55 protein-coding genes, 1 tRNA gene and 2 pseudogenes (2 of these 58 running past the window's edge) are annotated in these 54,793 nt (G+C 67.4%); 28 read left to right on the top strand and 30 right to left on the bottom strand.

The genetic code is table 11. From position 1 onward, the window contains the following. The 4 genes in view from KY389_RS04770 to KY389_RS04755 are tightly spaced (at most 19 nt apart) and all read right to left on the bottom strand, a layout consistent with a single transcriptional unit that may run on beyond the window. Positions 1 to 1,427 carry the 5' portion of an aldehyde dehydrogenase family protein gene (locus KY389_RS04770; RefSeq protein ID WP_219829669.1) on the bottom strand. The gene continues 910 nt to the left of window position 1, outside the view, so 1,427 of the gene's 2,337 nt are visible here — the first part of the coding sequence; the start codon lies at positions 1,425 to 1,427; its stop codon lies off the left edge, out of view. Between the two features lie 19 nt (positions 1,428 to 1,446). Next, positions 1,447 to 2,388, bottom strand: a complete 942-nt coding sequence (deoC, locus tag KY389_RS04765) for a deoxyribose-phosphate aldolase (protein WP_219829668.1) — start codon at positions 2,386 to 2,388, stop codon at positions 1,447 to 1,449. Further along, positions 2,385 to 2,951: a DUF1523 family protein gene (locus KY389_RS04760; protein ID WP_219829667.1), complete on the bottom strand. Its 567-nt coding sequence runs from the start codon at positions 2,949 to 2,951 to the stop codon at positions 2,385 to 2,387. Before KY389_RS04760 ends, deoC begins: the two co-directional genes overlap by 4 nt. Positions 2,952 to 2,963: 12 nt before the next feature. After that, positions 2,964 to 3,245, bottom strand: a complete 282-nt coding sequence (locus KY389_RS04755; protein ID WP_219829665.1) for a hypothetical protein — start codon at positions 3,243 to 3,245, stop codon at positions 2,964 to 2,966. 172 nt (positions 3,246 to 3,417) lie between these two features. On the opposite strand from KY389_RS04755, the gene ccmI reads away from it, so the two are divergent. From ccmI to KY389_RS04740, 3 genes are all read left to right on the top strand, one after another. Further along, complete coding sequence (ccmI, locus tag KY389_RS04750; protein ID WP_219829663.1) at positions 3,418 to 4,647, top strand: c-type cytochrome biogenesis protein CcmI; 1,230 nt, start codon at positions 3,418 to 3,420, stop codon at positions 4,645 to 4,647. Further along, positions 4,644 to 5,114 carry a Holliday junction resolvase RuvX gene (gene ruvX, locus KY389_RS04745; RefSeq protein WP_219829661.1) on the top strand — a complete coding sequence of 157 codons (471 nt, stop codon included), beginning with the start codon at positions 4,644 to 4,646 and terminating at the stop codon, positions 5,112 to 5,114. Before ccmI ends, ruvX begins: the two co-directional genes overlap by 4 nt. A gap of 120 nt (positions 5,115 to 5,234) precedes the next feature. Next, on the top strand, positions 5,235 to 5,414 hold the full coding sequence (locus KY389_RS04740; protein ID WP_219829659.1) for a DUF1289 domain-containing protein: 180 nt from the start codon (positions 5,235 to 5,237) through the stop codon (positions 5,412 to 5,414). On the opposite strand, the gene KY389_RS04735 is transcribed toward KY389_RS04740, so the two are convergent. From KY389_RS04735 to KY389_RS04715, 5 genes are all read right to left on the bottom strand, one after another. Then, positions 5,411 to 6,355 (bottom strand): DnaJ C-terminal domain-containing protein, encoded by a 945-nt coding sequence (locus KY389_RS04735; protein ID WP_219829657.1) that lies wholly within the window; start codon positions 6,353 to 6,355, stop codon positions 5,411 to 5,413. The genes KY389_RS04740 and KY389_RS04735 overlap by 4 nt on opposite strands. Positions 6,356 to 6,427: 72 nt before the next feature. After that, positions 6,428 to 7,486 carry an aldo/keto reductase gene (locus KY389_RS04730; protein WP_219829655.1) on the bottom strand — a complete coding sequence of 353 codons (1,059 nt, stop codon included), beginning with the start codon at positions 7,484 to 7,486 and terminating at the stop codon, positions 6,428 to 6,430. Positions 7,487 to 7,628: 142 nt separating this feature from the next. Then, positions 7,629 to 10,715 (bottom strand): efflux RND transporter permease subunit, encoded by a 3,087-nt coding sequence (locus tag KY389_RS04725; RefSeq protein ID WP_219829653.1) that lies wholly within the window; start codon positions 10,713 to 10,715, stop codon positions 7,629 to 7,631. 12 nt (positions 10,716 to 10,727) lie between these two features. After that, positions 10,728 to 11,792 (bottom strand): efflux RND transporter periplasmic adaptor subunit, encoded by a 1,065-nt coding sequence (locus KY389_RS04720; protein ID WP_219829651.1) that lies wholly within the window; start codon positions 11,790 to 11,792, stop codon positions 10,728 to 10,730. Next, positions 11,789 to 12,319: a TetR/AcrR family transcriptional regulator gene (locus KY389_RS04715; RefSeq protein WP_219829650.1), complete on the bottom strand. Its 531-nt coding sequence runs from the start codon at positions 12,317 to 12,319 to the stop codon at positions 11,789 to 11,791. The genes KY389_RS04720 and KY389_RS04715 overlap by 4 nt, the downstream gene beginning before the upstream one ends. Before the next feature lie 391 nt (positions 12,320 to 12,710). On the opposite strand from KY389_RS04715, the gene KY389_RS04710 reads away from it, so the two are divergent. Further along, positions 12,711 to 12,786 (top strand) — tRNA-Ala (locus KY389_RS04710). Positions 12,787 to 12,909: 123 nt separating this feature from the next. Here KY389_RS04710 and KY389_RS04705 read toward each other — a convergent pair. The 7 genes from KY389_RS04705 to KY389_RS04675 form a co-directional block, all read right to left on the bottom strand. Next, on the bottom strand, positions 12,910 to 13,908 hold the full coding sequence (locus KY389_RS04705) for an RAD23 family protein (protein ID WP_219829649.1): 999 nt from the start codon (positions 13,906 to 13,908) through the stop codon (positions 12,910 to 12,912). 85 nt (positions 13,909 to 13,993) lie between these two features. Continuing rightward, entirely contained in the window at positions 13,994 to 14,635 is a 642-nt protein-coding gene (locus KY389_RS04700) for a hypothetical protein (RefSeq protein ID WP_219829648.1), read from the bottom strand. A 157-nt stretch (positions 14,636 to 14,792) separates the two neighbouring features. Continuing rightward, positions 14,793 to 15,038 (bottom strand): hypothetical protein, encoded by a 246-nt coding sequence (locus KY389_RS04695; protein WP_219829647.1) that lies wholly within the window; start codon positions 15,036 to 15,038, stop codon positions 14,793 to 14,795. 322 nt (positions 15,039 to 15,360) lie between these two features. Further along, entirely contained in the window at positions 15,361 to 15,888 is a 528-nt protein-coding gene (locus tag KY389_RS04690; RefSeq protein ID WP_219829646.1) for a hypothetical protein, read from the bottom strand. Positions 15,889 to 16,037: 149 nt separating this feature from the next. Next, entirely contained in the window at positions 16,038 to 16,331 is a 294-nt protein-coding gene (locus KY389_RS04685; protein ID WP_219829645.1) for a hypothetical protein, read from the bottom strand. A gap of 247 nt (positions 16,332 to 16,578) precedes the next feature. After that, positions 16,579 to 17,145, bottom strand: a complete 567-nt coding sequence (locus KY389_RS04680; RefSeq protein ID WP_219829644.1) for a recombinase family protein — start codon at positions 17,143 to 17,145, stop codon at positions 16,579 to 16,581. Positions 17,146 to 17,281: 136 nt separating this feature from the next. Next, positions 17,282 to 17,479 (bottom strand): hypothetical protein, encoded by a 198-nt coding sequence (locus KY389_RS04675; RefSeq protein WP_219829643.1) that lies wholly within the window; start codon positions 17,477 to 17,479, stop codon positions 17,282 to 17,284. Between the two features lie 247 nt (positions 17,480 to 17,726). On the opposite strand from KY389_RS04675, the gene KY389_RS04670 reads away from it, so the two are divergent. Further along, complete coding sequence (locus KY389_RS04670) at positions 17,727 to 18,104, top strand: BRO-N domain-containing protein (protein ID WP_343222900.1); 378 nt, start codon at positions 17,727 to 17,729, stop codon at positions 18,102 to 18,104. 141 nt (positions 18,105 to 18,245) lie between these two features. On the opposite strand, the gene KY389_RS04665 is transcribed toward KY389_RS04670, so the two are convergent. Beyond that, the gene (locus KY389_RS04665; RefSeq protein WP_219829641.1) at positions 18,246 to 19,655 is read right to left on the bottom strand and encodes a tyrosine-type recombinase/integrase; all 1,410 of its coding nucleotides are present in this window, start codon (positions 19,653 to 19,655) and stop codon (positions 18,246 to 18,248) included. A gap of 729 nt (positions 19,656 to 20,384) precedes the next feature. Here KY389_RS04665 and KY389_RS04660 point away from each other — a divergent pair. The 8 genes from KY389_RS04660 to KY389_RS04625 all read left to right on the top strand — a co-directional run bounded on the left by KY389_RS04660 (position 20,385) and on the right by KY389_RS04625 (position 29,331). Further along, positions 20,385 to 21,131 carry a 5-oxoprolinase subunit B family protein gene (locus KY389_RS04660; RefSeq protein WP_219829640.1) on the top strand — a complete coding sequence of 249 codons (747 nt, stop codon included), beginning with the start codon at positions 20,385 to 20,387 and terminating at the stop codon, positions 21,129 to 21,131. Next, positions 21,128 to 22,150 carry a 5-oxoprolinase subunit C family protein gene (locus tag KY389_RS04655; protein ID WP_219829639.1) on the top strand — a complete coding sequence of 341 codons (1,023 nt, stop codon included), beginning with the start codon at positions 21,128 to 21,130 and terminating at the stop codon, positions 22,148 to 22,150. The genes KY389_RS04660 and KY389_RS04655 overlap by 4 nt, the downstream gene beginning before the upstream one ends. Continuing rightward, on the top strand, positions 22,151 to 22,909 hold the full coding sequence (locus tag KY389_RS04650) for a LamB/YcsF family protein (protein WP_219829638.1): 759 nt from the start codon (positions 22,151 to 22,153) through the stop codon (positions 22,907 to 22,909). Between the two features lie 116 nt (positions 22,910 to 23,025). Continuing rightward, positions 23,026 to 25,188 (top strand): FAD-dependent oxidoreductase, encoded by a 2,163-nt coding sequence (locus KY389_RS04645; protein ID WP_219829637.1) that lies wholly within the window; start codon positions 23,026 to 23,028, stop codon positions 25,186 to 25,188. Beyond that, positions 25,185 to 25,817 carry a CDP-alcohol phosphatidyltransferase family protein gene (locus tag KY389_RS04640; protein WP_219829636.1) on the top strand — a complete coding sequence of 211 codons (633 nt, stop codon included), beginning with the start codon at positions 25,185 to 25,187 and terminating at the stop codon, positions 25,815 to 25,817. The genes KY389_RS04645 and KY389_RS04640 overlap by 4 nt, the downstream gene beginning before the upstream one ends. Before the next feature lie 6 nt (positions 25,818 to 25,823). Then, the gene (locus KY389_RS04635) at positions 25,824 to 27,020 is read left to right on the top strand and encodes an ABC transporter substrate-binding protein (protein WP_425517142.1); all 1,197 of its coding nucleotides are present in this window, start codon (positions 25,824 to 25,826) and stop codon (positions 27,018 to 27,020) included. Then, a complete protein-coding gene (locus KY389_RS04630) occupies positions 27,017 to 28,699 on the top strand; it encodes an ABC transporter permease (RefSeq protein WP_219829634.1) in 1,683 nt (560 codons plus the stop codon). The genes KY389_RS04635 and KY389_RS04630 overlap by 4 nt, the downstream gene beginning before the upstream one ends. Then, a complete protein-coding gene (locus KY389_RS04625; RefSeq protein WP_219829633.1) occupies positions 28,696 to 29,331 on the top strand; it encodes an ATP-binding cassette domain-containing protein in 636 nt (211 codons plus the stop codon). The genes KY389_RS04630 and KY389_RS04625 overlap by 4 nt, the downstream gene beginning before the upstream one ends. Here the strand turns inward: KY389_RS04625 and KY389_RS04620 are convergent. Continuing rightward, positions 29,328 to 30,428: an FAD-dependent oxidoreductase gene (locus tag KY389_RS04620; protein WP_219829632.1), complete on the bottom strand. Its 1,101-nt coding sequence runs from the start codon at positions 30,426 to 30,428 to the stop codon at positions 29,328 to 29,330. The two genes, KY389_RS04625 and KY389_RS04620, sit on opposite strands and share 4 nt — an antisense overlap. A gap of 101 nt (positions 30,429 to 30,529) precedes the next feature. Between KY389_RS04620 and KY389_RS04615 the strand changes: the two genes are divergently transcribed. From KY389_RS04615 to cysW, 5 genes are all read left to right on the top strand, one after another. Continuing rightward, positions 30,530 to 31,189 carry a DUF3047 domain-containing protein gene (locus KY389_RS04615; protein ID WP_246587951.1) on the top strand — a complete coding sequence of 220 codons (660 nt, stop codon included), beginning with the start codon at positions 30,530 to 30,532 and terminating at the stop codon, positions 31,187 to 31,189. Positions 31,190 to 31,430: 241 nt separating this feature from the next. Continuing rightward, positions 31,431 to 32,528, top strand: a complete 1,098-nt coding sequence (locus KY389_RS04610) for a sulfate/molybdate ABC transporter ATP-binding protein (RefSeq protein ID WP_219829631.1) — start codon at positions 31,431 to 31,433, stop codon at positions 32,526 to 32,528. Beyond that, positions 32,525 to 33,517: a sulfate ABC transporter substrate-binding protein gene (locus KY389_RS04605; RefSeq protein WP_219829630.1), complete on the top strand. Its 993-nt coding sequence runs from the start codon at positions 32,525 to 32,527 to the stop codon at positions 33,515 to 33,517. Before KY389_RS04610 ends, KY389_RS04605 begins: the two co-directional genes overlap by 4 nt. After that, positions 33,514 to 34,362 (top strand): sulfate ABC transporter permease subunit CysT, encoded by an 849-nt coding sequence (gene cysT / locus KY389_RS04600; RefSeq protein ID WP_219829629.1) that lies wholly within the window; start codon positions 33,514 to 33,516, stop codon positions 34,360 to 34,362. The genes KY389_RS04605 and cysT overlap by 4 nt, the downstream gene beginning before the upstream one ends. Further along, the gene (gene cysW / locus KY389_RS04595) at positions 34,359 to 35,171 is read left to right on the top strand and encodes a sulfate ABC transporter permease subunit CysW (protein ID WP_219829628.1); all 813 of its coding nucleotides are present in this window, start codon (positions 34,359 to 34,361) and stop codon (positions 35,169 to 35,171) included. Before cysT ends, cysW begins: the two co-directional genes overlap by 4 nt. Before the next feature lie 180 nt (positions 35,172 to 35,351). Here cysW and KY389_RS04590 read toward each other — a convergent pair whose 3' ends face one another. The 4 genes from KY389_RS04590 to KY389_RS04575 all read right to left on the bottom strand — a co-directional run bounded on the left by KY389_RS04590 (position 35,352) and on the right by KY389_RS04575 (position 39,717). Next, complete coding sequence (locus KY389_RS04590) at positions 35,352 to 35,804, bottom strand: Hsp20 family protein (RefSeq protein ID WP_219829627.1); 453 nt, start codon at positions 35,802 to 35,804, stop codon at positions 35,352 to 35,354. A gap of 115 nt (positions 35,805 to 35,919) precedes the next feature. Further along, the gene (glcF, locus tag KY389_RS04585) at positions 35,920 to 37,227 is read right to left on the bottom strand and encodes a glycolate oxidase subunit GlcF (protein ID WP_219829626.1); all 1,308 of its coding nucleotides are present in this window, start codon (positions 37,225 to 37,227) and stop codon (positions 35,920 to 35,922) included. Continuing rightward, complete coding sequence (locus KY389_RS04580) at positions 37,227 to 38,267, bottom strand: FAD-binding protein (RefSeq protein ID WP_219829625.1); 1,041 nt, start codon at positions 38,265 to 38,267, stop codon at positions 37,227 to 37,229. The genes glcF and KY389_RS04580 overlap by 1 nt, the downstream gene beginning before the upstream one ends. After that, the gene (locus tag KY389_RS04575; RefSeq protein WP_246587950.1) at positions 38,257 to 39,717 is read right to left on the bottom strand and encodes an FAD-linked oxidase C-terminal domain-containing protein; all 1,461 of its coding nucleotides are present in this window, start codon (positions 39,715 to 39,717) and stop codon (positions 38,257 to 38,259) included. Before KY389_RS04575 ends, KY389_RS04580 begins: the two co-directional genes overlap by 11 nt. Positions 39,718 to 39,827: 110 nt before the next feature. On the opposite strand from KY389_RS04575, the gene KY389_RS04570 reads away from it, so the two are divergent. After that, positions 39,828 to 40,586 (top strand): DUF599 domain-containing protein, encoded by a 759-nt coding sequence (locus KY389_RS04570; protein ID WP_343222899.1) that lies wholly within the window; start codon positions 39,828 to 39,830, stop codon positions 40,584 to 40,586. Here KY389_RS04570 and KY389_RS04565 read toward each other — a convergent pair. Together KY389_RS04565 and KY389_RS04560 are read right to left on the bottom strand one after the other, a co-directional pair. After that, on the bottom strand, positions 40,504 to 41,697 hold the full coding sequence (locus KY389_RS04565; RefSeq protein ID WP_219829623.1) for an MFS transporter: 1,194 nt from the start codon (positions 41,695 to 41,697) through the stop codon (positions 40,504 to 40,506). The two genes, KY389_RS04570 and KY389_RS04565, sit on opposite strands and share 83 nt — an antisense overlap. A gap of 102 nt (positions 41,698 to 41,799) precedes the next feature. Further along, a complete protein-coding gene (locus tag KY389_RS04560; RefSeq protein WP_246587949.1) occupies positions 41,800 to 42,267 on the bottom strand; it encodes a hypothetical protein in 468 nt (155 codons plus the stop codon). Here KY389_RS04560 and KY389_RS04555 point away from each other — a divergent pair. Beyond that, the gene (locus KY389_RS04555) at positions 42,253 to 43,026 is read left to right on the top strand and encodes an alpha/beta fold hydrolase (RefSeq protein ID WP_219829622.1); all 774 of its coding nucleotides are present in this window, start codon (positions 42,253 to 42,255) and stop codon (positions 43,024 to 43,026) included. The genes KY389_RS04560 and KY389_RS04555 overlap by 15 nt on opposite strands. On the opposite strand, the gene zapA is transcribed toward KY389_RS04555, so the two are convergent. The 3 genes from zapA to KY389_RS04540 form a co-directional block, all read right to left on the bottom strand. Continuing rightward, on the bottom strand, positions 43,023 to 43,382 hold the full coding sequence (gene zapA, locus KY389_RS04550) for a cell division protein ZapA (protein ID WP_219829621.1): 360 nt from the start codon (positions 43,380 to 43,382) through the stop codon (positions 43,023 to 43,025). The two genes, KY389_RS04555 and zapA, sit on opposite strands and share 4 nt — an antisense overlap. A 1-nt stretch (position 43,383) precedes the next feature. Then, on the bottom strand, positions 43,384 to 43,794 hold the full coding sequence (locus KY389_RS04545; RefSeq protein ID WP_219829620.1) for a hypothetical protein: 411 nt from the start codon (positions 43,792 to 43,794) through the stop codon (positions 43,384 to 43,386). Positions 43,795 to 43,917: 123 nt separating this feature from the next. Next, on the bottom strand, positions 43,918 to 45,666 hold the full coding sequence (locus KY389_RS04540; protein ID WP_219829619.1) for a BCCT family transporter: 1,749 nt from the start codon (positions 45,664 to 45,666) through the stop codon (positions 43,918 to 43,920). A gap of 197 nt (positions 45,667 to 45,863) precedes the next feature. On the opposite strand from KY389_RS04540, the gene hisB reads away from it, so the two are divergent. From hisB to KY389_RS04525, 3 genes and pseudogenes are all read left to right on the top strand, one after another. Continuing rightward, positions 45,864 to 46,451: an imidazoleglycerol-phosphate dehydratase HisB gene (gene hisB / locus KY389_RS04535; RefSeq protein ID WP_219829618.1), complete on the top strand. Its 588-nt coding sequence runs from the start codon at positions 45,864 to 45,866 to the stop codon at positions 46,449 to 46,451. Continuing rightward, positions 46,451 to 47,080 (top strand): imidazole glycerol phosphate synthase subunit HisH, encoded by a 630-nt coding sequence (gene hisH, locus KY389_RS04530; RefSeq protein ID WP_219829617.1) that lies wholly within the window; start codon positions 46,451 to 46,453, stop codon positions 47,078 to 47,080. The genes hisB and hisH overlap by 1 nt, the downstream gene beginning before the upstream one ends. Positions 47,081 to 47,183: 103 nt before the next feature. Next, positions 47,184 to 47,722: pseudogene (locus tag KY389_RS04525) on the top strand (IS5 family transposase); the annotation flags it as partial. A 24-nt stretch (positions 47,723 to 47,746) separates the two neighbouring features. On the opposite strand, the gene KY389_RS04520 reads toward KY389_RS04525, so the two are convergent. Further along, positions 47,747 to 47,983, bottom strand: coding sequence for a transposase domain-containing protein (locus KY389_RS04520; RefSeq protein ID WP_246587953.1), 237 nt, complete (start codon positions 47,981 to 47,983; stop codon positions 47,747 to 47,749). A 145-nt stretch (positions 47,984 to 48,128) separates the two neighbouring features. After that, a pseudogene (locus KY389_RS04515) lies at positions 48,129 to 48,407 on the bottom strand (hypothetical protein); the annotation flags it as partial. 432 nt (positions 48,408 to 48,839) lie between these two features. On the opposite strand from KY389_RS04515, the gene KY389_RS04510 reads away from it, so the two are divergent. The 3 genes from KY389_RS04510 to KY389_RS04500 all read left to right on the top strand — a co-directional run bounded on the left by KY389_RS04510 (position 48,840) and on the right by KY389_RS04500 (position 51,869). Continuing rightward, entirely contained in the window at positions 48,840 to 50,108 is a 1,269-nt protein-coding gene (locus tag KY389_RS04510) for a 4-aminobutyrate--2-oxoglutarate transaminase (protein ID WP_219829616.1), read from the top strand. Between the two features lie 64 nt (positions 50,109 to 50,172). Next, entirely contained in the window at positions 50,173 to 51,102 is a 930-nt protein-coding gene (locus KY389_RS04505) for an ABC transporter ATP-binding protein (RefSeq protein WP_219829615.1), read from the top strand. Positions 51,103 to 51,107: 5 nt separating this feature from the next. Then, complete coding sequence (locus tag KY389_RS04500) at positions 51,108 to 51,869, top strand: ABC transporter permease (RefSeq protein WP_219829689.1); 762 nt, start codon at positions 51,108 to 51,110, stop codon at positions 51,867 to 51,869. Here KY389_RS04500 and KY389_RS04495 read toward each other — a convergent pair. Next, on the bottom strand, positions 51,866 to 52,348 hold the full coding sequence (locus KY389_RS04495; RefSeq protein WP_219829614.1) for a hypothetical protein: 483 nt from the start codon (positions 52,346 to 52,348) through the stop codon (positions 51,866 to 51,868). The two genes, KY389_RS04500 and KY389_RS04495, sit on opposite strands and share 4 nt — an antisense overlap. 232 nt (positions 52,349 to 52,580) lie before the next feature. On the opposite strand from KY389_RS04495, the gene rimO reads away from it, so the two are divergent. Continuing rightward, complete coding sequence (gene rimO / locus KY389_RS04490) at positions 52,581 to 53,948, top strand: 30S ribosomal protein S12 methylthiotransferase RimO (RefSeq protein WP_219829613.1); 1,368 nt, start codon at positions 52,581 to 52,583, stop codon at positions 53,946 to 53,948. Then, positions 53,923 to 54,793 carry the 5' portion of a sulfotransferase family protein gene (locus tag KY389_RS04485; RefSeq protein WP_219829612.1) on the top strand. The gene runs 47 nt beyond the window's last position, so only the first 871 of its 918 coding nucleotides appear in the window; the start codon lies at positions 53,923 to 53,925; its stop codon lies off the right edge, out of view. Before rimO ends, KY389_RS04485 begins: the two co-directional genes overlap by 26 nt.

Here is a 54,793-nt window from a genome sequence, read left to right as displayed (position 1 = left end):
TCGAGCATCCCCGCCGCGCCGCCCTCGCGGCCATATCCGCTTTCGCGGTAGCCGCCGAAGGGGGCCGCCGCGTCGAAGATGTTGGCGCTGTTGATCCAGACCACCCCGGCCTTGATCCGCGCGGCAAGATCGGTCGCCACGGTCGCGCTTTCCGACCAGATCGAGGCCGCGAGGCCGTAGCGGGTGTTGTTGGCCAGTTCGACCGCCTCATCGGCCGTGCGGAAGGTCGAGAACGTGGCGATGGGGCCGAAGATTTCCTGCTCTGCCCCCGGATTGGCGGGGGCGATGTTCTTCAGATAGCCGGGCGCGATGAAGCAACCGTCCTGTGACTGGCCGCCGACCAGTTCCGCCCCGGCCTCGGTCGCGGCGCGGCAGATCGACAGGATGCGGTCCTTCTGCACCGGATCGACGATGGCGCCGATATCGGTGGACTTGTCCAGGGGCGCGCCGACACGCAGGCGAGCCATGCGGGCGCGCAGCAAGGTCTCGAACCGTTCGGCCACCGCTTCGGCCACCAGGATGCGCGAGCCGGCGCAACAGACCTGGCCCTGATTGAACCAGATGCTGTCCACCACGCCTTCGATGGCCGCGTCGAGATCGGCGTCCTCCATCACGACAAAGGGTGATTTTCCGCCCAGTTCAAGCGTCAGCCTGCGTCCTGTCCCGGCCAGGGCCTGTGCTATGCCGCGCCCGACCTCGGTCGAGCCGGTGAAGGCGATCTTGTCCACATCGGCCTTGACCAGCGCAGCCCCCGTCGCACCGTCGCCGGTGACGATGTTCACGACGCCTTTGGGCAGACCGACCTCCTGACAGATCTCGGCGAAGGCCAAGGCGGTCAGGGGGGTGTATTCTGCGGGTTTCAGCACGACCGTATTCCCGGCCGCCAGCGCGGGCGCGATCTTCCAGGCCAGCATCAGCAGCGGGAAGTTCCACGGGATGATCTGGCCGCAGACGCCCAGAGGCGCGAGGCCCGGAAAGCGCGTATCGCGCAGTTCGGCCCAACCCGCATGGTGATAGAAATGCCGCGCAACCAGCGGCACGTCGATGTCGCGCGCCTCGCGGATCGGCTTGCCGTTGTCCAGCGTTTCCAGCACCGACAAGAAGCGTTCGCGTTTCTGCACATGCCGCGCCAATGCGTAAAGATGGCGCGCGCGCTCGGTGCCGGACAGCGCCGCCCACCCCTTTTGCGCGCGGCGCGCGGCCCTGACGGCGGCCTTCACATCGGCCTCGGTCCCTTGGCTCACATGCGCCAGAACCTCGCCCGTGGAGGGATCGCGGGTCTCGAAGGTCTGGCCCGGCTTCGTGAAGCTGCCGTTGATGAAATGGCCGAAGCGGCCACGACGGGACAGCCAGTCGCGCACGGCGGTGCTGTCCTCGACCGAGGGGCCGTATTCCATCGTCTGCATGATCTCGCTCACTCTGGTCATCTGGCGGCTCGACTTGTTTTCAGGCTAGCGCCTGGCGGTGGGAAGCCGCGTAGCGGCCGGTCACATGGTGGCTGATCTGGCGCTCGATGTCGCCCAAAAGGCTGGAGGCGCCGATGCGGAAGAGGTTCGGGGTCAGCCAGTCACGGCCCAGCTCCTCGGCCATCAGCACCTGCCAGTTGATCGCGTCCCTGGCGGTGCGCAGACCACCCGCAGGCTTGAAGCCCACCTTGATGCCGGTCCGGGCATGGAAATCGCGGATCGTGCGGACCATGACCAGGCTAACCGGCAGGGTGGCGTTCACGCCCTCCTTACCCGTGGATGTCTTGATCCAGTCCGATCCCGCCTGCATCGCGACATGGCTGGCGCGGGCGACATTCTCCAGCGACTTCAGATCGCCGGTGGCCAGGATCGCCTTCATCCGCGCCGCACCGCAGGCCTCGCGCATGGCGCGCAATTCGTCGTAAAGCGCGGTCCAGTTCCCCCGCAGCACATGGGCACGGGTGATGACGATATCAATTTCATCCGCGCCCTGATCCACGGCATAGCGGATCTCGGCCAGGCGCAGGTCCAGGGGCATCAGCCCGGCCGGAAACCCCGTCGCCACGCTGGCCACCGGGATGCCGCTGTTGCCCAGGGCGCGCTTGGCGGGCGCCACCATCGTCGGATAGACGCAGACCGCCCCGGTGGTCAGGCCGCTGACACCCATGGCCTGCAGCAGGTCGGCGCCGATGGGCTGGCGTGCCTTGGCGCAGAGCCGCGCCACCCGGTCGGGCGTATCGTCGCCCGCCAGGGTGGTCAGGTCGATGCAGCGCACGGCGTTCAGAAGCCAGGCCGCCTGGTGGTCCTTTTTCAGGCTGCGCCGGGCGGGCAGGGTCGCGGCGCGACGCTCGACCGCAGGAGTGTTGATGCGGACGTTCTGGAACCAGTCCAGCCGCAGGTCGGTGCCGGGGTTGTTCATCATGTCCTCTTGCGCAAGCGCGACAGACCGCGCTGCCGAAACTGCGCCCACATCCGCCAGATCAGCACCAGCAGCGCCAGCAGGACACCGCAAATCAGCATGGCAGGCCAGTTCACGGGCCGGTCCTCGGGGCCGGATACCGTGTTGATCGAGATCGCGTTGGGATAGGTCGAAAGCCACGGCATCCGCCAGCCGTAAGAGGTGATGCTGACCCAGATCGGCTCCTGCGCGGAGGATTGCAGATTGGTGGCCTCGGCCTGGAGGTTCGCGCTGTCGTATTTGAAATACGGTGGCCAGACCCAGCCGGTATCCTCGTTGCGATAGACCCGCACGCGGCCATTGGGCCGGATCGTGTCGATGAAGCGCACATCGCGCTGGCCCTGCGCATTCTCGACCGTGCCGGCGCTGTCGGCCGCCCAGAAGATCGCGGCCGAAGGCGGGATCGCCGTCAGCCGGTTGTAGGTGTTGCTGATCCTGACGGTTTCACGCGACGGCAACGTATAGTCCAGAAAGGCAAAGACCAGCACGCCGAACAGCACACCGACCACGACACGGGCGTAATACATGAACGGCACCTCCTAGCGCCAGTTGACCGCGATGACGATGGCCAGCACCGCCAGCGTCGGCAGAACAAAGACCAGCGCGGTCAGCCGCGCCTTCAGGCTGCGCTCGAACCCCACCATCGAACGGGCGATAAAGGCACGCCGTGCAGGCGTGTCGCCCGCCTGGTCGGGATGGCGCGCATCCCATCGGTTCTCGAGCCGCTCGATCCTGAGCGAGCGGACATAGATCCGCAACAGCACGTAGAATACAAGCTGCACCACGAACATGACCAGAAACAGCCGGATCAGTGCCGCCAAGATACGCGCCCCCCTGCGTGCCATCGAGCCTAGCCTAGCACGCGGCCTTGGGGGGGGACCAGATGTCGCGTCACGTCAGGCCCGTCGGGGGAACGAATTGCCGTGATGCGCCAAGGCGGCGCTTTCGTGCGCGGCCGAAGCCGGGTATCACGCGACCAATCGGAGGATTGCGATGTTCTGGATAATCAGTCTTGCCATGACGGCGATCGTGGCTTGGGTCGTTCTGGCGCCGGTCTGGCGCGGGCGAACCGACAGCCAGCCGGCGGCGGCCTATGACCTGCGCGTCTATCGTGACCAACTGCGCGAGGTGGACCGCGACCTGGAACGCGGCGTGATCCAGCCCGACGACGCGCAGCGCCTGCGCGCCGAGATCGGGCGCAAGGTGCTGGATGCCGACCGCCGTCTGGCCGAGGCTCGCCCCTCGGGCGCGCAGGGCGGCGGGGTGGTTGCGACGGTCTTGTTGGTGGTGCTGCTCGCGGGCGGTTTCCTGCTCTACCTGCGCGAGGGCGTGCCGGGCGCACCCGACATGCCCATCGCCGAACGCCTTGCCGCTGCCGAGGCTGCCTATCGCAACCGCCCCAGCCAGGCCGAGGCCGAAGCCGCCGCCGCGCCACGCCCTCCGATGGATCTGAGCGAGGCCGATCCGGCATGGCTGGAGCTGGTGGATCAGCTTCGCGCCGCCGTGGCGCAGAACCCCGACGATCCGCGTGGCCTGTCGCTGCTGGTCACGAACGAAATGCGGCTTGGCAATATCGCCGCCGCGCGCGAGGCCGCTGAAAGGCTGATCGCGGTGCAGGGTGATCGGCCCGATCCGACCGACCTGATGCGCCTTGCCGCGCTGATGATCGAGGCCGCGGGCGGCCTGATCACCCCCGAGGCCGAACAGCTTCTGGTCCGCGCCCTGCGGATCGACCCGACCCAGCCTCAGGCCCGCTATCTTCTGGGCGTCATGCAGATCCAGAACGGGCGCCCCGACCGCGCCTTTCCGCTGTGGCGCCGCCTGCTTGAGGAAGGCCCCGAAAGCGCGTCCTGGATCCCGCCGATCCGGGCCACGATCGAGGATCTGGCCTGGCTCGCAGGAATCGTCGATTACGTCCCGCCCGCCCCGGTCGCGTCCTCTTTGCCTGGCCCCGATGCCGCTGGCATCGAGGATGCGATGTCCCTGCCCGAAGCAGACCGCCAGACGATGATCGAGGATATGGTCGCCGGGCTGCAATCGCGCCTTGCCACCGAGGGCGGCACGCCCGAGGAATGGGCGCGGCTGATCCAGTCGCTTTCGGTTCTTGGCCGCGCGGCCGATGCTCGCGCGATCTGGGATGAGGCGCAAGTGCGTTTCGCGGGCTCGGAAACCGCCCTGGCCCCGATTGCCGAGGCCGCGCGTCAGGCGGGGCTGGTGCAATGATCCACGAGGAGATCACCGAATTCGCCGCCGCGCTGCCGCGCCATGGCGGGCTGGCCGGGCTGGATCTGGGCACCAGGACCATCGGCGTGGCGGTCAGCGACGGGCTGCGTCAGGTCGCATCGCCGCTGATGGTGATCCGCCGCACGAAGTTCACGCAGGACGCAGCCCAGCTTCTGAAGCTGGTCCAGGAACGCGCGCTGGCAGGTCTGATCCTCGGTCTGCCGCGCAACATGGATGGCAGCGAAGGCCCCCGCGCCCAATCGACCCGCGCCTTCGCCCGCAACCTGTCGGCGCTGACGCCCTTGCCCATCGGCTACTGGGACGAGCGACTTTCGACCGTGGCCGCCGAACGCGCGCTGCTCGAGGATGACACATCGCGCAAGCGCCGGGCCGAGGTGATCGACCAGGTCGCCGCAGGCTATATCCTGCAGGGCGCACTGGACCGGCTGTCCTACCTTGCGCGCTGAGACCGGGCCGCAGGCCGCCGCGCGCAGCGCGGCGCAAAGCCCAGCGGCCGCGTCCGGGCCGGGCTTTGCACGGCCCGTCCTGCTCCCCCGTGGCGCTGTCCGACACAAGGCGGCTGTCCGATGACGGCGCAGGCGGCCCCCACCAGCCCCTGCATCCGCCTCTGCCGGATCGACGAGACCAGCGGGCTCTGCATCGGCTGTCTGCGTAGCCTTGACGAAATCGCGCGGTGGGCCGCCATGACCATCGACCAGCAACAGGCCGTGCTGGACGCGCTACCCGCCCGCAAGGCGGCGCGCTAGCCCATCATGCCGCGGCGCGGGTCATAGCCGTGATCCTTGCGCCAGGTCTCGAAAAAGGCGCGCAATTGCGGATCGACGGTGGCGGGCATGGCGATGCGCAGCTCGACATGCTGATCGCCCCCGTTGATCCCGCGCCCGCGCAGACGAAGCCGCCTGCCGCTGGTCGCGCCGGCGGGGATGGTCAGGCTGACCGGCCCGTCAATGGTCGGCGCCTCGACCCGGCCACCCAGCACAGCTTCGTCCAGCGTGATGGGCAAGACGACGTGGATATCGTCGCCCTCGCGACGGAACACCGGGTGCGGCTTCACGGTGATGTCCAGATAGGCGTCGCCCGGCGCGCCCTTGCCCAGGCCCGGCCCTCCCTTGCCGCGCAGCCGGATCTGCTGGCCGTCACGCACGCCCTTGGGGATGGTCACGCTGATCTTGGCGCCGTCCGGCATCATCAGATCCATCCGTCCACCGCGCGCGGCGGTCAGGAAATCGACTTCGAGCGCGTGGCGCAGATCCTCGCCGCGCCGGTCCATGCCGCCACCCCGACCGCCGAAGCCGAAGCCGCCGAAACCGCGCGCGCCGCCACGATGCCCGAACAGGTCGGCAAAGACATCGCCCAGATCGGGATCGCTTGCCCCCGGTCCGCCGCCGAAGGGCCCGCCACCAAAGGGACCGCCGCCGAAGGGCCCGCCCGCATGGGCGCGCGAATAGCGGGCGCGCACCTGTTCCTGGCCCTGTTCGTCGATCTCGCCCGCGTCATAGCGGCGACGCTGCTCGGGATCCTTCAGCAGGTCGTAAGCCGCCGATGCGGCCTTGAACCGTGCCACCGCCTCGGGATCGGCATTCAGGTCCGGGTGATGGGTCTTGGCGATACGTCGATAGGCCTTCTTGATGTCTTCCGCGCTGGCCGTCCTGGGGACGCCAAGCACCTGATAGGGATCGCCTGTCATCTGGTTACCCTCTGAACTTGCTTGAACTTGACCTCAAGATAGAGGCCACGCGTCCGTCATCAATAGCGCCTCTCAATAGGGCATCGCATGGCTCTTGTGCAGCCGTTCGATGGCGCGGTGCAGATCGTCCGGCAGAGACCGGCCCAGCCCCGCGATCAGATGGCGCAATTGCGGCAGCGTCGTAGCCCCGATGATCGGCACGTTGGGGAAGGGCCGCGTGAGCTGCCAGGCAATCGCCATATGCACCGGATCCCAGCCATGCTCGGCCGCAAGCGCCGCATAGGCCGAGGCCGCTTCAAGCCCGCGCGCCGTCTTGCGCCCCCCCAGATTGCCCTGCCCGCCCGTGGCCTTGTCCACCGCCGCACGGCTGCCCTCGGGCACCGCACCGCCCGCGTATTTGCCGGTGAGCAGCCCTGCAGCCAGCGGCGAATAGGCCAGGAGGGTGACGTTCTCGTTCACCGCCGCCTCGGCCAGGTCGGTATCGAACATCCGGTAGAGCAGCGAATATTCGTTCTGGATCGTGGCAATACGCGGCGCCCCGATGCGGTCGGCCACGTCGCACCAGCGCGCAAGCCCCCAGGCGCTCTCGTTGGACAGGCCCACGGCGCGCAGCTTGCCCGCGCGCACGCCTTGGGCCAAAGCCTCCAGCACGTCGGCCATGTGGTCCAGCGTCCTGGCCTTGTCCTGCCCCGAGGGGTCGAAGTTCCAGTTCTGCCGGAACGCATAGGATCCGCGCACTGGCCAGTGCAGCTGATAGAGGTCGATCCGGTCTGTCTGCATCCGCCGCAGCGAGGCGTCGATGCAGGCCCGCACCGTCGCCCCGTCAAAGGGCGCCCCGTCGCGCACCATCTGGCTGGGTCCGGTGATCTTGGTGGCGATCTCGACCCGGTCACGATGGCCCGTCCGGGCCAGCCAGCGGCCGATGATCTCTTCCGAAAGGCCCACGGTCTCGCGGCGGACGGGATTCACCGGATACATCTCGGCGCAATCCATGAAGGTCATGCCGACATCCAGGGCGGCATCCAGCTGGGCATGGGCCTCGGCCTCGTCGGTCTGGTTGCCGAAGGTCATCGTGCCAAGGCAGATCGTGCTGACCTCGACGCCGCTGCCGCCCAATGTGGTTCTGTCCATGTCATCCCTCATCCGATATCGTGCCGCGCAGCCGCAGCGGATACGACCGGCCAGGCCCTTCAGCCTGGCCCGGTCGTCGCTGCGAGTGACAATTGGACGTTTCGCGCGCCAGCGCAAGGCGCCCTGGCGAGACAGGTCCGTCCTAGCCCGCGACCTGCGCCGCCGGCCCGGCGCGGCCGGTATCCCGGCCGCCGACGCGGATGCCGAACATCAGCCCGTAAAGCACCGGAACGACAATCATCGTCAGCACCGTGGCAAAAGCCAGCCCCCCCATGATCGTCACCGCCATCGAGGCAAAGAAGGCATCCGCCAGAAGCGGCAGCATCCCGAAGATCGTCGTGACCGCCGCCAGCAGAACCGGCCGCAACCGGCTGATCGCGCCATCGACCAGCGCCGCAAGCGGCGGATCGCCCGCATGGCGGCGCGCGTCGATTTCCTCGACCAGCACGATGGCATTCTTCATCAGCATCCCCGACAAGGACAGCAGACCCAGAAGCGCCGTGAAGGTAAAGGGCAGCCCCGTCGCCAGCAGTCCAAGCGACATGCCCGTCACCGCCATCGGCACGACCAGCCAGATGATTGCAGGCTGCCGCAGCCGGTTGAACATCAGGACCGAAATCACAAGCATCACCAGAAATCCAAGCGGCAACTGCGCGGCAAGCGAGGCCTGCGCCTCGGTCGAACTCTCGTATTCGCCGCCCCATTCGATCCTGTAGCCGGGCGGCAGAGGCATCGCCTCGATCATCGGGCGCAGCTTCCGAAAGGCCTGATCGGCGGTCAGACCGGCAATCGCCTCGCCCTGCACGGTCAGGGTGCGGACCCGGTCGCGGCGATGGATCAGGGCCTCTTCGGTGCGAATCTCGATCCGGTCAACGACCTGGCGCATCGGAACGTAACCTCCTGCGCCGTCCGACCAGACCGACAGGTCGATCAGGCCTTCGGGGCCGCTGCGTTCGGCCTCGGGACGTCGCAGCAGGATCGGCAATTGCGTGTCGCCCTCGCGCAGGGATCCGGCTCTCAGACCCGAGCTGCCATAGAGGATCGTGTCTGCGATGGCGCTGCGCGTGATGCCCGCCAGCCGCATCCGCGCCTCGTCCACAATCGGCACGATGGCCAGTTCCGGCTGACGCCAATCATGGCGCAGGTCGCGCAGCACGCCGCTGTCGCGCATGATCTCTTGCGCCTGCGCCGCCAGCGCGCGCAGCACCGCCGGATCATCGCCCGAAATCCGCAGCGCGACATCCGCGCCGGTCGGCGGGCCAAAGACCAGCTCCTCGATCCGCAAATGGCCTGCGGGGAATTCGGCGGGCAGCGTGCGGGACAATTCGGCGACCAGGGCGGGAATATCCTCGGCCCGCTGCACCCGCACCAGCGCCAACCCATAGGACGGGTCTGGCTGCTCGGGTTGATAGGTCAGCATGAAGCGCGCAGCCCCGCCCCCGGCGAAGGTCGTCACATCCGTCACGCCCGGCGCCTCGGCCAGCCGCGCGGCGATGCGTTCCAGATCGGTTTGGGTCGAGGCAATGTCGGCACCCCGCGGCAAACTGTAATGGACATAGAACAGCGGCGTGGTCGAGGCAGGGAAGAACTGCTGCTTGACCCCTCCGAAGACCATGACCGAGGCCAGGGTGGTCGCCACCACCACCGCCACCACCAGCCAGCGCGCCCGCAGGCTGCCGCGCAAAAGCCAGCCATAGACGCGGTAGAGCCGCCCGGCATAGGCGCCGCCCCCTGCCGATTTCGACGGCCGCAGCAGCCAGGCCCCCAGCCAGGGCGTGACCGTGACGCCCAGAATCCAGCTGAGCAGCAGCGAAATGCCGATCACCGCAAACAGCGAGAACATGAACTCGCCCGTCGCATCCGGCGAAAGCCCGATCCCCGAAAAAGCCATGATCCCGATGATGGTCGCGCCCAGAAGCGGAATGCCGGTCGCGGCCTCGGTGTCGGCGGCGGCCTGCTCGGCGGTCTTGCCCTGGTCGATGCCGATTACCATGCCCTCGGCAATGACGATGGCGTTGTCCACAAGCATCCCCATCGCGATGATCAGCGCGCCAAGCGAGATGCGCTCCATCTCGATGCCGAAGATCGCCATGAACATCACGGTCGCCATCACCGTCAGCAAGAGCGTGCTGCCCACCACCACCCCGGCCCGCCAGCCCATCGCCACCATCAAGGCCGCCACCACGATCCCCACCGATTGCCCAAGGCTGATGATGAAGCCCGACACGGCCTGATCGACCACCTTGTGCTGTTCATAGATCGGCGACAAGGTGACGCCCGGGGGCAGTTCGGCCATCAGTTCGCGCAGCCGCGCCTCGACCGCGTGGCCGACCTCGACCACGTTGCGCGAGGTGATGGCCGAAACGCCAAGTGTAAAGACCTGCGCTCCGCCATGGGTCACGATCAGGTCCGGCGTTTCCGAAATCTCGCGCCGGACGGTGGCGATGTCGGCCAGGCTCAGCTGACCGGTCGCGCCTGCCTGACCGACGCGCAGCGCCTCGATCCCCTCGGGGGTGGCATAGCCGGGCGGCAGGCCCAGACGCAGCCGCAACAGGTCGCTGGCGACGGTGCCCTGCGCCAGGACGGCGTTGTCGGTCGCGATCGCGCCGACCAGCTGCGCGGGCGGCAGGCCCAGGCTTTCCAGCCGGGTCGCGCTGATCTCGACCACCACATCTTCCTGGATCAGGCCGCCGATATCGACCTTGGCGACGCCATCCACCGTGACCAGCCCCCGGCGCAGCTGACGCGCAATCTCGCGCATCTGGCGGGGCGAATATCCCTCGGCCGAGACGGCGTAATAGAGGCCATACACATCCCCGAAATCGTCGTTGATGATGGGATCGAGCGCGCCCTGCGGCAGGCTGTCCCGCGCATCGCCGATCCGGCGTCGCAATTCGTCCCAGATCTGCGGCATCTCCCTGGGGCCGTAAGTGTCCTCGATCTCGACGGTCAGTTGCGACAGGCCGGGCATCGACTTCGATTCGATGCGCCGCAATTGCGGCATTTGCTGGATGGCGCTTTCCAGAGGTTCGCTGACCTCGGATTCGACCTCGTCGGCGGTGGCGCCGGGATAGGGCGTGAAGACCAGCGCGGTCTTCAGCGTGAAGCCCGGATCCTCGAGGCGGCCGACCGACCCCATGCCCCAGAGACCCCCGAGCACGCAGATGAGAATGACGATCCAGACGGCGACCGGGCGCCGGATCGAGGCGGCGGCAATGGAGCCACGCATGTCGGCCGATCCTCAGAGATTGCCGGGGCGCACGGGCGCGCCCTCGGTCAGTTGCCACCAGCCTGCGGCAACGACGGTTTCGCCCGCCTGCAGCCCCTCGGCGATCACGACCGATCCGCCCTGAGGCAGGCCAAGCGTGACCTTGCGTGAACGGACCGTCCCGGCCTGAGGGTCATAGATCCAGACGCGCGGCCCGTCTGGCCCGGTCGTGTCGATGGCCCCGGTCGGCAAACTGATCCGCGCCACCTCGTTGTGCGGCCGGATGTGGACATTTGCGGTCATGCCCGGCAACAGCCGCGGGTCCAGCGGCCCCTGGATGGCGAAGCTGACATCGTAGGTCTGCGCGACAGGGTCAGCCTCGGTCACGAAATCGCGCAATTCCAGCGGCGCACGCAGATCGGGCAGCGCGGGAAAGCTGGCCTCGGCGGCGAAGGCCGCGGCATCGTTGCGCGCGATCGCGGCCAGCGTCTCGGGCAGCGAGATCACCACGCGCATTTCGCTGATGTCCTGAAGCCGCAGCACGGGCACGGCAGGGGTGACATTGGCATATTCCTCGACCAGCGTGCGCGCCACAAGGGCCGGGAATGGCGCGGTGATGGTGGTCTGGTCCAGCGCGCGGCGCGCCTCGCGCAGCGCAATCTCGGCCTGGGCGCGTTCGGCCTGGGCGCTGTCCAGCCGCGCGCGGGTCGAGACGCGATCGACCAGCGTATTCGCCCGCTCGAACTCGGCCAGGGCCTGGGTGTTGACGGCCTCGGCGCGGGCGACCGCCAGTTCATAGGATGTTGCATCCAGTCGCCCGATCAGCGCGCCTGCCTCGACCCGATCCCCTTCCGAGACCGGACGTTCGATCAACTGGCCCTCTACCTGAAAGGCCAGATCGACCGTGCGCCGAGGTTCGACGCGACCGACGAAGCTGCGCGAGGCGGCGCGCGAATCGGGCGCCGCCGTCACCAACGGCACGACCAGCGCGGGCGGTGCCTCGGCCTCGGGCGCGGTATCGGCGCTGGCATCGGGTATGCAGCCGGCCAGCAGCAGCGGAACAAGGCCGACAAACAGGGCAAGGCGCAGACTGGTCATCCCCGGACCTCGAATTCGGAAATCATTGCGTCGATTCGTGCCAGCATCTGGCGCCGCATGTCGGGCTCTGCTGGCGGAAGTCCCAGCAGATGCTGCAACAGCATCCCATCCAGCGCCGCCAGCAGGACCAGCGCGCCGACCGGATCGGAAAGCCTTTCCAGGATCTGCCGGATTTCTTCGGCGATGTGGCTGCGCAACGGGTCCAGAAGCGCCGGATTATGCGTGCCTGCGACAAGGATCGCATGGGCCAGCGGCATGTCTTCGCCCATCAGCCCCAGCATCGCGTCAAACTTTGCCCGGATGCCGCTGCAGCCGCGCTCGTCCTGGCCAGCACCGACCTTGTTGATCATCCGCTCCAGCAGGGCGGACATCAACGCGTCCTTGCTGGGAAAGCTGTAGAGCAGCCCGGCCTTGCTCAACCCGACCTCGCGGGCGACGGCTTCGATGGTCAGGCGCGACGCACCATCGCGCTGCGCCACGATGGTGGCGGCATCCAGGATCGTGTCACGGGAAATCGCTCTGCGCATCGCACCCCTTTGACTTACCAACCGGTCGGTAGCTTCGGGATCGAGCCTTGTCAATCTGCCGGATTGCCGATCTGCCACCGGCCTGACATCGACCGCGAACGGCGCCCTTTGGTCATGTGCATAGCCGCTTCATGCACCGCCAGGATTTCAACGATGTCTGTCCCGGTCCAGCGCGCCCTTGTGCAGTCCACCGTTTCGTGGTGGCAAACCATGGTGGCAGGCGGAGGACACAACCCATTGCAGGTTATCGGCGCGCAACGGATCCAGATTGGCAAGGATGAGCGCCGCCGAAAAAGCGGGAAGTGGCTCGATTTTTCCTCTTGCAGCCCCCGACGGCGGCCTCTATACGCCCCTCAGCAAGGGACCGAAGCGTCGCTTGCAGACCTCAGGTGGGGCCATAGCTCAGTTGGTAGAGCGCTTGAATGGCATTCAAGAGGTCAGGGGTTCGACTCCCCTTGGCTCCACCAATAATGTTTTTTTATTATTTTTCAGGCGGTTAGAGAAAGTTGTCTGCCTAGCTGCCTAGCCCTTTCTGCCTAGGTCCAAGGGCCAGCCTTCCGGCCCCCGGTGTTTTTGATTCGGCTTTCCCGTCAGGCGCGCGAGACGCGGATGAGGCCCTGCTTCACGGCCTCCTGATAGCTGACCTCGCCGTGCCCCTCGAAGATCAACACAAGCTCGCCCCCTGGGCTGCGACGATGCGGGATGCCCGAGGCGGTCAGAGCGTCCTTCACGGCCTGCGGGTCCACGCGGTCAAGCGATTGCACGAAGCGTTCGGCCAGCCGGTCGAAGCCGGTTGCGTCGTTGGTCATCATCAGGTTGCGAACCGCCTGCTGCATCTCTCGGGACAGCTTCGGGTCGCCCTCGATGAAGTCCCCGAACAGGTCGCTGTCGTGAACGCCCATCGCCTCAACCCTGTCCATCACCGAGTCATAGAAGCCTGCATGTGCGGCCTCGATCTGGCGGGCAAGGTCGGCAGGTTCCGCCCCCGACTGGCGGGCCATGCGCTCGATCATCTCCGGGCCAACCTGTCCGGTCTCGACCAGCGCATTCAAGGCGGCCATCTGCGTTCCGGGCGGCAGCGACTCGACCAAGGCCGTCAGCGCGCCCTCGGCATCGTCAGAGGCGCGGAAGGTGTCGCCTTCGGGTTGCCCCTCCGGTGCCTGCTGGGTGGCCTCTGCGGCGCTCTCCCGGTCGCTCCCGGCATCGCCGCTAAAAGAAAAGCTGCCGTCCGGATTGCGGGCGATCAGGCCAAGGGTCGCGGCAAGGCCCATCTCCATCCGCTGACCCATGACCTCGACGGTATCGTTCGGGCGATAGGCGCGGCCCAGGACGGGAAAGCCCGTGGCGCTGCGGACGGTGCGTTCGACCCCTTCGCCTTGGGCAAGGTCGCCGCTGTTGACGGCCTGCCCGGCGCTGCCGGTGACAATGGCGTGGGTCTGACCGGTGCTGTCGTCGCGGCGATAAGTGATCTCGGACCCGCCCGTGCCGACCGTGGCGCGAATGTCGTTGTGGCGCTGTTCGGGGGCAAGGTTGCTGGCGCTGCTGCTGCCCGAGAAGCTGTCGGTGAATGCGTTGTATTCGGTGCCCATGATGGGGTTCCTTTCGGGGAAACTTGAAGATGTGCGAGATGGTGGGCCGCTGGGCGCGTCCAAGGCAGGCCCAGCGGCGGCAAGGTCAGGAGGTCACGTCGAAGCGGCGGCCCTCGGCAACCATCTGGTCACGCAAGGCGGCGGCCTCACGGGCGACTTCACGGGCATCGTAGCGGGCGCGGCGGCGCAATCCGGCGCGGGGTTCGCGTTGTTCGGTCGTCAGAAGGTTGCTGCGGCGCAGGTTCAGGCTGTCGCCATCGGCAAAGGATACTTGCTGACCTGCCCCCAACCCGAGGATGAGACGCGCCACGGTCACGGCATGGTTCTTCATCGGATACTCGGTGTAGGCATGAATACGCCCCCCACCAACATTGGTGGCGGTCCAGAGACCCCTGACGCCAAGTTCCTGCATCTCGAACCAGTCGGCGGCGTCAACCTTCGCATACATCGTTCCTGTGCTGTTGAGCGGGACAGACAGACAGTGCTTGCCGGTGCTGCGATCAAAGAACGGACGCGGGCGGCGGTATTGGCGAAGGCGACTGACGCGCGCAAGCGGCCCCCCGGTGAGGTGGGCGGTCGCCTCCTTGTCGATCAGGTCGCAATAGCTGTCGAAGGTCATGCAGCCCAGCGCGCGGGCACGGTCGGGGATGAGGCTTGCCAGCGTGACGGGAGCGGGGCCAACTGCGGGGGTCTCGATGCGGAGGGCGTTGCGGGAAAAGGCGTTCATGGGATGTCCTGACTTTCTGGGAATCGGGCAAGGAAAAGCCCCGTCAGGGCGAACCTGCGGGGCGTGTCGGGGGTGCTTCTTTGGGTTGCGTGGGCGGCTGCGGTGGGGCGCCGGGAAGGGTCAGCCTCAAGCTGTCCTTGAGCGGGTGCACGGCCCGTCAGGTCGTCGGGGCGTCGGGGTTGCTGGCGTCGGTCGGGTCGCCTTCGCCAATGACCAGCGATGCGCCATCGCGCGCCCAGCTTCCCGTGGGGGTGATGCTGGCGGCGATCATCTCACCGTGGCGGCGGCGCATCCTTGCAAGGCTCTCGCGGTGAACGCCGGTCGCGGTGATAATCTCGGCGTCCGTCAGCATGGGCGCACGGCGGACAAGCAGCCATGCGGCAGTGTTGGTCGGGTTGCTCATTGGGGTTCCTTTAAGCGGGTATGATGAGGTTGGCCCTGAAGTTGGCCGCGATGAATCGGATGCGCCTTCAGGGGGATGCTCATGGTGGATGTTCGGGAACGCTCTGCGTTGGAGACCCCATGATCTTGGTCTCTCCGAAGGCGAAGCCGATCTAAGGCGCGTGATGAGGTAAAACGAAGGTGCCCCTGCATCATGCAGGTGATGCTTCGGGTTCCCGTCATGGGGCACTGTTCAGGCTGGTTTTTTGATGATGGCCTCGATCAAGTTCAGCCCCTTCAGGGCACCTAGTGGGTTTCACTACTATGTATGCGGGGGGCGCGAATTAGCGGTCGCCAACCCTCGCGGTTGCATCATCCCCATGCCAGTATCGGCCCCAGCCTGGGTCTCGCATCGCGCGGGCCAGATCGCGCCAATCATAGTTGCCGGTGATCGGCTGCGGCCTGAAGCCTAGCCGCCCCTCGCGCTTGAGGCGCTGCCAGTGGGATTCCTTGATCGGGCCGTGAAAGTCCGCTTCAGGTTCCGCTACGATCTGCACTGGGCAGTTCGCCGCCAGGGCTGTCTTGATGCTGATGCCCCATCGTTTCCGGCAGTAGTCGTTAGCCTCCTTGGCGATGTTCAACACGTCGAAGTCATGGCTGTCGGGATAGAGCTTGCCGATGCCAGATGATCTGTCTGCGGTTAGCAAGCTGGGGTCTGTTAGAATGTTCCGCAGCTTGGCGTCACCATCCTTGGCCGCAGCGATGAGGCGGGAAACAAAGGGCGCACGCTTCCACGCGGGCAGGCGGTTGAGGTCATAGCAGAGGGACGCGGCGCGGCTGTAGTGGTCCCGATTGCGCTTGGCGTTCTCCACCTCTCGGGTTCCCCTCGCGCTGTGCCGCGTGGTCGCCTTCTGGCAGTCCCTACCGCAGAACCTCTGGCCCCTTCTTTTGGGTTGAAATTGCGCGCCGCACTTCGGGCAGGACGGGGCGTTGCTGTCCTGCGGTATCGCGTCGAAGGCCATCAACCAGCCACCTTTGCGGGGAACGTGCGGGTTGCCAGAACGGGCAGCGAGAGGTTCAGCGCGGCGGCGACAATCTCGGATTTGGTAATCGGCCTGCCGGTCCCCTCAACATGACGCTGGGCCAAGGCGTCAATGACCGAGGCCACCTCGGGGCGCATCCGGGCGGTTCCCCATTGGTCGCCGCTTCGCGTCTCGCCATTGGTTTCAGGAAGGTGGCGCGCGGACAGTTGGCGCAGGTCGGAGATGAACAGAGGCATGGTGCCGTCATTGCGGCGATTTGCTCGGCTGGGCATGGGCTTGTCCTTGAGGTTGATGTGGTGAAGGATGAAGGAAGGTGGCCCTGATCGTTCGACCTGGGGTGCTAGGGAAGGGGATGCGAACGGAGGCGTGAGACCGGGACGAGATACGAAAGCCGATTGACGCCCCGACACTGTGGCGCGGCGATGCAACATCGGCGCGGATATGAAGAAACCCGGAGGACATTCCTGCCGGGGCTTCGCTGTTTGTGCATAAGGTGGGGTTAATGTGACGGGATGCGCCTCAGCCCTCCGTGGCCGCATCAGCGATGATGCGATAGACGCTGGCCCTGCCGATGCCGACCTGCGTTGCAACCTCGGCGGCAGGCAAGCCCTCTGCGATAAGACGCAACACCTCCTCGGACTTGGCGCGGGCTGTCGGCTTGCGGCCCTTGTATTTGCCCTCGGCCTTGGCCTTGGCGATACCCTCGCGCTGCCGTTCCAACATGATCTCGCGTTCAAACTGTGCGATGCTGCCCAGCAGGTTCAACATAAGGCGCCCGTTCGGGGTGCCCGTGTCGATGGACATATCGAGGATGCGGAGGCTTGCTCCCTTGCCTTCGATCTCCTTCACGATCTCATTCAGATGGGCGACAGAGCGGGCCAGACGGTCCAGTTTGGAGACAACTAGAACGTCTCCCTTGCGGATGAACCGCAGGGCCTCAGCCAGTTTCTCGCGCTTCGCCGTATCGACCGACGAGACCTCCTCCTGATAGATGTCCTCGCAGCCTGCCGCGCGGAGGTTCCGAAGTTGCGCCTCAAGGCCAGCCTTCTGGTCCGTGGTCGAGGTGCGCGCATATCCAACAATCATGATCCCATTCCTTCCCACACGGGTCTTAGAGAATATGAGATGAATGTCTCAGAACGTCAATACCATTTGTGTGAGATAAGTTTCAGCCCTGCTAGCCTTGTCTCGCACTACCTTGCCCATGTGAGAAGATGAGCCATCAGTCGTTGCCCCAGAAGATCGCAACGAACGGGAATCGAAGGCTGCACTCCCCTGCCCCGTCGCGGTGAAAGGCGAATACCCCGGCATCGTGGCAACCGAGTGCATCGTCAGCCCATGCGCGGGTGCTGATGGTGGTCTGCCAGCGGCCAACGCGGAGGTGCCAAAAGTTGCGCGTGAAGTCTGCTGTGAAGGTCATTGCGTTGTCCCTTGTTCGATGATCGCGCCAACGCGGCGCGCATGACCGAGATAGGCCGCAGCGCAGTTCATTGTAAAGATTGAATAAAACTCCACATCCGGGACATTCCCGCCTGTGGAAATGAGGCACGGGCCAGAGGTTTCCGCGAAGGTGCCCCCACGGGGGAACCGCGTGTGCCTCTCATTCAATCCCCGACACTCGCACTTCTGCGTCGGAACATTCCGGCCCCTTCGGGAAAGCCCGCGCGGTGATCTTCTCGGATGGAACACCGTGGTTCGTGGCGAAGGATGTCTGTGAAGGGTTGGGGCTCCACAGCTCGGCGGGCGTGTCGGACATCCTTCGCCGCCTGAAACCCGAGCAAAAACAGAACCTCGGCAGGGGTCAGATTTCAAATCTGACAGTTCGGAAGGGTGTATTGGACCATCCGACCACACCCTCTGTCTATCTCATCACGCGCGGCGGGTTCAACGATCTGGTCCTCGAAAGCCGCAAGCCGGTGGCCCGTGAGTATCGCCAATGGGTGACCGATGAGGTTTTGCCCGCGCTTCAGGACACCGGCACGTTCACCGACAAGGGGCACGCTTGCAATATCGAGAAGCCTATGGAACGTCATGGTGATGGATAAAAAACACCTTCCCACCGTCTTGATGGGTGCCGCAATAGGCGCCGTGATTTGGGCGGCGGGCTTCGCTCTATTCCAGAATGCTACGCCCCCTGTAGGACACATGGCGACTGGCGCTCTAACCGGCGCAATACTTGCTTGGTGCTACCGCACGTTCTGATGCGGCAACCTCACGTCCCCCACGCAAGCCCTTCGCTGTCCCTCCGAGGCACCCCGCGCATAGACGCCAAAGGTCACGTCCTTCTTGTCTGGGGCATGACCGACTATTTCCGCGATGGTCTCCCTCGGGTGCCCCGCATGGCGTGCCTTGGTGGTGAACCAGCGCCGGGCGGAATGGAAGTTGACCAGTGAGCGGCGGGTGCCTTCGCGGCGATCATCCACGCCCACGGCCTCACGGAACCGCTTGAAGCGCTTCCCGAAGGTGTCCCCTGGATCGCGTTCGGTCGCCACTTCATGGAACAGCCATTGCTTGCCGATCTTGCCTGCTGTGCGGCGGGCGACGATCTCGGAGAGGTCGGGATGAATCGGAACCTTGCGGGCGGCTGACTCGGTCTTGCCCTGCTGAATGTCAAAGACCCCATCGTGGACTTCCTCGACCCACAGCGTCAGCACCTCGGCCAAGCGCATCCCCGACAAGAGGCTGATGGTCAGCGCATCGCGGATTTGGCTTTCCCATTCCGGGTTCTTCATCGGCCACGGCTCATAGAGAAGCCGCGATACCTCGGCATCGGTGAAGGCGCGTTCCTCGGCCTTCTTGCTGCCCCGCTCCACACGCTTGCCGGTCTGGATGGTCTGTTGCCCGTTCCACGGCCAGCCATCGTCAAGCGTGATGCCAGGCGGCAGTTGCACATGCCCGCGCCGGGCCAGATACTTCCAGTAGGACCGCAGCGCCGTGAGGTGCTTGGTCTGGGTTGCCGGGTGCATGGGGTCGATCTGTTCGCCCACATACTTGCCCGCCTGCCTGCGGTCGATCCTGTCCAGCGTGAGGCCCTTGGCATCGGCCCAGCGGGCGAACCTCAAGACCAGCCCCCGGCGCTCTCCGGTGGTCTTTGGGGCTAGCCCTGCGGTGTTCAGATAGGTTTCGAGATGATGCGCCACGGGTTCGCGGCCCGTGAAGGCGTTCGTGAAGGCGCTAGCCTCGGTGGGCTTCTTCTCCAAACGCTCGGTTTCATCCGCTGCCAAGTCTCGGATGAGGTCGGCGTTGTCGGCGTCGTCGGCGTCCAGATACTCGGCCAAGGCTTCCCGCATCAGCGCGCCCCGCTCGGCTGCCCCGAGGGTGGCCCGGTCGATGACCTTGGCGGGCTTCCATCCGGGCAGCTCAAGGCTCACCCTGCGGCCCGTCTTTATCTGTCGGAATTGCATGGCGGTCTGCGCTTCCAGTTCGTCACGGCGGCGCTTGGCCTCGATCACGTCAGCCGTGCGGAGGTTGACTCTGACGAACTTGGGTCCGCCGATCTTGGCGTGAACCGCGACAGGAAGTTGCTGGCGATACCAGAAAACATTGCCCTGCAACCACAGGTGCCGCTCTCCTCCGCGCTTGCTCTTGCCCGCCATTTCCCATCTTTCTGCCTAGGTCGTTCTGCCTATATATTCCAACAAAGCACCAGCGATACAAGGATTACAGAGGGATTTTGAAGACCGGTTTATCCTCCCCTTGGCTCCACCAATAATGTTTTTTCAATGAAACCAACAGCTTGCTGGCCTGATGCTGATACGCTGACAGCGCCATCCTGATAGCAGTCCGAGGGCCAGCCTTCCGTCCCCCGGTGCTTTCGTTTCGGCTTGCCTGTCAGGCGCGCGAGACGCGGATGAGGCCCTGCTTCACGGCCTCCCGATAGCTGACCCCGCCGTGCCCCTCGAAGATCATCACAAGCTCGCCCCCTGCGCTGCGGCAGTGCGGGGTGCCTGGCCGGTGCGCTTCAACACGATCTGTGAGGAAAACGAGAGCGAGCACCGCCTGACCAAGCCGAACCATCCGTGGGCCATTGGCCGGATCGAGAGGGTGAACAGCACGATCAAGGATGCGACCGTCAGGCGCTGTCACCACGATAGCCACAAGCAGCTGCGGGCGTCCTCGCCGAATTCGTCGCAGCTTATATCGCAGCTTGTATTGTCGTCCGCAGACTCCAAACCCTGAACGGTCTCTCACCCTGTGAATACACCTGAAAGGTATGGACCTCAGAGCGGGACAGATTGATCGTCAATACGATCCGCCAGATGCCGGGACCGAACATCCAGCCGGTGGGGGCTTGCACCCCCCGCGCGACTGACCACACTGATCCCATGACCAACAACCTGCGTGCTCCGCTCAGCCCCGAAATCCTGCCACACGGGCTGGACGGCCTGCTCGTGCGCTTTTCGCTGTCGCCCGACCCGCAGGCGATGGCGGCGGCGCGACGCCTGGCCGCCGATCTGTCCGAGCGCCCGCCTGCAGGCGCGGTCGAGATCGCGCCCGCGCTCGTCTCGTGCCTGCTGCGTTTCGATCCCGCACGGATCACACCCAGGCTTGAAGCCGATCTGCTGGCCCGCGCCCGCGCCGCGCTGGCCGATGCCGCGCCACCCAAGCCCCGCCGCCGCTGGACGCTGCCCACCGCCTTTGGCGGGGCCGAGGGGCCGGAACTGGCGCCCATCGCGCGGCAGCTGGGCTTGACGCCCCAACAGGCAGTGGCGCAGATCTGCGACACCGATCTGGCCGTGCTGGCCATTGGCTTCGCGCCCGGCCAGCCCTATCTGGGCCTGCTGCCCGAGGGCTGGAACCTGCCGCGCCTGCCCGAACTGGTGCCCGAAGTCCCTGCGGGCGCGGTGGTCGTCGCGCTGCGCCAGATCGTGATCTTCGGCAACCCCTCGCCCACCGGCTGGCGGCAGGTGGGCCGGATGGCCTTTCGCAGCTTCTGGCCCGACCGGGCGTCGCCGATGCCCCTTGCTCCCGGTGACGCGATCCGTCTGGCCCCTGCCCCCGCCGATCGAATCGCCGCGCTGCGCGCCGAACCGGACGGCATGGGCGGTGCTGTCTGCGAGACACTGCCATGACCTCGCTGATCCTGCGCGCGGTCTCGGGCCTGCTGAGCGTTCAGGACATGGGGCGCCCAGGCCATCTGGCGCGGGGCCTGTCGCGCGGCGGCGCGATGGACCGGCTGGCCCTGATCGAGGCGGCGGCCCTGCTGGCCAGCCCCACCCCCCTGCCCGCGATCGAGATGGCCGGCGCGGGCGGCCATTTTCAGGCCGAGGCGCCCTTGTGGCTGGCGCTGACGGGCGCGCCGATGCGTGCCACGCTGGATGGCCGCCCGGTCCCATGGCACGCCACGCTGCTGCTGAGGCCGGGCGAAGTTCTGACCATCGGTCCCGCCGAACAGGGGATGCTGGGCTATCTGACGCCTGCGGGCGGGATCGCGGGGCCGGACTGGCTGGGCAGCCGGTCCGCGCATCTCAGCATCGGGATCGGCGCGCCGCTTGCGGCGGGGGCGGTCCTGCCCTGCGGCCCCGACCCGGCGCCACAGCGCAGACCGCGCCTGATCCGGCCTCTGCCGCGATTTGGGGGCGGCACGCTGCGGATGATCGACGGTCCGCAGACCGCCCTTTTCGCGCCCGAGGAGCGCGCGGCCTTCCTGGCCGCGACCTTTCGCCGCGCACCGCGCAGCAACCGCCAGGCCATTGCGCTGGACGGCCCGCGCCCTTTCCAGGCCGAGGGCGCGCGGCAACTGGCCAAAGGGCTCGCCTCGGACGTGATCGGGCCGGGCGACGTGCAGATGACGGGCGACGGCGTGCCGACCGTGCTGATGGCCGAATGCCAGACCATCGGCGGCTATCCGCGGATCGGCACGATCCTGCCGGACGACCTGCCGCGTCTGGCGCAGACGCCGCCGGGCAGCGTAGTCCGTTTTCAGCACCTGACCCTGGCCCAGGCCCGCGCCGTCCATCGCAGCGAAGAAACGCTGCTGCGCGAGGCACGGGCGCGAACCGGGCCGCTGATCCGCGACCCCTCGACCATGCCGGACCTTCTGACCTATTCTCTGATCTCGGGCGTGGTGCGCGGGGACGAGGCGGACTAGATGCAGGTCGATCTGAACGCGGATATGGGCGAAGGCTTCGGCCCCTGGACGATGGGCGACGACGCGGCGTTGCTGAAGATCGTGACCTCGGCCAATATCGCCTGCGGCGCCCATGCGGGCGATCCTTCGGTGATGGCGGCGACGATGCGGCTGGCTGCGGCGCATGGCGTGGGGATCGGCGCGCATCCGGGCTTTGCCGATCTGCAGGGCTTTGGCCGCCGCCGCATGACCCTGTCGGCAGAGGAACTGGGCAACCTGATCGCCTGGCAGCTGGGCGCCGCGCAGGGCATCGCGCGATCCGTGGGCGCCGCGGTCCGGCACCTCAAGCTGCACGGCGCGCTGTCGAACATGGCCAGCGAAGACCCCGCCATCGCGCGGGCCTGCTATCAGGCCGCGCTGCGCGTGGACCCCGACATCATCCTGGTCGTGCTGGCCGCGACCCCGATGCAGGCCGTGGCCGAGGAACTGGGCGCACGCCATGCCACCGAGATCTTCGCCGACCGCGCCTATCGCGACGACGCGACGCTGGTGCCGCGCGACCAGCCCGGCGCGGTGCTGCATGACCTGGAAAAGATCGGCCCGCGCATCGAACGGATGCTGCGCGCGGGCGCGATCATCGCGCAAGGCGGCCGGCAGATCCCCTGCCGGATCGACACGATCTGCCTGCATGGCGACACCCCCGGCGCAGTCGCCATGGCCCAGGGCCTGCGCGACCACCTGACCGGCCAGGGCATCCGGCTGCGGATGATGGCAAGCTGACCGTCCGGCTCACGTTCTCGTGATTTTACGCCGAAAAAGCGGCCCTGTCCCGTAACTTCTTGCACAGGCGGTCCTGATCCCATGTCGGGGCCGCCCAACAGGGGGCGACCAAAGGCATGACATTCAAGACCCGGACCAATCTGGCCATCCTGCTGGTGCTGGTCGCCGCGCTGGCCCTGGGCTGGTGGCTCTGGCCGCTGATCAGCCAGCCCGAGCGCGTCCGCGATCTGGTCCCCTTGGCCGAGACGATGCGGGCCGAGCGGCCTGTCCTGGTCATCGCGCTCTATTTCCTGGCCTATGTCGCGGTGGCAGCCCTGTCGCTGCCGCTGGCGGTCTGGATGACGCTTGGCGCGGGCGCGCTGTTCGGGCTGGCGGCCGGGGTGGTGGTGGTCTCGCTGGCCTCGACGCTTGGTGCGGTGCTGGCCTTTCTGGCCGCGCGCCACCTGCTGCGCGAACGCGTCCGCGCCCGGCTGGGTGACCGGGCCGGGGGGATCGAGGCCGGCCTCAGGCGCGATGGGGCGTTCTATCTGTTTTCGTTGCGGCTGATCCCGGCGTTGCCCTTCTTTGCGGTGAACCTGCTGATGGGTCTGACGCCGATCCGGGTCTGGACCTATGCCTGGGTCAGCCTGGTCGGGATGCTGCCCGCGACGGTGCTGTATGTGAATGCGGGCAGGCAGCTTGCGCGGATCACCACTCCATCGGACGTGCTGTCGCCCGCGATGATCGCATCCCTCGCCGCGCTGGCAGTCTTTCCCTGGATCGCGCGTTGGGCGCTTGGCCGCCGGAGACGCCGCCAGCTGGAACGCGGCGCCAATCGGCCACGCAGCTTTGACCGCAACGTCATCGTGGTCGGCGCGGGCTCGGCGGGGCTGGTGGCGGCCAATGTCGCGGCCTCGGCCGGGGCGCAGGTCACCCTGGTCGAGGCCCGGCGCATGGGCGGCGATTGCCTGAACACGGGCTGCGTGCCCTCGAAGGCGCTGATCGCCAGCGCCAAGGTCGCCCACAGCGCCCGCAACGCCGCCCGCATGGGCATCGCCGCCGGCCCGGTCCAGGTGGATTTCCCCGCCGTCATGGCCCGCGTCAATGCCGCCATCGCGACCATCGCCCCCCATGACAGCCCCGAACGCTATCGCAGCCTGGGCGTCGAGGTCATTGCGGGCCGGGCAAGGCTGGCCGATCCCTGGACCGTCGAGATCCAGTTGCCCAACGGGATGACGCAGCGCCTGACAGGCCGCGCGATCATCCTTGCGACCGGTGCAGCGCCGGTGATGCCCGACCTGCCCGGACTGGCCGAGGCCGGCGCGCTGACCTCGGAAACGCTGTGGGACAGGCTGGCTGCGCGCGGCAGCGTGCCGCCGCGCCTTGTGGTGCTGGGGGGCGGGCCGATCGGGCTGGAACTGGCGCAGGCAATGGCACGGCTGGGATCGGCCGTCACCGTCATCGAGGCCGCGCCCCGCCTGCTGCCGCGCGAGAGCGACGAGACCGCACGCCTTATCGCCAACGCGTTGATGGCCGATGGTGTGGCGCTGCGGACCGGGGCGCGTGCGCTGGCCGCTGGGACCAATGGCGCCGAACGCTGGCTGGAAATCGACGAGGGCGGCGCGACAAGCCGGCTGCCCTGCGACGAGATCCTGGTAGCGGTCGGCCGCAAACCCCGGGTCGAGGGGCTGGGCCTTGACAAGCTGGGCATTCCGGTCGGCGCCACGGTCGAGACGAACGACTATCTTCAGACGATCTGGCCGAATATCCTTGCGGCGGGCGACGTGGCGGGGCCGTGGCAATTCACCCATGCGGCGGGCCATCAGGGCGCGCAAGCGGCGCTGAATGCGCTGTTTGGCCATCTCTGGCGGCTCAGGGGAAAACCCCAGGCGATGCCGCATGTGACCTTCACCGACCCGCAGATCGCCCGGATGGGCCTTGGCGCGCACGAGGCCGAAAAGCGCGGCGTCGCGCATGAGGTGACACGCTATCCGCTGGCCTCGCTGGATCGCGCCATCGCCGAGGGCGCCACCGGCGGCATGGTCGAGGTCGTGACCGCCAGGGGCCGCAGCAAGGTTCTGGGCGTCACCATCATCGCCCCCGAGGCGGGCGAGATGCTGGCCCCCTTCGCGCTGGCGATGCAGAACGGGCTGGGCCTGTCGCGGATGCTGTCCACCATCCTGCCCTATCCCACCTGGTCCGAGGCCACCCGAAATCTGGCGGGGCAATGGCGGCGCGCCCGGTTGAACCCGCGCCTGCTGGCGATGCTGGCGCGCTATCACGGCTGGAGGCGCGCATGATCGACGCTGCCCTGCAACCCCTGCAACGGCGCATGTTGGCGCCGGTCGCCAGCCGCATGGCGCAGGCGGGGATCTGTGCTGACCATGTGACGATCCTGGGCTTCGTCATCGGGCTGGCCGCGGTCGCGGCGCTGGCGATGCAGGCCTATCTGCTGGCACTGGTGCTGCTGCTGGCCAACCGCCTGGCCGACGGGCTGGACGGCGCCATCGCGCGACAGGGCCGCCCCACCGATAGGGGCGCCTTTCTGGATATTGCGCTGGATTTCGTCTTTTATGCACTGTTTCCCCTGGGCTTTGCCATCGGCCAGCCGGAACAGGCGCTGCCCGCCGCCGTGCTGATCGCGGCCTTCGTCGGCACGGGCTCGTCCTTTCTGGCCTTTGCCGCCATTGCCGCGCGGCGCGGACCGATGCCTTCGCGCCACGGTCCCAAGGGCATCCATTACCTTGGCGGGCTGACCGAGGGCGCCGAGACCATTGCCGTCTTTGTGCTGATGTGCCTCTGGCCCGCAGGTTTTGCCACGCTGGCCTATCTGTTTGCCGCCGCATGTCTGCTGACCACGCTGACGCGCTGGCATCAGGGGTGGCTGGCCTTTTCGCCCGAAGATGACCGACCGGAACGAAAGGAATGAACGATGATTTCAGCCCGCCTGCTGGCGCTGGCCCTTGGCCTCAGCCTCGCCGCCCCCATCCATGCCCAGACGAAAGATTGGCAGGCCGTCCTTGACGAGGCGCGGGGGCAAAATGTGTTCTGGCACGCCTGGGGTGGTGATGCGCGCACCAATGCCTTCATCGAATGGGTCAGCGCCCAGACCAGCCAGCGCTACGGCGTCACCGTCACGCAGGTCAAGCTGTCGGACACCGCCGAGGCCGTGACGCGCGTCCTGTCGGAAAAGGCGGCGGGCCGGGATGAGGGCGGGGCCGTGGACCTCATCTGGATCAACGGGCCGAACTTTCTGGCGATGAAGGAACAGGGCCTTCTGCATGGCCCCTTTGTCGCGGACCTGCCCAATGCGCGTTACCTTGACCTCTCGCCCGAGGCGCCGGCTTCGGTCGATTTCACCGTCCCGGTCGAGGGGATGGAAAGCCCTTGGCGGCTGGCGCGTTTCGTCTTTGTCCATGACAGCGAACGCGCCCCCGAACCGCCTCGCAGCATGGCCGAATTCGTGACCTGGGCCGAGGCCAATCCGGGCCGCATGACGCATCCGGCCGTATCGAACTTCATGGGCGCGACCTTCCTGAAGCAGGCGCTTGTCGAACTGGCCCCCGACCCTGCCATGCTGCAGGAACCCGCCACGCCCGAGACCTTCGAGACCGCCACCGCACCGCTATGGGAATGGTATGACGCGCTGCGCCCCAACCTCTGGCGCGAGGGCCGCACCCTGCCCGAAAATCAGGGAGTTCAGCAGCAATTGCTGAACGATGGCGAAATCGACATCGCGATGTCCTTCGATCCGGCCTCGACCGCCGCCGCCATCGCCGAGGGGCTTCTGCCCGACACGGCCCGCGTCTTCGTGACCGAAGGCGGCATGATCGGCAATGTCAGCTTTGTGGCGATCCCCTACAATGCCGCGAACAAGGCGGGTGCCAAGGTCGTGGCCGATTTCCTGATCTCGCCCGAGGCGCAGGCGCATATGCAGGACATCACGGTGCTGGGCTCGTTCTCGGTCCTCGACCCCGCCCGTCTGGATGCCGAGGCGCAGGCGCTTTTCGACGCCCTGCCGACCGCCGAGGCCCTGCCCCGGCTGGAGGATCTGGGCCCTACCCTGCTTGAGCCCCATGCCAGCTGGATGACCCTGCTGACCGAGGAATGGTCGCGCCGCTACACGCAATGAGGGCCGTTCCCGCGCTGCTCCTGGCCGCGCTGGTCGCGCCCGTCGTGCTTGGGCTGTGGCAGACGGGGCGGGCGGCCTTTGGCATCATGCCCGCCCTAGGCCGCGAGACGCCGTCGCTGGAGCCCTGGCGCCAGCTTTTCGCCTTGCCCGGACTGGGCGGCAGCATCCGGCTGTCGCTGGTCAGCGGGCTGGGGGCGGCGATCCTGTCGCTGCTGATCGCGCTGGCGCTGGTGCAGGCGCTGCAGGGGCGGCTGTCGGCGGCACGGGCCGCGCGCTGGCTGGCGCCGTTCCTGGCGGTGCCACATGCCGCGCTGGCCATCGGCATGGCCTTCCTGCTGGCGCCCTCGGGCTGGATCGCACGCGCCCTGGCGCCGCTGATGGACTGGACGCGCCCGCCCGGCGCCGCCAGCGTCAACGACCCGTGGGGCATGGCGCTGATGCTGGGGCTGATGGTCAAGGAGATCCCGTTCCTGATGCTGGTGATCCTGGCCGCGCTTGGGCAGGTGCCGCTGGCGCGGATCATGGCGATGGGGCGGGCGCTTGGCTACGGGCCGGGGGCGGTCTGGCTGCGGCTGGTCCTGCCCGCGATCTGGCCGATGCTGCGCCTGCCCTTCTGGGTGGTGCTGGTCTATTCGGTCTCGAATGTGGATATGGCGATCATCCTCGGCCCGGCCAATCCGCCGGTTCTGGGGGTCGCGGTCACGCGCTGGTTCGTCAGCCCCGATCTGGCGATGATCCTGCCCGCATCCGCCGGGGCGATCCTCCAGGCGGGGCTGGCGGGCGCGGTCATCGCCGCCGCCTGGGGGGCCGAGCGTCTGGCCGCGCGCCTTGGGCCGGCCTGGCTGGCACGCGGCGGGCGCGGTCCGGCTGGCGCGCCGGGCTGGATGGCGGGCGCGGTGTTGCGCCTGGCCGCCATGGCCGGGCTTGTGCTGATGGCGGCGGGACTGCTGGCCATGGCGGCGCTGGCGATCTGGTCGCTGGCCTTTCGATGGCCCTTTCCGTTGATCCTGCCCGAAGCCTGGTCGCTGAACGCCTGGTCCATGACCGCGCCGGGCTGGCGGCGGGCGCTGATGACCTCGGTGCTGCTGGCGGGGACGACGGCCAGCCTGTCGCTGGCGCTGGCTGTCGCATGGCTTCAGGCCGCGCCCGCGCGGATGCGCGCGGAATGGCTGATCCTGCTGCCGCTGCTGGTGCCGCAGATCGGGTTCCTGCATGGACTGAACGTCGTCTTCCTGCGCGCCGGGCTTCAGGCCGATCTGCTGGCGGTGGGCATGGGGCAGATGCTGTTCGTCTTTCCCTATGTGCTTCTGTCGCTGTCGGGGCCGTGGCGGGCGGTGGACCCGCGCCTGATGCGGACGGCGGCGGCACTTGGGGCGGGACCGTGGCGGCGGCTGGTCGCAGTGCGCCTGCCCGTCCTGCTGCGCCCGCTGCTGACCGCCTGGGCCATCGGCATCGCCGTGTCAGTCGCGCAATACCTGCCGACGCTGTATCTGGGCGCGGGGCGCGTGGCGACCCTGACGACCGAGGCCGTGACGCTGGCCTCGGGGTCGGACCGGCGCGTCTCGGGCGTCTATGCCAGCCTTCAGGCGCTGGTGCCGCTTTTGGCCTATGCCTGCGCCTTCGTGATCCCCGCATGGTGGCACCGCGACCGCCGCGCCCTTGCCGGAGCCTTTCGATGAGCCTGATCCTCGAACACGTCACCATCACCCGACCCGACGGCGCGAAGTTGATCCGGGGCCTGACGCTGAACGTCGCGCCGGGATCGGTGACGACCGTGATGGGGCCCTCCGGCATCGGCAAATCGACGCTGCTGGACGCGATCGCGGGCAGCCTTGCGCCTGGATTCGCGCTGTCGGGCCGGATCACGCTGAACGGGCGCGACCTGACCGCCCTGCCGCCCGAACGCCGCCGCATCGGCCTGATGTTCCAGGACGCGCTGCTGTTCCCGCATCTGAGCCTTGCGGGCAATCTGGCCTTTGGCCTCGACCCGCGCATCCGGGGCCGGGCCGCCCGCGCGCAGGCGGTCGATGAGGCCTTGGCCGAGGCCGGTCTGGCGGGCCTTGGCCTTCGCGATCCGGCGACCCTGTCGGGCGGTCAGAGGGCGCGCGCGGCGCTGATGCGAACGCTGCTGGCCGCCCCCGAGGCGCTGCTGCTGGACGAGCCTTTCGGCAAGCTGGACATGTCCCTGCGCGACGAGATCCAGCGCTTTGTCTTCGACCATGCCGCCGCACGGGGCGTGCCGGTGCTGTTGGTCTCGCACGATCCGCAGGACGCGGCGGCGGCGGGCGGGCCGGTGGTCGCGCTGGCCTAGCATCGCCCGCGCGCCATGAAGCCCCGGTCGATCCGGTCCTTCAGCCGCCACAAAAGCGCGCTGCCCCCGGCCCCGCCAAGCGCCAGCCCGCGCCAGAGCGCGATTGCCCGACGCTCGCCCAACGAGACCAGCTTGAGGAAATCGCGCTGCGGGTGATGGGGCCGGGGCGGACGGCCAGCGACCAGCGCGGCAAGGTTATGGGCGAGATCCGGCCCCTGACGCACGGCATGGACGCCCGCCTTGGGGCGCGGGCTGGCCAGCATCTCGGCGCAATCGCCCACGGCCAGGATATGCGGATATTCGGGATGCTGAAGCGTGGGGCCGACCGGAACGAAGCCGCGCGCATCGGTCAGGCCCGACACGGCAAGCCAGCCATGCGGCCGCGCGCCCGCCGCACCAACGATCAGGTCGGCGCCCTCGATGCGGCCATCGGCCAGATGCAGGGCGTCGGCCTCGACCCGCGCGACGGCAGAACCGGTCAGGATCCCGATTCCGCGCCGCTCCAACGCCCCTACCACCATCGCACGCGCACGCGCGCCAAGACCCGGCAGGGGCTGGGCGTCCCCCTCGATCAGCGTGACGCGGGCGTCGGGTCCAAGCCGATGCGCCATGGCCAGCGCGATCTCGGCGCCGCCGAGACCGGCGCCGATTACCGCCACACGCGGCGCAGGCAGAGCCTTGGCCAGCCAGCGCGCCCAGCCCTCGGAAAAGGTGCCCAGAGGCTTGACCGCCAGGGCATGATCCGAGAATCCGGGCAAGGCATCCAACCGGGCGTGAGCGCCGATATCCAGCGACAGCAGGTCGAAATCGTGCCAAGCCCCGCCGATCCTGACGCGCCGCCGGACGGGATCGACGGCATCGGCGGCGGCCTCGATCCGCGTCACGGCGGCGCGGTCGCACAGGCGCGGCAGGTCGATCATCAGCGCGCGCGCGGGATAATGGCCCGCGACATGACCGGGCAACATGCCGCTATACCATACCTCTGACCCCGGATCGGCCAGCAGGATCGGCCCTCTCGGACGGCAGGACGGGCGCGCGGCCCACAAGCGCAGGACGCCGATATGGGCATGGCCGCCGCCAAGCAGGATGATCCGCATGAGCCGTCTCCCTCTTGCAGGTTTGTGTCACTTTCCCGTGATGGCAACACGGCAAGGGACGCGCCTTCGTATCTGATATAGAACAGATACGGAGGCGCCCCATGAAACGACGCATGGCCTTGGCCATCCTTGGAACCGCGTTGGCTGCCCCATGGGTCGCGCGCGCGCAGGCCGCGATGCTGGCCTTTGACGGAAACTGGCAGGCGCTGACCTTTCCGCGCCTGACCCCGACGCGCTACGCGCTGGAAGGCCCACGTCTAGGCATCGCCGCCGATCAGAGCTCATCCCTGATCTATCGTGCGCTGGACCCCTCGCTGCGTGGCGCGCGGCAGGCGCGCTGGAACTGGTCCGTCAGCGAAAGCGTCCCCGCGACCGATCTGACGCGAAAGGGGGGCGATGACCGCAACATCGCGCTGTATTTCATCTTCATGGATGCGGCCTCGGCCCAGAGCCTGCGCCCCGGCACCAGTCCGCAGCGGCTGCTGTCGAACCGCTCGGCGCGGGTGGTGATGCATGTCTGGGGCGGCAATCACGCGCCGGGCAGCATTTTGCCCAGTCCCTATATGCGCGGGCGTGGCGTGACCATCGTGCAGCGCCCGGCGGGAACCGGTGAAGGCAATGTGACCACGGATCTGGCGCGCGACCATGCCCGCGCCTTCGGCCCGACGCCAGAGGCACTGGTCGGCGTTGCCGTCTCGGCCGACAGCGATGACACGGGGACTCGGGTGCGGGCCAGTATCAGCAATCTGACCCTGAGCTAAGGACCAGAACCACTTTCCGGCTCTGCGGCCAGAAAATGGTGAAATAAGGAAGTCTTGCACCCCTTTCAGGCCAAGCCCAGAACAATGTTCCAGAACTTGCCTGCCGGCCGCAACGGTGGTCGGGCGCGCGCGCGGCCACTTGGTCCGTTATTCGCCGATCCTCTTGCGCGCGCGATGGCGGCGCCCTTGTCGGCGCGCGGGGGCCGCTCTAGCTGCATCGGCACAGCATCAGAGAGGCGCCATGTCCATCACCATCAGCGCGATGACAAAGCGGTTCCACAAGACCGACGTTCTGCGCGGCATCGACCTTGACATCGCGCCGGGCGAACTGGTCGCGCTGCTGGGGCCGTCAGGGTCCGGCAAGACGACGCTGCTGAAGATCATCGCAGGGCTGGAATGGCCCGACGCGGGCAGCCTGACCGTGAACGGGGCCGACTGGCTGCAATTGGCCGCCCGTGACCGCCGCGTCGGTTTCGTCTTTCAGCATTACGCGCTGTTTCCGCACATGACGGTGCGCGACAACCTCGCCTTTGGCCTGAGCGTGCGCCCGCGCGCCGAGCGTCCCGGCAAGGCCGCCATCACAGCCAGGGTCGATGAACTGCTGCATTTTCTTCAGATCGCGCATCTGGCCGACCGCTATCCCGCGCAACTATCGGGTGGCCAGCGCCAGCGCGTCGCGCTTGGCCGGGCGCTGGCGATCCAGCCGCGCCTGCTTCTGCTGGACGAACCCTTCGGCGCGCTTGATGCAGCGATCCGGCGCGACCTTCGCCGCTGGCTGCGCGGCGTCCATGAAGCGACCGGATCGACCACGATCTTCGTCACCCACGATCAGGAAGAGGCCTTCGAACTGGCCGACCGTGTCGTGGTGATGGGCGAGGGCCGCATCGCCCAGATCGGCCATGCTGACGAAATCCACGATCACCCCGCCAGCCCCTTCGTCGCCCGCTTCATGGGCGCGACGGTCGAACTGCCGGTGACGCTGGCACAGGGCCGTGCCCTGGCGCCGGGGCTGGACCTGACCGCCCTGCCCCGCCGTGCCCTGCCCGACGGTGCGGCGACGCTGTTCGCGCGCCCCGCCGACATCCGCGCCCTGCCCGACGCGGCAAGCCCCTGGCGCGTGGCGCAAGTCAGCTCGACCGGGGCCGAGCTGCGCCTGATCCTCAGCCATCCCGACCTGCCCGAAGCCGAGGCCGTGATGCCCCGCCGCGGCACGGCGCCCCTGCGCCAGGGCGACGCCGTCGCGCTGCGGATCGAGGCTGCCGCGCTCTTTCCCGCCAGCCGCCGCGAGGCCCCGCCCGCGCCCCAATCCGACAACCCCAAGAAAGAGATCGCCCGATGAAAACGCCGCTTCTGGCCACCGCCCTGGCCCTGACCCTCGCCGCCCCCGCCGCAGCCCAGGATCGCCTGCTGAATGTCAGCTATGACATCGCTCGCGAATTGTTCGAGGCGCTGAACCCCGCCTTTGCCGAACACTGGCAGGCGGAAACGGGCCGCACCGTGACCATCGACCAGAGCCATGGCGGATCGTCCCGTCAGGCCCGCGCCATCCTGGAAGGGCTGGCGGCCGATGTCGTGACATTCAACCAGGAAACCGATATCGACGTGCTGGCCGAGGGCGGCCTGTTGCCCGCGGAATGGCGCGACCTGCTGCCCAACGGCGCCTCGCCCTACTACTCGCTGCCCGCCTTTCTCGTTCGGCAGGGCAATCCCAAGGCGATCGAGGATTGGGACGATCTGGCCCGCGAGGACGTGGCACCGGTCTTCCCCAACCCCAAGACCAGCGGCAATGCGCGCTACACCTATCTGGCGGCCTATGCCTACGGGCTGGCGCAGAATGGCGGCGATCACGAAGCGACCCAGGAATTCGTGCGCCAGATCTTTGCCAGCGTGCCGGTCTTCGACACGGGCGGGCGCGCCGCGACCCAGACCTTTGCGGAACGCGGCATCGGTGACGTGCTGGTGACCTTCGAGGCCGAGACCGCCCAGATCGCCGAGGAATACGCAGCCCAGGGCTTCGAGCGCGTGACGCCCTCGATGAGCCTTTTCGCGGCCTTCCCGGTCGCGGTCGTGTCCCAGAATGCCGAGCGCAACGGCTCGACCGAGGTGGCGACGGCCTATCTGGAATGGCTCTATTCCGCCGATGCGCAGCGCATTCTTGGCAATTTCGACTATCGCCTGACTGACGAGACCGTGGCCGCCGAATTCGCGGACAGCCTGCCCCAGGTCGAATTGGTCACCGTCGATGATGTCTTTGGCGGATGGGACGCGGTGCGCGCCGAGCATCTGGCCGATGGCGGCATCCTGGATCAGGTCTTCGTCAATCAATGATAACGGCGGCCGCCCCCATCCGCGCCAGACGCGTCCTGCCGGGCTTCACGCTGAGCCTTGGCACGACGCTGCTTTATCTGGTGCTGATCGTGCTGATCCCGATTGTCGCCCTGATCCTGAAAGGGGCCGAGATCGGCCCCGCCCGATTCTGGGCCATCGTCAGCAGCGACCGCGCGGTGGCGGCCTTCCGGATCACGCTGATCGCGGCGGCCATCGCCACGGTCTTCAACGCCATCTACGGCCTGCTGATGGCCTGGGTGCTGACCCGCTACGACTTTCCGGGCAAACGCCTGCTGGACGCGCTGATGGACGTGCCCTTCGCGCTGCCGACGGCTGTGGCGGGGTTATCGCTGACGGCGCTGTTCTCGGCGAATGGCTGGTTCGGCGCGGTCCTGCACCCGGCCGGCATTCCGGTCGTTTACACGATCTGGGGCATCGCGCTGGCCATGGCCTTCACCTCGGTCCCCTTCGTGGTCCGAACGGTGCAGCCGGTGCTTGAAGATCTGGACCAGTCGCTGGAAGCGGCCGCCGAAACGCTCGGCGCGCGGCCCTGGCAGATCTTCGCGAAGGTCGTCTTTCCGGCAATCCTGCCGGCCTGGCTGGCGGGCTGCACGACGGCCTTCGCGCGGTCGCTCGGCGAATTCGGCGCCATCGTCTTCATCGCGGGCAACCTGCCCTTTCAGACCGAGATCGCGGCCCTGCTGGCCTATATCCGGCTGGAGGAATTCGACTATAACGGGGCCGCCGCGATCGCGCTGGTGCTTCTGGGCTTCGCGCTGGTCCTGCTGGTCGCATCGAACCTGCTGCAGACCTGGGCGGCCCGCCACCGCGAGGCCCTGAGATGAGCGCCGCCACCCGCCCTGCCAGCCCCGGTGCCAAGGCGCTGGTCGCCATCGCCGCGACCCTGACGATTCTCTTCGTCGCGGCACCTCTGGCCTATATCTTCGCCCGCGCCTTTTCGCAGGGGTGGCAGGTCTATATGTCCAACATCCTGAACCCGATGACGCTGCACGCGATCTGGCTGACCAGCATCGTGGCGCTGGTCGTGGTGCCGCTGAACGTGGCCTTCGGGATCGCCGCGGCCTGGGCTGTGGCCAGGCACCGCTTCCCCGGACGCGGCATCCTGGTCACGATGATCGAGATTCCCTTCTCGATCTCGCCGATCATCGCGGGCATCTGCTACCTGCTGCTCTACGGGCGTCAGGGGCTGCTGGGGCCGTGGCTCCAGGCCAATGACATTCAGGTGATGTTTGCGCTGCCCGGGATCATTCTTGTGACGATGTTCGTCACTGCCCCCTTTGTCGCGCGGGAGGTGCTGCCCTTGATGCAGGCGCAAGGCAGCGAACAGGAACAGGCTGCGGTGACGCTCGGCGCATCGGGCTGGCAGGTCTTCCGCCGGGTGACGCTGCCCAATATCAAATGGGCGCTGCTTTACGGCACGGTGCTTTGCACGGCGCGCGCCGTGGGCGAATTCGGCGGCGTCTCGGTCGTGTCGGGCAATATACGCGGACAGACCAACACACTGCCCCTGCATGTCGAGTTGCTGTTCAATGACCTGAACGCGGTCGGCGCCTTTGCTGCGGCCTCGGTCCTGACGCTGATCGCCCTGATCGCGCTGGCGGTGAAGTCGCTTCTGGACGCGCGCCGCGCATAGTAAGCAATGGCGGGGGGCTTGCCTTCACGGCCCCATCGAGGGGCCGCGAAGGCAGTCGGGGCCAAGGGCCCCTCCGGGCAACAGCCTTTTGCCTTGGTCCCAATATCCCCGGGGAATTCGGCAAGGCCGGATGGGGGCAGCGCCCCCCTGCCCGCTCTCCGGCGGGCGTGACCCGCAATGTTACGAGTCCAGCTGCGTCACGGTTCTTGCGCCCTTGGCAATCTCGATCCGGCGGGGTTTCAGAGCCTCGGGAACCTCGCGCAGCAGATCAATGTGCAACATGCCGTCCACGTGGCTGGCGCCCTCGACGCGCACATGATCGGCCAGCGTGAAACGGCGCTCGAAGGCGCGGGTGGCGATACCGCGATGCAGATAGGTGCGGCCCTCGTCCTCATCGGCCTTGCGGGCCGAGACGATCACCGCGCCATCGCGCATTTCGACATTCAGGTCATCGGCGGAAAAGCCTGCGACCGCGATGGAAATTCGATAGCTGTTCTCGCCCGTCTTCTCGATATTATAGGGCGGATAGGTCGGGGCGGCGACATCTGCGGTCAGAACGCGGTCCATCAGGTCGGCCAACCGATCAAAACCGACCGAGGCGCGGTAGAGCGGGGTCAGGTCCAGGCTACGCATGGTCTCATCCTTCTACAAGCGATGCGATAGGGTGCCCCCCGATCATCCGGGCGGGCGCAGGGACGGTGCCGTCACGGCCACCGGTGCCCTGAATCTAGGCGCGGAAAATCCTGGTTCAAGCCCTCCCGGCGGGCTCCAGCGCGCGCGGAGGCGGACCGCCCGTCGCCCAGTCCAGCAGCTCGACCGTGTGCACCACCGGCAGGTCCGTGCCGCTGCCGATCTGCATCATGCAGCCGATATTACCCGCCGCGATCACCTGCGGCGCGAGCGCCTGAAGCGAGGCGACCTTCCGCGCCTTGAGTTCCTGCGACAAGTCTGGTTGCAGGATGTTGTAGGTTCCCGCCGATCCGCAGCAGAGATGCGCATTCGCAGGCTCGGCCACCTGGAAGCCCGCCCGGGTCAGCAGATCCTTGGGCGCGCTGCGGATCCTTTGGCCGTGCTGAAGCGAACAGGCCGAGTGATAGGCCACGCGCAGCCCCTGGCTTTCGGTGGCGCGGATCTCGGGCAGGCCCAGCCCATCCAGAAACTCGGTCACGTCGCGCGCCAGCGCAGCGACACGGCGAGCCTGGGCTTCAAGTGGGTCGCCTGCGAACAGATGGCCGTAATCCTTCAATGTGGTGCCGCAGCCAGACGTGTTGATGATCACCGCATCAAGCGGGCCTTCGGCCTCGGCCGCCAGAAGGCGGTTGATGCTGTCGCGGGCACGGGCCTTGCCGTCGGCCTCGTCGCCCATGTGCAGGGTCAGCGCGCCGCAGCAGCCGAAGGCTTGCGGGATCACCACATCGCAGCCCGCCCGGCGCAGCAGACGGATCGTCGCGTCGTTGATATCGGTGTTCAGCGCCCTTTGCGCACAGCCGATCATCAGCACCACGCGCGCCCGGCGCGGGCCGATTGCGGGAAAGGTCTGGCCGTCATCGTTGCGGCTGACCGGGGGGATCTGCTTCGGCGCCATCGCGATCATGGCACGCAGGCGACGATCGGGCATCAGCCGCGCGAAGGGCCGCGCGATCCGCGCCCCCAGCAGCGCCAACCGGAACCGGCCCGGATGGGGCAGGACCAGCTTCAGCACCCGGCGCAACGCGCGTTCGCGCCAGGGGCGGCGATAGGTGGCCTCGATATGCGCGCGCGCATGTTCCAGCAGATGCGCGTAATGCACGCCCGAGGGGCAGGTCGTCATGCAGCTGAGACAGCCCAGGCAGCGGTCGATATGCCTGACCGTGCGTTCATCGGCCGGCCTGCCCTTTTCCAGCATGTCCTTGATCAGGTAGATCCGCCCGCGCGGGCTGTCCAGTTCGTCGCCCAGAACCTGATAGGTCGGGCAAGTCGCCGTGCAGAAGCCGCAGTGAACGCAGGTCCGCAGGATCTTGTTCGAGCGCGCGACCAGGGGATCGGCCAGTTGCTCGGGCGTGAAATGGGTCTGCATCAGTCACATCCCTCGAAGATGCCGCGAGGGTCGAAACGCGCGCGAAGCTCGGTGTTCAGCCGCCGCGTCACCGGGTCGGTGGCCGGGATCAGACCCGGCGCGGCCCCCGTCACGCGGCGCGCATGGCCGTCAAAGGGCGGCAGATCGGGCGCGCTGCCCGCAGGCAGCGCGACATGGATCAGCGCGCCGCCCCAATCCAGCGACAGGGGTTGCGGCAGGTTTGCCAGAATGGCGGGCGCCTGCGACGGGCGGCAGAGGATGCGCCAGGTCTCAAGGGCAGGATCACGGCCGACGGCATGAAGAAGCGGCCAGGGATCGTCCTCGGCCTGCTCGACCCGACCAAGGGCGGCGAGGCGGGCACTCAGCGAGGCCGCGCGTTCGGCGACCGACCCCGCCAGCCCTTCCAGCCGCAGCAGCGCGCCGCGTCCGGGCAGCCAGGCCGCGCCCGACACGTCCCACGCGCCGCCAAGTGCCAGGGTCAGGGCCGGGATGGCGGCGGCGGCATCCAGATCGGGCAGGCTCAGCGTGACGCGGGCGGGCGGAATCGGCGCGGTGCGAAAGGTCAGTTCGGTCAGAACGCCCAGCCGGCCCCGGCTGCCCGCCATCAGCTTGACCAGGTCATAGCCGGTCACGTTCTTCATCACCCGCCCGCCATTGCGGATGATGTTGCCTTCGCCGTCGATCATGCGGATGCCCAGAAGCGCGTCGCGCGCCGCGCCCAGTTGCAGGCGGCGGGGTCCGGCGGCATTGGTCGCGGCCACCCCGCCGATGGTCGAGCCGGGTGCGCCTGCGGGTTCAAAGCCCAGCATCTGCCCCTCGGCCCGCAGCGTATCCTCGACGACGGCCAGCGGGGTTCCGGCGCGGACCGTCAGGGTCAGCGCCTCGGGTTCATAGAGGGTGATACCGGTCAGCCCGCGCGTGTCGAGGGGCGCGGCGGCACCCTCACCCGGCCAGCGGCGGGTCGCGCCGCCCGTGATCGACAAGGGCGCGCGCGCCTCGCGGATGATCTGGGCCAGATCGGCCTCGGTCTCAGGCCGCATCGGCGGGCCTGTTCAGGCGGCGTTCCCGGCGCGGGGCCGAGGCGTCCAGCGGAAAGACCTTGGCCGCGTTCAGCAACCAATGCGGGTCGAAGGCGTCCTTGACGCGCATCTGCGCCTCCAGATCGGGGGCAGCAAATTGCACATGCATCAGGTCACGCTTTTCGATGCCGACGCCATGTTCGCCGGTCAGGCAGCCGCCCATCTCGACGCAGAGGCGCAGGATGTCGGCGCCAAGCGCCTCGGCCCGGTCCAGATCGCCGGGCTTGTTGGCGTCGAAGATGATCAGCGGGTGCATGTTGCCGTCGCCTGCATGGAACACGTTCGACACGGCCAGCCCGTAGCGGCGCGAAAGGTCCGTGATGCCCGCCAGAACCTGCGGCAGCGCGTTGACCGGGATCGTGCCGTCCAGGCAGATATAGTCGCCCAGGCTGCCCATCGCGCCGAAGGCGGATTTGCGGCCCAGCCAGATGCGCCGCGCCTCGTCGTCAGAGCGGCTTTCGCGGAACTCGATCGGATCGAAGCGCAGGGCGATGTCGCGGATCAGGGCCAGCTGCTCGTCGATCTCGGTGGGCGTGCCCTCGACCTCGACGATCAGCAGCGCCTCGCAATCGGGATAGCCCGCGCCGCAATGGGCCTCGGTCGCCAGGATGCAGGGGCGGTCCATGAACTCGATGGCGACGGGCAGGACGCCCGCGCGGATGATGGCGGCGACGCAGGCCCCCGCCGTTTCGGTCGCGTCGAAGGCCACCAGAACGGGCCGCGCGCCTGCGGGCCTGGGCAGGATGCGCAGGCTCGCCTCGGTCACGATGCCAAGTTGGCCCTCGGATCCGCAGACGACGCCCAGGAGGTCCAGCCCCGGCGCCTCGCCCATCGGGCCGCCCAGTTCCACGACCGACCCGTCCATCAGGACAAGCGTGACGCCCAGAAGGTTGTTCGTTGTCACGCCGTATTTCAGGCAATGCGCGCCGCCCGAATTCATGGCGATGTTGCCGCCGATCGCGCAGGCCAGCTGGCTGGAGGGATCGGGCGCATAGAAGAAACCCAGATGATCCACCGCCCCCGACACGGCCAGATTGGTGCGACCGGCCTGAACGCGGATCATGCGATCCTCGGGGGCGATTTCCAGCACCTCGGTCATGCGGGAAAGGCCGATCACCACCGCATCCTCGGTCGGCATCGATCCACCGGCGAGGCTGGTCCCCGCGCCCCGCGGCACGACCGGCACGCGCAGGTCGTGACACAGCCGCATCAGGCGCGACACCTCCTCGGTCGAACGCGGCAGCACCACGGCCAGGGGCGGACAGCGATAGGCCGTCAGCGCGTCGCATTCATAGGCGCGCGTCTCGGCGGGATCGTCGATCACCGCGCCGGGCAGCGCGTCGTTCAGCGCGGCGACGATCGCCGCACGGCGCGACAGCACGCCGGGATCTGGCTGGGGTAGCTGGATCATGGTTCCTCCTCGCGGCGTGCCGCACCGGCAGGCAGGCGCGCCGTCCCAAGGTTAGTGCCAGCCGCGCCCTCTTTTCAAGCGGCAGGCTTGCCGCATAGAACGAACAGATGATGTTTCAGTCTCTTTTGGACAGCCGCCTTGCTTTGCCCGACCTGATCGCGGTGGCGCTGCTTTTCGCAGCCTGGATCGGCATCGGCTGGCTGACCGAAAGCCCGCCTGCGGGCCGGCCCTCGGTCTCGGTCCTGATGACGCGGTTCCGGCGCGAGTGGATGCGGCAATTTGTGGGCCGCGACAACCGCATCTTCGACGGCAACATCCTGGCCAGCCTGCGCGAGGGCACCGCGTTCTTCGCCAGCGCCTGCATGATCGCGACCGGCGGCCTGCTGGCGCTGATCGGCAATGGCGAAAGGCTGCGCGGCATCGTGCGCGAATTCGAGATCGAATCCGTCGCGGGCACCGGCTACGAGATGCGCCTGTTGGTCACGATGTTCTTCGTGGTGAACGCCTTCCTGAAATTCGTCTGGGCCCACCGGCTGTTCGGCTATTGCGCGGTCACAATGGCCTCGGTGCCGAACCGGCCCGACGATCCGGTGGCGCTGGACCGCGCGATGCAGGCGGCCGATCTGAACATCACGGCGGCGCGCAACTTCAATGCCGGGCTTCGCAGCGTCTATTTCGCGCTTGGCTCGCTGACCTGGCTGGCCGGACCCTGGGGGCTGGTGGCGGGCACGGCCGTCGTCGTCTTCGTGACGTGGCGGCGCGAATTCGCCTCGACCTCGCGGCAGGTCATCCTGCGGTCGCTGCCCCCACCCGAGCTTTCCGTTCCTGTCGCCGGGCAAGTGTCAGGACCACGGCGCCCGCAGCCGTAAGCGCGATGCCCACAAGGCCGGGCGCGCGCCAGCCCCAGCCCGCCGCCAGCGCCAGACCGCCAAGGAACGGCCCAAGCGCATTGGCAGCGTTGAAGGCCGCGTGGTTCATCGCGGCGGCCATGTTCTGGGCGCGGCCCGCGACCTCCATCAGCCGGGTCTGAAGCGGGATCACAAGCCCCGCCCCCGCCGCGATCAGGAAGGACGAGACGACCATCAGCGGCCAGCTTCCCACGACCAGCGCCGCGAAGCCCTGCGTCACCGCCATCGCGGCCAGGCTCAGATAGGCCGCCCGGTCGGTGCCCAGCCATTCGGTGTAGCGCCCCGCCGCCCATGTCCCCAAAGTGCCGCCGACGCCGAAGACCGCCAGCGTCAGCGGGATAACGTAGGCCGGCGCGTCGGTCGTGGCCAGGATCGCCGCCGTCAGGAAGGCATAGACCGAGAACAGCCCCCCGAAGCCGATCGCCCCCACCGCCAGCGTCCAGAGAACGCGCGGATTGGACAGGGCGGCCAGTTCGTCCCAGGGCCGGGCATGGGGATTGCCGCCGACACGCGGCGCCAGCCGCAGGATCGCCAGCGCTGAGGCCAGCGCGATCACGCCGGGCATCGCAAAGCCCCAACGCCAGCCGATCACCTGCCCCATCCACCCCGCCAGCGGCACGCCCAGGATATTGGCGACCGTCAGCCCCAGGATCACCTGCGCCGCGCCCCGCGCCCTCTGGCCCGCAGGCAGCGCATCGGCGGCGTAAAGCATCGCGACGCCCAGAAAACCGCCATGCGGCAGGCCGGCCAGAAACCGCGCCACCGTCAGCGAGGCAAAGCCCGGCATCATCGCGGCCGCAAGGTTCATCGCCCCGTAGAACGCCATCAGCGCCGCCAGAAAACGCCTGCGCGGCAGCCTCGCCCCCATCATCGAGGTGATCGGCGCCCCCACCACGACCCCGATCGCATAGGCGCTGATCACGTGCCCCGCCTGCGATTCACTAAGGCCCAGATCGCCCGCAAAGAAGGGCAGCAGCCCCATCGCCGAGAATTCGGACGTGCCGATGGCGAATGCGCCCAGCGCCAGCGCCAGGATCGCCGGGCGCAGATCGCGGCTGGTCGTGTCGGTCATGGGGTGGTCCTTCTGCGGGGGCTTTCCCGCCCTCACATCAGCTTGCCCCGCCAAGGGCAAGGGGCCGCGCGGCGGACTGAACCTTGCACGGCGTGCAATGCCTCAGATGTGGCCGCGCTGCATCATCAGCCAGACCGCCCCTGCCGCGATCAGCAGCAGCGCCAGAACCAGTTTCGCGGTCACGCCAAGGACGCGGCCCTGCACGCGGGACAGCTCGCCCAGAGGGCGCAGATGCGCCGACAGCGCGGCATGGTCGCGCGCCAGCGCCGCCAGCGGCAATTGCCGCGCGATCCGGGGCTGGCAGGCCAGCCGGTCGGCCCGCGCCAGCCGCCATCCACGCCGGCGCAGCCGTCCGGGCAGCGCGCCGCCACGCCGCTGCATCATCTCCTCCAGCGTGGGTCTTTCGCCGCGCGCGCCCCCGCCCAGCCGCGAGACCATCAGATCGGCCACGTCATCGGCCATGCGGCGGATATCCTCGAACGAATGGGGCGCCTTGCTCATGGCGGCAGGATAGACGGGATGGCGGCGGCGCGCCAGACGCTCTAACCTGACGCGATGAAGCTGAATCATGTCATTGCCGGGGATGATACCGGCTTGCCCGTTCTTCTGGTCCACGGCCTGTTCGGCCAGGCCCGCAACCTTGGCGCACAGGCGCGCAGGTTGGCCGAAAGCCGCCGCGTGGTCAGCGTCGATCTGCGCAACCATGGCGACAGCCCGCATGATCCCGACGCCTCCTATGACGCGCTGGCCGCTGATCTGGCGCAGATGATCGAGGCCCTGGGCGGGCGCGCCGATCTGGTCGGGCATTCGATGGGCGGCAAGGCAGCGATGGTGCTGGCGCTGACCCGGCCCGAACTGGTGCGCAAGCTGGTCGTCATGGACATCGCGCCGGTGGCTTATGGCCATGACCAGACGCCCAACATTGATGCGATGGAAAGCCTGGACCTGACCGGGATCGAGCGGCGCGGACAGGCCGACCGGGCGCTGGCCGACCGGATCGAGGATCGCGGCACCCGTGCCTTTCTGCTGCAAAGCCTGGACCTGTCGCGCCAGCCGCCGGGCTGGCGGCTGAACCTCGCGGCGTTGCGGGCGCATATGCCGGGCATCGTGGGTTGGCCCGACGGCGTGCCGAAGGCCAGCTTTGACGGGCCGGTTCTGGCCATGCGCGGCGCGCGGTCCGATTACGTCACCGCCGAGGGCGAGGCCGCCTTGCGCGCCCACTTCCCGCAGGCGCGCGTCGTCACGATCAAGGATGCGGGCCATTGGCTTCATGCCGACGCACCCGAGGCCGTGGCTGAAACTCTGGCCGCGTTTCTGGGCGCAGGTTAGGCCTGCTGTTCGGCCAGACGTTCGGCCAGCGATTCCGCGCGTGCGGCCAGTTCGGCCATCGCCTCGCGCAGATGCTCGGGGACGACCGGCACTTCGACGCGGGGCGGGTTGGCCTGAAGCCGGGCGATCTGGCGCTCGGCCTGTTCCAGCTTTTCCTCCAGCGCAGCGTGGCGGTCAGCCAGCATCAGCCCGGCCATAAGCAGCAGGCGCGGCTCGGGCAAGCGACCAGCCTGCGCCAGGATCTGCTGCGCCTCGGCGTCCAGAATCCGGGCGGCGCGGGCCACAAGCGCCTCTTCGCCATCGACCGAGCCGACGCGGTATTGCCTGTGCCCGATGGTGAATTCGACCTCGGCCATATCAGCTTTCCTTGTCGGGGTTGGACATGTCGTCGCCATCGGCGGGCAGCAGGCGCCCCAGTTCGGCCATGATCTCGGCCATCTGGGCCATCTCGGCTTCGCGCGCGGCGCGCAGGGCGGCGATCTCGGCCCGCAGCGCGTCGATGGCCTCGTCGCGGGTGACGCCGCCGGTCTCGGCTGCCTCGATCAGCAGCCGGTTCGCCGCCGCCAGCCCGTCATTGGCCGCTGAAAGCCGCGCCGCGCCGTCCTGCGCCTCGCGCAGGCGAATCTCGGCCTCGGCCAGTGCGGCCTCGAGCTGCCCCACCCTTGGATCATCACCCATGCGAGGCCGCGCCGCCCCGGCCTCAAGCAGCTGGTCGATGCGGTCGAGCGCGGCGGAAAGCCTGCGTTCGCTGGCTGAGATTTCGGTCATGGCGGCTTCGGTCCCCATATCTGCAATGCCCCGGTTGTCGCACGAGGCGACGGGCCAAGACAAGCACAGGCAGACGAGCGCGGGCAGGCCAGGCAGGTCCATCCCTGCCCGGCCTGCCCGCCTTCACGCCAGTTCGCGCCGCTCGGCTCGAAGGCCGCTGACCACCGCGTAGCAGGCGCCCAGAAGCACCAGCGTAAAGGGCAGCCCGGTCGAGACCGCCATCGCCTGAAGCGCGACCAGCCCGCCGCCCAGAAGCAGCGCGATGGCCACCGCGCCCTCGATGCCCACCCAGAAGATGCGCTGCGGAACGGGCGCGTTCACCTTGCCCCCCGCCGCGATCGTGTCGATCACCAGCGATCCCGAATCCGACGAGGTGATGAAGAACACGATCACCAGCACGATCCCCACGACCGAGGTGATCGCCGCCAGCGGCAACTGACCCAGCATCTCGAAGAGCTGCAATTCCAGCGGCGCGCCGAGGATGCCCGCAAAGCCGTCCTGCGTCAGCGCGATCGCCGTGCCGCCAAGCGCCGTCATCCACAGCGCCGAGATGAATGTCGGCACGATCAGCACCGCCGTCAGCAATTGCCGCACCGTCCGGCCCCGCGAGACACGCGCGATGAACATGCCGACAAAGGGCGACCAGCTGATCCACCAGGCCCAGTAGAAGGCCGTCCAGCCCTGCCGGAAATTGTCGTCGTCGCGCCCGAACGGGTTGGACAGGGGCGCAAGCTCGGCCGCATAGGCGCCCAGGTTGCGGAAGAACCCGCCCAGGATCGCCAGCGTCGGCCCGACCAGGATGACAAAGACCAGAAGGATCAGGGCCAGGACCATGTTCGCCTCGGACAGGCGCTTGACGCCTTTCTCGACGCCCATCACCACCGAGACGCCCGCGACCAGCGTGATCGCCAGGATCAACCCGACGCGCATCCAGTCATCATTGGCGGCGCCGAACAGATAGGCCATTCCGGCCGTTGCCTGCTCGGCCCCAAGGCCGAGCGATGTGGCCAGACCGAAGATCGTCGCCAGCACGGCAAGGATGTCGATGACATGGCCCGGCCAGCCCCAGATCCGTTCCCCGAGGATCGGGTAAAAGACCGAGCGCAGCGTCAGCGGAAGCCCCTTGTTATAGGCAAAAAGCGCCAGCGCCAGCGCGACGACCGCATAGATCGCCCAAGGGTGCAGGCCCCAATGGAAAATCGTCGCGGCCATGCCCAGCCGTTCCGCCGCGGCTGCATCGCCCACCGCCCCGCCAAGCGGCGCCCAGTCCACGCGCGCGTCACCCTCGATTGCGGGGCCCGCCAACGCGGCCTCGAAATGGCCCAGGGGTTCGCTGACGCCGTAGAACATCAGCCCGATCCCCATGCCCGCCGCAAAGAGCATCGCAAACCAGCCCGGCAGGCTGAAATCGGGCGTCGAATCCGGCCCACCCAGCCGGACCGATCCCAGAGGCGACATGATCAGCGCCAGGCACAGCAGCACAAAGACATTCCCCGACAACAGGAAGAACCAGTCCATCCGCGAGGTCAGCGCCTCGCGCAGGCCGCCGAAGAGAGGCTCCATCCGGTCGGGAAAGATCAGCGTGACCACCGTGAAGGCCAGGACCGCCAGCGCCGAGATACCGAAAACCGGGTTGTGGATATCGAAGGGAACCGCGCCCTTGCCCTCGATATTGTCCTGACCGATCGTATAATCGGTCTCGATGATGGCAGTGGGGCCTTCGGGCTCGGGCAACGGCTCGACCCCGGGTTCGGTCGCGGGCTCAGGGGCGGGCCTGTGACGCCCGGACAGAGCCTCGGCCTCGCGCAGGCGGTTTCCGGGCTGGCCGCGATGGCCGCGCGGCCGTCCGGGTTCGCTTCGTTTCTCGGTCATTCTGTCCTTTTCACCGGTTGCGCGCAGCGCAGGCGGAAAGCCGCCGCGTCACGCGGAAGTCATCGTCGATGCGGGAACAAAATGCATCCTGCCCGGCTCAGGTTCCGCCTCAGGTTCCGTCCGTGGGGCCGAACACCCCGTCTTGGCGCGGGGTTGGGCTGGGCCTATAAGGCCCGCAGGCGAGACAAGGACATCCCATGCGCAAGGCCACGATCACCCGCACCACATCCGAGACCCAGATCGAGGTCGCGCTGAACCTTGACGGCACCGGGATCTACGACAACCGGACGGGCGTGGGCTTTTTCGACCACATGCTGGACCAGCTGTCGCGCCATTCGCTGATCGACATGACCATCCGCGCCAAAGGCGATCTGCATATCGACGACCACCACACGGTCGAGGATACCGGCATCGCCATCGGCCAGGCCTTGACCGCGGCGCTGGGCGACAAGAAGGGCATCCGCCGCTATGGCAGTTTCCTGCTGGCCATGGACGATTCGCTGGTGCGGGCGGCGCTGGACCTGTCGGCGCGGCCCTATCTGGTCTGGAACGTGGATTTCCCGTCGGAAAGGATCGGCAGCTTCGACACCGAGCTGGTGCGCGAATTCTTCCAGGCGCTTGCCACGCATGGCGGCATCACGCTGCATGTGGACCGCCTGCACGGGGTGAACAGCCACCACATCGCCGAGGCCGCCTTCAAGGCCGTGGCCCGTGCGCTGCGCGAGGCGGTCGAGCCCGATCCGCGCATGGCAGGCGCGCTGCCCTCGACCAAGGGGGCGCTGTGATGCGGGTCGCGCTGGTCGATTACGACAGCGGCAACCTGCATTCGGCGGAAAAGGCCTTCCAGCTGATGGGTCGCGATGCGGGCGCCGAGATCGTGGTGACTTCGGACCCCGAGGTGGCCGCCCGCGCCGACCGGATCGTGTTGCCCGGCGACGGAGCCTTCCCCGCTTGCCGCGCCGCCCTGGGCGAGGTGGACGGCATGGCCGAGGCGATCCGCGACGCGGTGCTGACGCGCGGCGTGCCCTTCATGGGCATCTGTGTCGGGATGCAGATGCTGGCCACAACGGGGCACGAATACCGACAGACGCCCGGCCTCGACTGGATCGGCGGCGAGATCCGCGCCATCGCCGCCCCCGGCCTCAAGGTGCCGCATATGGGCTGGAACGATCTGGTCATCGACCGCCCCCATCCGGTGCTGGACGGTATCGCCACCGGCGATCACGCCTATTTCGTCCATTCCTGGCAATTCCAGGTGGCGAACCCCGCGCATCTGCTGGCTCATGTCGATTATGGCGGCCCGGTCACGGCGGTCGTGGGGCGTGACAATATCGTCGGCACCCAGTTCCACCCCGAAAAATCCCAAGCTGTCGGCCTGCGCCTGATCGCGAACTTCCTGCGCTGGAATCCCTGAATGCTTGCTGGACCTCTGGCCCGGATTGCGGTCTTGTGTGGCTCTGCTGCATGAATTGGCTGTGAGGATTCATCTCGTGAATCCAGCGCCAAAGCCAGGCTGCATGAGCAGACCCACGCCCCCGTCTGCAAGACCCGGACCTGGCCGGCCCGCAACAAGGCGCTGAAGCGCCGGGACTTGCTGACGATCCGGTTCGATCCCGCCATGACATGGGAGGCCGCGCCGACCGGCAGGCGCGGGCGGCAGCCCGACGACAGCGACGCCGCCATTCGGACCTGCCTGACGATGAAGAGGTTGTTCGGCATGGCGCTGCGCCAGACGACCGGCTTCGTGCAGAGCCCGTTGCAGCGGGCCGGCCCGGACTGCGATGTGCCGGACTGCAGCACGCTACCGTGGCGCCGGAAGACCGCGAGGGTCAACATCCAATCCCGCCGCCCGGAGGGCCTCCTGCACCTGCTGATCGACAGCGCCGGGATCGAGGTTGAGGGTGACGGGGAATGGAGCGCGCAAGAACGGCGGCTCGAAGCGGCGTGTCTGGCGCAAGGTTCACATCGGGATCGACGACGAAACACTGGAAATCCGCGCTGCCAACTTCCCACCAGCGACGCGGGCGATGCACCCATGCTGCCCGAACTGCTGGACCATAGTCATTATCCGGTCAGACCGCTATCCGTTCCATGGCCATGGCAGCAGGCCGTTGATCCTGTGGATCTTGCAGTCCGGGATGCGGGCGAGGATGTCGGCGAGCCAGGGGTGGGGATCGACGGCGTTGCGCTTGGCCGTTTCGATCAGGGTGCAGACGAAGGCGGCGGCCTTGGCGCCTGCCTCGGAGCCGACGAAGAAGGAGTTTTTCCGCCCCTGCGCGATGGCGGGTATGCCGCGTTCAGCCGCGTTGTTATCCAGCTCCAGGATGCCGTGATCGAGGTAAGGGGCGCAGGCCCTCCATGCGGGTCAGGGCCTGGCGGATGGACGCAGCATTCGCGAGCCAGGCGCAGGTCAGCCGCGGGCGGACGAGCCGGTTCGCCGATGAAGCGGCCGGGGAGGAGACCCGGGCGCGCTTGTAGAGCCGCGCAACGGTGGAGTGAGCGATATTCTTTTCCATCACCGTCGCATCGACGGCGACCCGCTCGGGGCTCTTGTTCTGGACAGCGCCGGAGGCGAGCCCGGCCTCGATGGTCTTCGTCAGCATCCATTCCCCGTTCGGCAGCCCGCTCGAGCCGGTGGCGCGGGCTGCCTCACCCTCGCCGGTTCGCCCGCGCCAGCGGCCCATCCAGGACGGGTCGATGGGCGGGCGGTGCTGGAAGAACGTCTCGCCCGTGAAGTGCTGACAGTCAGCGGTTCTCCACCCATACGGTCATCCTCGGGGCAGGCCATGCGCATGGCCCCGCGGGCCGATCAGCAGCGCCAAGACGGCCAATCGAAGTCGGCGCACCGGCGGCTGCACGACGCCTGACCGGCCAGATCGCGAGGCTTGTCCACATCCAGCCTGACGCCCTTGGGGCGGGCCGGCCGTCAATGGCGGTGACGGCAAAGCTGTCGCCACCATCAGCACAAGGGTCTCGGGGTCGGCGGCCCGGCGGGGAGGACGGCGATGACGACCGGCTGCGGCACGGACAGGCGGAACATGACAAACCTTGAAAGGACCGCAGCGGCAGGCTGCGCCGGCTTCGCGCGTCCTGCAAGCTGCAAGACAAGCTGCAAGAACAGTTGCAAAACAGCCGCGCCCGCTGGACATTCGGTCGAAACCACGGAGCATGACATGTCCAGCTTGACCGATCGCAAGAATGCCGCCATCTCGCGCGGCGTGGCCATGACCACCCAGATCTATGCCGAGCGCGCCGAAAATGCCGAGATCTGGGACAAGAATGGCAAGCGTTATATCGACTTTGCCGCAGGCATCGCCGTCGTGAATACCGGCCACCGCCATCCCCGCATCGTCGAGGCCGTGCGCGCCCAGCTGGACCGCTTCACCCATACCTGTCATCAGGTCGTCCCTTACGAGAATTACGTCTCGCTGGCGGAACGGCTGAACGCGCTGGTGCCGGGGGATTTCCCGAAAAAGACGGTCTTTGCCACGACCGGCGCCGAGGCGGTCGAGAACGCGATCAAGATCGCCCGCTACCACACCCGCCGCCCCGGTGTCATCAGCTTCGCGGGCGGCTTTCACGGGCGCACCTTCATGGGGATGGCGCTGACCGGCAAGGTCCAGCCCTACAAGGCGGGCTTCGGGCCGATGATGCCGGATATCTGGCACCTGCCCTTTCCCAACCCGCTCCACGGCGTTTCGGCCGAGGATTCGATGAAGGCGCTGCACCAGCTGTTCAAGGCCGATCTGGAACCCGCACGCGTTGCCGCGATCATCGTCGAGCCGGTGCAGGGCGAGGGCGGCTTCTACGAGGCGCCCGCCAGCTTCATGGCGGAACTGCGCAGCCTTTGCGACGCGCATGGCATGTTGCTGATCGCGGACGAGGTGCAGACGGGCTTTGCCCGCACCGGCAAACTGTTTGCAATGCAGCATCACGATGTCGAGGCAGACCTGGTCACGATGGCCAAGGGTCTGGGCGGCGGCCTGCCGATCAGCGCCGTGACCGGCCGGGCCGAGGTGATGGACGCGCCCCATCCGGGCGGGCTGGGCGGCACCTACGCCGGCAACCCGCTTGCGGTGGCAGCGGCCCATGCCGTGCTGGACGTGATCGAGGATGAGGGCCTGTGCGAGCGCGCCACGCGCCTTGGCAACCGGCTGAAGCAGCGTCTGGCGGGCATCCGCGACGCCGTGCCCGACATCGTCGACATCCGCGGCCCCGGCTTCATGAATGCGGTCGAATTCAACCTGCCCGGCACCGACAGCCCCGCCCCCGATTTCGCCGCCCGCGTCCGCGAAGAGGCCTTGGCCCGCGGCCTGATCCTGCTGACCTGCGGCGTCCATGGCAATGTGATCCGCTTTCTGGCGCCGCTGACCATTCCCGATCCGGTCTTTGAAGAGGCGCTGGATGTGCTGGAAGCCTCGCTGATCGCGGCACGCGGCTAGGCGCGACTGGTAAAGCCGGATCGGACGACATAGATGTGCCCTCGGGTTTCAGAAAGGGCGCGGCATGGCTGCCATCATAGAAATCGACCGGCTTTCCAAGGAATATGGCAGTGGCACCAAGGCGCTGGACAATGTCAGCATGTCCATCGACGAGGGCGAGATCATCGCCCTGCTGGGGCCGAACGGCGCAGGCAAGACCACGATGATCTCGATCATCTGCGGGCTGGTCGTGCCGACCGGCGGCACCGTGCGGGTGGGCGGCCATGACATCCGCACCGACTGGCGCGCCGCGCGCCGCCTGATCGGGTTGGTCCCCCAGGAAATCGCGCTGGAGCCGTTCGAGAAGGTCATCAACTGCGTCCGCTTCACACGCGGCCTCTACGGGATGCCGCCCGACGAGGCCTATATCGAGCGCATCCTGCGGGCGCTGTCGCTGTGGGACAAGCGTGATGCGGCCACGCGCGAATTGTCGGGCGGGATGAAGCGGCGCGTGCTGATCGCCAAGGCGCTGGCCCATCAGCCGCGCGTGCTGTTCCTGGACGAACCGACGGCGGGCGTCGATGTCGCACTGCGCCGCGAGATGTGGGAGGTCGTGGCCGATCTGCGCCGCGAGGGCGTGACGATCATCCTGACCACGCATTATCTGGAAGAGGCCGAGCAGATGGCCGACCGGATCGGCGTGATCGCCAAGGGCCGCCTGCTGCTGGTGCGCCCCACGGCAGAGCTGATCGGCGAATTCGGCCGCAAGACCCTGACGATCGAGCTGGACCAGCCGCTTCAGGCGATCCCCGCCGGATTGCAGGGTCGCGGCCTTGGCCTGTCGGATGACGGACGCCGGCTCAGCTTCGATTACGACACGCGCGCCGAACGCACCGGCATCGCGCGGCTTCTGGGCGATCTGGCCGCGCAGGGGATCAGCGTGCGCGACGTCTCGACCCGGCAATCCAGCCTCGAGGACGTGTTTCTGTCGCTGGTGTCGGAGGAAGCAGCATGAGCGGCATCAACTGGCGCGGGGTGGGCGCGATCTTCCACCACGAGATGATGCGCTTCTTCCGCACGATCTGGCAGTCGCTGGCCTCGCCGGTCCTGTCCACGGTGCTGTATTTCGTCGTCTTCGGCGCGGCCATCGGCGGGCGCATCCAGTCGGTCGAGGGGGTCGAATACGGCGCCTTCATCGTGCCGGGCCTGATGATGCTGACCGTCCTGCAGCAATCGGTCAGCAATGCCAGCTTCGGCATCTATTTCCCGAAGTTCAGCGGGACGATCTACGAATACCTCGTCTCGCCAGTGGGCTGGGTCGAGGTCACGATGGGCTTTGTCGGCGCCGCCGCCGCCAAGGCGCTGCTGATTGCGCTGGTGATCCTGGTGACCAGTTTTGCCTTTGTCGGCGTCCACATCCTGCACCCGTTCTGGATGCTGGCCTTCCTGACGCTGTCCGCGCTTGGCTTCAGCCTTCTGGGCTTCATCATCGGGCTCTGGGCCAAGTCCTTCGAGCAGCTTCAGATCGTGCCGATGATGGTCATCATGCCGCTGGTCTTTCTGGGCGGGGCCTTCTACTCGGCCAGCATGTTGCCCCCCTTCTGGGAGAGCGTGGCCAAGCTGAACCCGGTGCTCTACCTGATTTCCGGGGTGCGCTGGTCGTTCTTCGGGCTGGCCGATGTGCCGGTGGGCGTGTCGCTGGCGGCGGTCGGGCTGATGGTGCTGATCTGCCTTGCGATCATCCGCTGGATCTTCGCGACCGGCTGGCGGCTGCGCGACTAGTTCCGCCGCCTGCGCTGTTCATGTGTGGCCAGGCTGTCGCAAAGCCGTGTCTGAGGGTCCAACCGCACATAATCGCGGGCCGAGATGACCTGCATGTCGATCGACCGGTTCCAGCCTCCGAACCAGCGGTCGCGGATGCCGTTGCGATAGGTGTTGCCCATGATCTGGTCCACATAGGGCGGAATGATACGGGTTCCGGGCAAGCGGGGCGCGTGAAAGCCCACCGTCGCATGAGGTCCAAGGCAGGCATTGGGCAGCGTGATCAGCATGGTGCAGGCCGACCGGCAATAGCCGCGAATGCGGACTTCGCGACCGCTACGACCCAGCTCTTCACGTGTTTGCAGCATCTGGACGACATTGCCGCCCCGGTGATTCCACACGTCGATATAGGGTCCGTTGCGCATGATACCCGAAGGCTGGGCCAGGGCAGGACCGGTCAGAATGCCAAGCGACAAAATGGCAGCGATGATGCGTTTCATGGCGCGATCATGGTCACGGACGCACCGAGGGTGAAATCACGTTCCGGCGACAACGGGATCCTTTCGCGATCATCGGTGTTGTCTCACCATAATCGGGAGATATGTCATGTCCCGCCTGCTGAAACTTTTCGCGTTCTACAAGTTGTTCAAACGTGCAGGCCGGGGCCGCCGCCGCTAGCGCGGCGTGTCGATATGGCTTTTCCCGCGCGGGCGAATCGCTTATCTGCGGCGGATGCAGCAGAACCCGCCCGATCTTCGCCCCGACCTGGCCCACGCCCGCATCCCGGATGACCGCCGCGCCGGTCAGCCGACCATCGGCATGGTCAGCCTTGGCTGCCCCAAGGCTCTGGTCGATAGCGAGCGTATCCTGACCCGCCTGCGGGCCGAAGGTTATGCGATCAGCAGCGACTACCAGGGCGCGGATGCGGTGATCGTGAACACCTGCGGCTTCCTCGACAGCGCCAAGGCCGAAAGCCTGGACGCCATCGGCGAGGCGCTGCGCGAGAATGGCCGTGTCATCGTGACCGGCTGCCTGGGCGCAGAGCCTGATTATATCACCGGCGCACATCCCAAGGTGCTGGCGGTCACGGGCCCGCATCAATACGAACAGGTTCTGGACGCGGTCCATGCCGCAGTCCCGCCCCGGCCCGATCCGTTCATCGACCTTCTGCCGGCCTCGGGCGTCCGCCTGACGCCGCGCCATTACAGCTATCTGAAGATCTCCGAGGGCTGCAATCACAAGTGCAAGTTCTGCATCATCCCGGACATGCGTGGCCGTCTGGTCAGCCGCCCCGCCCATGCGATCCTGCGCGAGGCCGAAAGGCTGGTCGAGGCCGGGGTGCGCGAGCTTCTGGTAATCTCTCAGGACACAAGCGCCTATGGGCTGGACCTGAAACATGCGACCGACCGGGGGCACCGCGCCCATATCACCGATCTGGCGCGGGATCTGGGGTCGCTCGGGGCCTGGGTTCGGCTGCATTATGTCTATCCCTATCCGCATGTGCGCGACCTGATCCCGCTGATGGCCGAGGGGTTGATCCTGCCCTATCTGGACATTCCCTTCCAGCACGCCCACCCGGACGTGCTGAAGCGCATGGCCCGGCCTGCGGCCGCCGCAAGGACGCTGGACGAAATCGCTGCCTGGCGCGCGATCTGCCCCGAGATCACGCTGCGTTCGACCTTTATCGTCGGCTATCCCGGAGAAACCGAGGCCGAGTTCCAGGCCCTGCTGGACTGGCTTGACGAGGCGCAGCTGGATCGCGTCGGCGCGTTTCAGTACGAGAACGTCAAGGGCGCGCGCGCCAATGACCTGCCCGACCATGTCCCCGCCGAGGTCAAGCAGGACCGCTACGACCGCTTCATGGAAAAGGCCCAGGCGATCAGCGCGGCGAAACTGGCAGCCAAGGTCGGCCAGCGACTGCAGGTCATCGTGGACGAGGTCGATCAGGACGGCGCCACCTGCCGCACCAAGGCCGACGCGCCCGAAATCGACGGCAACCTCTTCATCGACGAAGGATTTGACGGCCTGAAGCCGGGCGATATGGTGTCCGTGATTGTGGATGAGGCGGGCGAATATGACCTCTGGGGACGACGCGACTGACGCCACGACGGCGCGGCTTCTGACGGTTCTGGCCATCAGCCCGGCCTTCGACCCCACAGGCAAGCCCAGAAAGCCCGGCGCGCTGTGCATCGGCGCACAAAAGGCCGGGACAAGCTGGCTGGCGCAGATGCTGGGCCAGCATCCGCAGGTCTGGATCCCGCCCTTCAAGGAGGTGCAGTATTTCAATCACCTGCACATCCCCGAACACCGTCGCTGGATCGGCTGGCATTACCGCAACAAGACGCAGGAAATCCGCAACCGCCACCGATTGCGCAGCGTCCTTCTGGAACCGGCGCTGGACGAATATCTGACCGCCATCACCAGCGGCAAGATGTTCCACAATCAGTGGTACAAGCGCGTCTTCGCCCCCGCGCCCGAACACGCGATGCCGATGGATTTCACGCCCGAATATTCCACCTTACCCGAAGAAGGCGTGGATGCGGTCGCGCAGTTCCTGCCCAAGGCCAAGGTGATCTACCTGATCCGCCATCCCGTTGACCGGGCCGTGTCGCAGTTGCGCATGAACCTGCGCCGCGAAAAGCGCAATCCCGTGACGCTGGACGAATGGATGGCCGAGATCGCGAACCCCGTCCTGTTCGACCGGGGCGATTACGCGACCTATCTGCCGCGCTGGCTGGCGCGCTTTCCCGACATGCTGGTCATTCCTTTCGGCCGCCTCGCCAGCAATCCCGGCGCCGTCATGGACGCGGTCGAGGCGCATCTGGGCATCGGTCCCTGCTTCTATGCCAACATGAACCAGAAGGTCTTTGCCAACGCCCCCGGCCTGATGCCCCCGCCCGAGGCGGTCGAGGCGCTGGAGAAAAAGATGGCGCCCCAGATCCGCG

The organism is Paracoccus bogoriensis, from assembly GCF_019431455.1.
GTDB lineage: Bacteria > Pseudomonadota > Alphaproteobacteria > Rhodobacterales > Rhodobacteraceae > Paracoccus > Paracoccus bogoriensis.
The sequence above is the reverse complement of the archived record's forward strand: the minus strand, read 5'-3'. Positions and strand labels throughout refer to the sequence as shown.

What these genes read in the sequence shown, in the direction of transcription:
- KY389_RS04620 (WP_219829632.1), bottom strand. Translation starts at nt 30,428, where the DNA reads ATGCGGATCATCCTGCTTGGCGGCGGCCATGCCCATATCGGCGTCCTG.
- KY389_RS04660 (WP_219829640.1), top strand. Translation starts at nt 20,385, where the DNA reads ATGACCAACAACCTGCGTGCTCCGCTCAGCCCCGAAATCCTGCCACAC.
- KY389_RS04665 (WP_219829641.1), bottom strand. Translation starts at nt 19,655, where the DNA reads ATGGCGGGCAAGAGCAAGCGCGGAGGAGAGCGGCACCTGTGGTTGCAG.
- KY389_RS04570 (WP_343222899.1), top strand. Translation starts at nt 39,828, where the DNA reads ATGTTTCAGTCTCTTTTGGACAGCCGCCTTGCTTTGCCCGACCTGATC.
- KY389_RS04510 (WP_219829616.1), top strand. Translation starts at nt 48,840, where the DNA reads ATGTCCAGCTTGACCGATCGCAAGAATGCCGCCATCTCGCGCGGCGTG.
- deoC (WP_219829668.1), bottom strand. Translation starts at nt 2,388, where the DNA reads ATGATGAACAACCCCGGCACCGACCTGCGGCTGGACTGGTTCCAGAAC.
- KY389_RS04730 (WP_219829655.1), bottom strand. Translation starts at nt 7,486, where the DNA reads ATGGACAGAACCACATTGGGCGGCAGCGGCGTCGAGGTCAGCACGATC.
- KY389_RS04700 (WP_219829648.1), bottom strand. Translation starts at nt 14,635, where the DNA reads ATGAACGCCTTTTCCCGCAACGCCCTCCGCATCGAGACCCCCGCAGTT.
- KY389_RS04645 (WP_219829637.1), top strand. Translation starts at nt 23,026, where the DNA reads ATGACATTCAAGACCCGGACCAATCTGGCCATCCTGCTGGTGCTGGTC.
- KY389_RS04680 (WP_219829644.1), bottom strand. Translation starts at nt 17,145, where the DNA reads ATGATTGTTGGATATGCGCGCACCTCGACCACGGACCAGAAGGCTGGC.
- KY389_RS04715 (WP_219829650.1), bottom strand. Translation starts at nt 12,319, where the DNA reads ATGCGCAGAGCGATTTCCCGTGACACGATCCTGGATGCCGCCACCATC.
- KY389_RS04760 (WP_219829667.1), bottom strand. Translation starts at nt 2,951, where the DNA reads ATGTATTACGCCCGTGTCGTGGTCGGTGTGCTGTTCGGCGTGCTGGTC.
- KY389_RS04575 (WP_246587950.1), bottom strand. Translation starts at nt 39,717, where the DNA reads ATGATCCAGCTACCCCAGCCAGATCCCGGCGTGCTGTCGCGCCGTGCG.
- KY389_RS04555 (WP_219829622.1), top strand. Translation starts at nt 42,253, where the DNA reads ATGAAGCTGAATCATGTCATTGCCGGGGATGATACCGGCTTGCCCGTT.
- KY389_RS04560 (WP_246587949.1), bottom strand. Translation starts at nt 42,267, where the DNA reads ATGATTCAGCTTCATCGCGTCAGGTTAGAGCGTCTGGCGCGCCGCCGC.
- KY389_RS04505 (WP_219829615.1), top strand. Translation starts at nt 50,173, where the DNA reads ATGGCTGCCATCATAGAAATCGACCGGCTTTCCAAGGAATATGGCAGT.
- glcF (WP_219829626.1), bottom strand. Translation starts at nt 37,227, where the DNA reads ATGCAGACCCATTTCACGCCCGAGCAACTGGCCGATCCCCTGGTCGCG.
- rimO (WP_219829613.1), top strand. Translation starts at nt 52,581, where the DNA reads ATGCAGCAGAACCCGCCCGATCTTCGCCCCGACCTGGCCCACGCCCGC.
- KY389_RS04685 (WP_219829645.1), bottom strand. Translation starts at nt 16,331, where the DNA reads ATGCCCAGCCGAGCAAATCGCCGCAATGACGGCACCATGCCTCTGTTC.
- KY389_RS04640 (WP_219829636.1), top strand. Translation starts at nt 25,185, where the DNA reads ATGATCGACGCTGCCCTGCAACCCCTGCAACGGCGCATGTTGGCGCCG.
- KY389_RS04740 (WP_219829659.1), top strand. Translation starts at nt 5,235, where the DNA reads ATGACGGCGCAGGCGGCCCCCACCAGCCCCTGCATCCGCCTCTGCCGG.
- KY389_RS04705 (WP_219829649.1), bottom strand. Translation starts at nt 13,908, where the DNA reads ATGGGCACCGAATACAACGCATTCACCGACAGCTTCTCGGGCAGCAGC.
- KY389_RS04495 (WP_219829614.1), bottom strand. Translation starts at nt 52,348, where the DNA reads ATGAAACGCATCATCGCTGCCATTTTGTCGCTTGGCATTCTGACCGGT.
- KY389_RS04540 (WP_219829619.1), bottom strand. Translation starts at nt 45,666, where the DNA reads ATGACCGAGAAACGAAGCGAACCCGGACGGCCGCGCGGCCATCGCGGC.
- KY389_RS04565 (WP_219829623.1), bottom strand. Translation starts at nt 41,697, where the DNA reads ATGACCGACACGACCAGCCGCGATCTGCGCCCGGCGATCCTGGCGCTG.
- KY389_RS04545 (WP_219829620.1), bottom strand. Translation starts at nt 43,794, where the DNA reads ATGACCGAAATCTCAGCCAGCGAACGCAGGCTTTCCGCCGCGCTCGAC.
- cysT (WP_219829629.1), top strand. Translation starts at nt 33,514, where the DNA reads ATGATAACGGCGGCCGCCCCCATCCGCGCCAGACGCGTCCTGCCGGGC.
- KY389_RS04650 (WP_219829638.1), top strand. Translation starts at nt 22,151, where the DNA reads ATGCAGGTCGATCTGAACGCGGATATGGGCGAAGGCTTCGGCCCCTGG.
- zapA (WP_219829621.1), bottom strand. Translation starts at nt 43,382, where the DNA reads ATGGCCGAGGTCGAATTCACCATCGGGCACAGGCAATACCGCGTCGGC.
- KY389_RS04720 (WP_219829651.1), bottom strand. Translation starts at nt 11,792, where the DNA reads ATGACCAGTCTGCGCCTTGCCCTGTTTGTCGGCCTTGTTCCGCTGCTG.
- ccmI (WP_219829663.1), top strand. Translation starts at nt 3,418, where the DNA reads ATGTTCTGGATAATCAGTCTTGCCATGACGGCGATCGTGGCTTGGGTC.
- KY389_RS04580 (WP_219829625.1), bottom strand. Translation starts at nt 38,267, where the DNA reads ATGCGGCCTGAGACCGAGGCCGATCTGGCCCAGATCATCCGCGAGGCG.
- KY389_RS04725 (WP_219829653.1), bottom strand. Translation starts at nt 10,715, where the DNA reads ATGCGTGGCTCCATTGCCGCCGCCTCGATCCGGCGCCCGGTCGCCGTC.
- KY389_RS04630 (WP_219829634.1), top strand. Translation starts at nt 27,017, where the DNA reads ATGAGGGCCGTTCCCGCGCTGCTCCTGGCCGCGCTGGTCGCGCCCGTC.
- KY389_RS04695 (WP_219829647.1), bottom strand. Translation starts at nt 15,038, where the DNA reads ATGAGCAACCCGACCAACACTGCCGCATGGCTGCTTGTCCGCCGTGCG.
- KY389_RS04605 (WP_219829630.1), top strand. Translation starts at nt 32,525, where the DNA reads ATGAAAACGCCGCTTCTGGCCACCGCCCTGGCCCTGACCCTCGCCGCC.
- KY389_RS04655 (WP_219829639.1), top strand. Translation starts at nt 21,128, where the DNA reads ATGACCTCGCTGATCCTGCGCGCGGTCTCGGGCCTGCTGAGCGTTCAG.
- hisH (WP_219829617.1), top strand. Translation starts at nt 46,451, where the DNA reads ATGCGGGTCGCGCTGGTCGATTACGACAGCGGCAACCTGCATTCGGCG.
- KY389_RS04615 (WP_246587951.1), top strand. Translation starts at nt 30,530, where the DNA reads ATGAAACGACGCATGGCCTTGGCCATCCTTGGAACCGCGTTGGCTGCC.
- KY389_RS04675 (WP_219829643.1), bottom strand. Translation starts at nt 17,479, where the DNA reads ATGACCTTCACAGCAGACTTCACGCGCAACTTTTGGCACCTCCGCGTT.
- cysW (WP_219829628.1), top strand. Translation starts at nt 34,359, where the DNA reads ATGAGCGCCGCCACCCGCCCTGCCAGCCCCGGTGCCAAGGCGCTGGTC.
- KY389_RS04610 (WP_219829631.1), top strand. Translation starts at nt 31,431, where the DNA reads ATGTCCATCACCATCAGCGCGATGACAAAGCGGTTCCACAAGACCGAC.
- KY389_RS04625 (WP_219829633.1), top strand. Translation starts at nt 28,696, where the DNA reads ATGAGCCTGATCCTCGAACACGTCACCATCACCCGACCCGACGGCGCG.
- KY389_RS04735 (WP_219829657.1), bottom strand. Translation starts at nt 6,355, where the DNA reads ATGACAGGCGATCCCTATCAGGTGCTTGGCGTCCCCAGGACGGCCAGC.
- KY389_RS04590 (WP_219829627.1), bottom strand. Translation starts at nt 35,804, where the DNA reads ATGCGTAGCCTGGACCTGACCCCGCTCTACCGCGCCTCGGTCGGTTTT.
- hisB (WP_219829618.1), top strand. Translation starts at nt 45,864, where the DNA reads ATGCGCAAGGCCACGATCACCCGCACCACATCCGAGACCCAGATCGAG.
- ruvX (WP_219829661.1), top strand. Translation starts at nt 4,644, where the DNA reads ATGATCCACGAGGAGATCACCGAATTCGCCGCCGCGCTGCCGCGCCAT.